A 57,671-nucleotide genomic window follows, 5' to 3' on the forward strand; every position below is an offset into this window, starting at 1 on the left:
GCGCTGCTTGGCCTCTGCTGGGCTACCGGCAACATACAAGGCAAAGTCGTGTTGCTCAGCCATAGAGTCACTTCTGTAAGCGCCTAAATTAACAAAATACAGCTGCTTATTTTGCTCAACGTAAGTATCAACGAGTTCTACTTTATAACCGTCGATATGGTTAACTGCCATGTAGCTGTCCATATGCACATTGTTTTTATCGCCCACCCATTGGCTTTTTAGTTTTGAGTAGGTTTGCTCAATGCTTTGACCTACAACAAAGCGAATATCGTGCATTTCTATGTGGCAGCCTTGAATTCGCCCGCCTAAATACACCATAAATAACTGCATTTAATTACCTTACTTTTAAATTACACTAAATTATCGACATCAATATTGTGTTTTTTTATTAATTTATAAAAATCCGAACGATTACGTTTGGCAAGTTTTGCGCCTTCGGCTACGTTACCACCGGCCATTTTAAGGGTATTTATCACATAATCGCGCTCAAACTCTTTTTTGGCATCGTTTAAAGAAAGCGGCTCTGCACTGGCCTCGTTTGAGTTAAGTGCGTTTAACACTAAGTGTGCAGAAATTACCTCGCTGGCGCTTAATGCGACCACTTGCTCTACAACATTTTCTAACTGGCGAATATTCCCAGGCCAGTCGTAACGTACCAGTGCATGCATGGCATCGTTTGCAAAGCGCTTTTCCTTTTGGTTCATACGTTTAGCAATACTTGCGCTAAAGTGTTGGGCAAGCAAGCTTATATCTTCGCGGCGCTCACACAGCGGCGGCAATTTTAAATTAACAACATTTAGTCGGTAGTATAAATCTTCCCTAAATTGTTGATTGCTAATCGCATCGGGTAAATTTTTATGCGTGGCCGATACAATACGCACATCAATAGGAATTTCTTCTTGAAAGCCTACGGGGCGAATCGTTTTTTCTTGTAGTACACGCAGTAACTTAACCTGTAAGTTAAGCGGCATATCGCCAATTTCATCTAAAAATAAGGTGCCGCCTTGCGCTTGCTGAAACAAACCTTGGTGATCTTTCACCGCCCCTGTAAATGCGCCTTTTTTATGGCCAAATAATTCTGACTCTAAAAGCTCCCCTGGCACTGCACCACAGTTAATAGCCACAAAAGGCCCTTCACTTACATGGCTGTGTTGATGAATCGCCTGAGCCAGCAGTTCCTTACCTGTACCGCTAGCACCAGATATAAGCACATTTACTTGGGTTGGCCCCAATAATTTAACTTGCTCGAGCAGGTGTAACATAGCGCCACTGCGCGTGACTATATTACTTTTTTGAGGTGACTCTTCTGCGTTTACGCCATGTATTTCAATGGCTTTGGCTAGGCTATCAAAAAGCTCATCTTTATCTACCGGTTTTGTAATAAACGCAAAAATACCTTGTTTTGTCGCCTCAACCGCATCGGGAATAGAGCCATGCGCTGTCATCATTATTACCGGCAGTGCTGGGTAGCGGCTTTGTAATTGGCGATGCAAGGCCATGCCGTCCATTTCGTCCATACGCAGGTCTGTTATAACTGCATCAAACACGTGGCTTTTAAGAACTTGCAATGCAAGTATGCCGCTTTCACAGGTAGTTACTTCGTACCCTTTAGACTCGATTCTTAGCGCGAGTAATTTAAGTAAACTTGCATCATCATCAACAAGTAATACTTTTGCACCTTGTGCTGTGTGTGTTGCCATGATTACTGCTCCTTCGTGTCTTCGCGTAGTAATAACTGTTGCTCTATGGTGGCTAAAGACGATAACGTTTGCTGCATTTTGTCATTTAACGCCTGCTGCTCTTTTAGCGCATTGATTTGCCGAGTAACATGCTGCTTTTGAAGCCATAAATATTGTTTAATAGGGTCTGGCCAAAAGTAGGCTAAATCGAGTTTTTGCAAGCGCGCCATTACCTCTTCGGGTGCGCTTGAAGTATTAATACACATATATTTAAAAAAGCGTTTTAGCTCTTTTTCACCTAAATAAGTGTGTAGGCTTGGTTTTACTTTAAAACCACCACATTGATTAGCATGCCATGCAACAACGCGTGCTGCGCTGGGGTAAACGGGGTCACTTTTAGGACGCTTTTTAGGATTTGGCACCGCATTTTTTGCAGGCGCAACCTCCTGTGACACAGCTGCTGTTTGCGTGTTATTTGTTGCACACCCAGCTAAAATAACCGCACTACTGAGCACACATAAAATAGCTATTAAACGCGTACGCATGCTATTAAACTCCTTGATTAATTAAAGGTATTTTTATTGTAAATAAGCAGCCTTTGGGCTGGTTATGCTCAACACTGAGCTGACCTTGTAACTGCTCAACCGACTCTTTTACTATGGTTAAACCTAGGCCACTGCCTTGCAGCGTAACATCTTTATTATGCTTACCTTGGTAAAATGCGCTGAATATTTGGGTTTTTTCTTGCTCTTTAATACCACAGCCTTCATCGCGCACTTGTATTGTTAGTCGCTTTTGCTCAAGCGCTAAGGTTACATCAACGCTTTGCCCTGTATTTGAAAACTTTAACGCATTAGAAATGAGCTGAATAAGGGTCATTTCTATTAGCTCTGCGGGTAATGCAAGTGTCTGTTTTATTATGCTGTTGTGCCAATTTAAGCGTTGCTGCTTAGCCGTTAAACGGTGCTCAAAATGGCTGTTTATTTTATTTATTAAATTACCAAATTCGACCTCGCTAACACTGTCTTTACTGGTTCTGATAGCGTTATAACTAAGTAAGCTGTCAATCATAGTGCGCAGGCGCACCATTGATTGGCTAATAAGCTCAAGCACAGCTTGCTGCTCTTTTGTAATGGGCCCCACTATTTCATCACGAAGTAAATCGGTGCCCTCGACCATTGAAGCCAACGGCGTTTTAAGCTCATGGGTTACATGACGTAAAAAGGTATCTTTTTGTTGCTCGAGCATATGTAGCTGCTCTTGCACCCATTGTAGTTTTTCGCCCAACTCCACCAGCTCACTGGAACCTTGCACCGCTATTTTTTGCTGCCAGTGGCCTTGCCCTAGTTTATCTATTACCGACGTAAGCCCTTTTAAACGTTTGCTTATGCGCCATAAAAAGCCCCCGCCCACCAGTAAAGTAAGCGGAATAAGCGCCACTAACCAGTTAATAAACGAGCTTTGCAAAGTGCTTAGCTCATTTTGATTATTTTGAATTTGCGCCGCATTTGTATCACGCAACCACACAGTAAGCTCTGCTACTAAATCGCTAATAGGCACGAACAATGCTGCATCTTGTTGGTTGTTTTCAATTAGCGCTTGATGAGTACTTCGTAAGGTTGCTGCTAAGCGGCGCCATTGCATAGTGTATTGCTGAGAGGTACTTTTTTGGCTGAGCGTGTCGATTGTTTGTAAGGAGGATTGCCATTTTTCGTTTATTAGCGTGTCGAGCGACTCGCTTTTTAAAACCCAATTTTGGCGAGTAGCTCGCTCTAGGCTATTTAGCTCTTGCTTTAAAAAATTGAACGACTTAGTAACTTGGTAATTATTACTGACAATAAGCTGGGTAACAGCGAGCTGTTTATTTAACGCATTTAAAAAAACAATCACCACTAAACTAAGTGGCAGTAACGACAGCAGCATGCTAATAATAAACTGACCTATTAAGTTAGGCCGCCAATTGAGCATTGCACGATACTTTTTAGCCAACGTTACAGGCATTATCATTTCCTTTTATTATTTTAAGCGCCCTATTTTAGTTACTTACCTTATACTCTCGCTGAATCAACTTCTATATTTAACCCAATATATCCACCTGTTGCCATTTTGCAACATGCTAACTCATTGATAACTATGTTAAGTACAGAGAGTACGTACCGTCTGTTGCAAAAATAACACACATTTAAGTAAAAAATTCCGACAAACGCTTCATAAAAACCATAAACCACTGATTTTAAATACTTATTTAAATTGGCACTATTTTTGTAATATTGAGTGCAACTTTAATCAATAAGGAAATTAAATGAACAACCGCTTTTTAGTAATTTTACCCATGCTGGCTTTTGGGTTTATGGGCACAGATGCAATAGCTATGGACGTTCAAGCTACATTTAATGAGCTAGATAAAGACAGTAACGGCACACTTAGCGAATCAGAAGCGGGAGAAGATGCCGTACTACACGAAAACTTTTCACAAATAGACACTAACCAAGATGGTCAGTTATCGCTAAGTGAATTCAAAAAGTTTATTCAGTAAATTCATTTAATAAGGAACATGATTATGAAACAACTTATCGCAGCATTTGCATTAATGTTTTTAGCCATTAGCGCCACGGCTTTAGCCTCTTCTGTAAATATTCGCTTTGCTCATTTAGACAAAGATATGGATGGAGCAGTATCACTTGCAGAAGCAAAGCAAGATAAAGAAGTAATGAGGCAATTTGCTGATTTGGATGAAAATGAAGACAAGAAAATTTCTAAAGAAGAGTTTCAAAACTTTAAACCATAATTAAGTTTTACTTAAGCTTTTACCTAGTAAAGTAGGTTTCAAAAGCATTTGCCATAATCCCTGAGGGAATGTGTAAACGGATTTATTGTTGGGAAGTTAAATTATGGCAAGTGCTTTTTTTATTAATCTACAAACACTGTATGTTGGAAGGAAAACCATGAAGTGTGTTTTTTTTAGTGTTATCGCTATTACCATGATCAGTTTTAATGCTGTTGCATTAGATGTTAAACAGCGTTTTGATCACCTTGATGCCAATAAAAGCGGCTTTTTAACTGAAGACGAGTTAGAGCCTCAGCCTCAGCTACTCAGCACCTTTACTCGCTGGGATAAAAACCAAGACAAACAAATCTCGCTTCTTGAGTTTAAAGACTATTTAACCAATAACCTTTACTGAGTAGTATAAATATGAAGACCGTAAGCTATTTAGCGCTTGTTGCGCTGGGCATTTTTAGCGATGTAAGCCTTGGCCAAAGTACAGAAATTGCCGATAAATTTGAAAAGTTTGACCGTAACCAAGATGGCTTTTTAACCCGTTCAGAAACCGCCATTGACCCCGCTCTATGGTCGCGTTTTTCAAGTTATGATAAAGATAAAGACGGCAGACTTACCCTTTCTGAATATGGCCTATACGCCAGTAAGTAACTCTTTTTATATGCGTAAGCGCTAAATTTTTAACAGCCCTTACGCTTTTAAGCTATCTACCTCAACATATTGGTATTCTAAAAGTGAGTTTGCTAGTGTTATTTTACTAACAATAAAAAATAACTAACTTATGCAACTTAAAAAACTTTTCAACCCACTATTGCTTGCTGGTTTATTTGCAAGCTGCACTAGCATCGCTCAAACGCAGGTTATTTATAACGCTAATGGCTATACGCCTTTGTATCAAGGCGGTATACACACATTTTCCACTTTAGTAATTAAAAACGGCAAAGTCGTAAAAACTGGGGATGATACGCTTAAAAACACCTTTCCAGATGCCACACTCATTGATGCCAAAGGCAATACGTTGCTGCCAGGGCTAATTGACGCCCACGGCCATGTGATCGGTCTTGGCGACAACCTATCGCAACTTGATGTGCGTGGTGCTAAGTCGGTTGAGGAAATAACCGCAAAGTTAGAACAATTTGCGAAAAATAAACAAGGCTGGCTATTAGGCCGAGGCTGGAACCAAGAGCTGTGGAGCAACACGCGCTTTCCTACCGCTAAAGACTTAGATAAGGTCGTTAATGACCGCCCAGTGGTGCTTTCGCGCGTTGACAGCCATGCAATTTGGGTTAATAGCAAAGCCTTAGAGCTGGCCGGTATTACCGCAGCCACTCAAGCGCCTGATGGCGGCGAAATCATTAAAGATGGATTTGGTAATCCAACCGGTATTTTTATAGATAAAGCAGAATCGCTAATTACCCAGCATATGAGCGCCCCTTCAAAACAAGCTATAAGCGACTCGTTAGATGCCGCAGGCGCCCATTTACTTAGCTTAGGTATTACCTCTACTCACGATGCCGGTATTGATAAAACCACCTGGGAAGTTTATAAAGCGCGCAGCGAGCAAGGTGATTTACCACTAAGAATTGTCGCGATGCTCAGTGCTGCCAGCCCCGATTTAGAGTACATGCTTAAAGCGGGACGCTACCAAGACGCTGAGTCGTTTATGTCTATTCGCAGTGTAAAAGTGTATGCCGATGGCGCATTAGGCTCGCGCGGGGCTGCACTAATTGATGACTACGCAGATAGAAAAAACCACCACGGCCTGATGCTAGAAACCCAAGCCAAGTTGGAAGAATTATTTACTTTAAGTTTTAAAAATGGTTTTAGCGCGAATACCCATGCAATTGGTGATAAAGCCAATAAAGTGGTGCTGGATGCCTATCAAAATGTGTTTAAGCAAACGGGCGGTATGTTACTGCGAAACCGTATTGAACACGCACAAATTGTCACCCCTGATGACATACCACGTTTTAAAGCACTAAAAATAATTCCATCTATGCAACCTGTGCATGCTACCTCCGATATGCATATGGCTGAGCAGCGCTTAACCGATGATCAGCTACAAGGTGCGTATGCATGGCAAACATTTTTAAAGCAAGGCTCTGTGATTGCTGCAGGCTCTGACTACCCTGTGGAACTAGCAAACCCCTTTGATGGTTTGTATTCTGCTATTACCCGTATGGATCATAATAAGTTGCCTGAAAACGGTTGGCGCGCCGCTGAAGTGCTTAGCCGCGAACAAGCCCTAAGAGCATTTACACTTGGCGGCGCGTATGCAGCGCACCAAGAGTTTAAAATAGGCAGCTTAGAAAACTCAAAGTGGGCAGACTTCATATTAGTAGACAAAGATTACTTTAAAGTTCCTGTCGATGAGATTTATAAAACGCAGGTTTTACAGACTTGGATTGCTGGAAAATTACGCTTTAAAAAAGAATAGCTTACAAAGTAGGCGCTTTTTAAAAATAAATGAATTTATTATGAATATTTACTAAAGTAATTAAAAAGTATGTCGATAACTGGGGGAATTTAAAAACCTCTTATGTTTCAGGAAGAAAACATGTTATCTAAAAAAATATCCCTTACTTTATCGACTCTTTTTACTTTATCACTTTGTGCATGCTCTACTCACCCAGTTTACAATGGCCACGCACCTCATAATAATATTGGCCACCATAACGCACACAGCCGCTATTCAGACGTTCATCAACCACGTGTAAATAACTGGCAGTTTCCTGAAAACAACTACCGCCCTATTAACAGCAGCAAATTACTAAGTAACTACACAGAACAATTGGCAATGAAGCTAATTGAAAATATGAACTACATCAACAGTGGTACCCCTGTTGCAATTACATCTTTTGTGAATTTAGATGACAATTTACAAACCACTAATATATTTGGTAATCATCTAGCTGAAAGCTTTATTACTGAAATGCAGGAGTTTGGTTTGTCTGTGGTTGATTACAAGCACACCGGCGCGGTGCATGTAACCCCATTAGGTGACTTCTCGTTTAGTCGCAACGGTAAAGAAATTAAAGGCTACCCAAATATCGAATACACTTTAACAGGCACTTTAACTTACACTAATCGCGGTGTAATTGTTAATGCTCGTATTATTGGCGCTAAATCTAAAGTGGTGGTTTCATCTGCGAAAGGCTTTATTCCAAGTTTTATCGTTGAGTCACTCTACCCAACACGCAGAACTGATGGTCTTTTATTAGACGCAGTGCTTTAAAATAAAAAAGGGTTAACTTAAACGTTAACCCTTTTTTGAATTTTTAACTTTTGGCTTCTTTTACTTTCGGCTCTCGGTACAATTTTATTAGGTGATACACATTGACCACTGCTAATAAGCCATTGGTAAGCGCTACAGGCACCGCGCCAATAGCTACACCATATACCGTAAATACGATACAGCCAAACATATTATACCAACGCAGCTTGACTACATCGGTCATGGTTAACGATGCAACCAATAAAGCTGATGCAATATAACCTAAATATTCCCAACTCAATTGTTCTCTCCTACCCTTTAGGTTAGCATTACACTAATGCTAACTTGTGGCACTTCTCAGTGTTGCAACGTTTAATACCAATGCGCAATAATACTCAATCATTTTGCGGGGCTAAACGTGTCGCTACCTGCGTTAAAAAATTCTCATTTAGAGCAACTAAATAGCGAATTTTTTGCCTAGCTAGACTACGTTCTCCCAACCTCAAAATAGATCACATAATTAAGCGCATTGGTATAAAATAAAAAAACTAACTTGCTTAAAAACCTTAAAAAGTATATTGGTTGTAGCCAATAGCTTCCTAAATCATTACACGGGAAATGAAGGTATTACGTACTTAGCAAGGCTAAATACAGTAGCAAGTTAGCGTAAATTCTTAGAGCCTTAATAATATCGTCATTAAGGTGTAATAAATAGGACAATTGTCCGAAGAGCATATTGATGTTTCAATACCATTTTTCTAGTTATCTTGTTGAACAACTACTCACTTTTGCAGGGAGTAGTTACCAACAATCAAAAAAAGAAGTGCTGATCCACCAAGATCAACCACTAAGTAAGCTTGTGTTGGTGCGCAGCGGAACTATTTCATTTAGTTATGATGTAGGTAACGGACGCCGCCTATTATTAGGCCAATTAGATTGCAATAATACGCTAATTGGTGAAATAGAAGCGCTTAACAATAATCCCTGTATTTATACAGTGACCTGTTTTAGTGATGTAACTTATAACTTGATAGAGCTTCGTCACTGGCGAGCTTTACTACTCGAAAAGCCAGAGCTTAGCTTGTATACAGCGCAGACTATTGCAGCAAAGTTCCAAGAAAACCAAAAAGTTAATTTAGATAAGCTACTACTACCTTTAAGCTACAACATTGCTAAAGACTGCTTATTACGAGCTGAGAACAATAATCCTACGCTATTGCGCGCATACCCAACCGTTAACGCCGAGGCTGAGCGCTTTGCAACCACTGAGCGAGCTTATCGCCGCGTAGTGACTGAACTGGTCGAAAAAGGCTTAGTACAACGCAGCTCTCACGGGTTAAAAGCGGTCGATACGCAAAGCTTGAGTGATTATGTAGACAGTTTTGCGCAGCTGTAAAACACGCAACCTTTTAAAAATCAATCAGAAAAAAAGGCCCTAAGGGCCTTTTTGTAATATTAATTAGTTAAGCGTTAACTCTGGCCGAAAATACTTACATCAGTGTAGTTTAATTCGCCACTTAGCCCTGTCGCGATTACTTATCTAATAAAATATCTTGGATGTTTACTAAATCAGATTTACCTTCAATGATTTCATCTGGCGTTAAACCCGATAACTCATGCGGGAACACTAACCACTCTTCTGATTCATGAATAAAGTAATCTGGCACCATGTCTACTTTTGAGTTTTTTGGCTTATAGTAAGGGCATGCTACGCGAATATCACGAGGTAGATTTAAACGCATAAGTTCAGAAAGCTTTTCTTTTAATGCAAAAATACTGCGCCCAGAATCAAACACATCATCAACAATAAGCAGTGAGTCACCTGCATTTGCGTTTTCTACAATGTAATGTAAACCGTGTACTTTTATTTCTTTAGATTGCTTGCCAATACCGTAATAAGACGACGTACGCACCGCAATGTGGTCCGTCTCAATGCCTTTATAATCGTAGTATTCTTGCACAGCAATACCAATAGGTGCACCACCTCGCCAAATACCAATAATAAAGTCTGGACGAAAGCCATCTTTATAAACTTGTGCCGCTACGCGGAATGAATCTTCAAGTAGCTGTTGAGCTGTGATGTAGCACTTATCTGACATAGTTTAGAACCCCAGTGGTGAGTATAACATTTGAGTGTAGGCGCTTTAGCCAATAATTAAACACCCAAACAGGTATTGGCGAAGGATTTTACCGTAAATAAAAATAAATTGCTTGCCTGCAAATAGCAAAATAGGCACCAATGGGTGCCTATTTTATGTATTAAACGCTTAGTTACGTACTATTAAGCTTTTTCTAACAATGTACGAGCTACTGTACGCATTCCTTGCGTTGTTGCACCGGCTGCCCATTGACTAGTGCTACCCATATTAAATGCAGCAGCTAAATCTATGTGTACCCAACCTTTACCATCGTTTGGTACAAAGCGAGATAAAAAGCCTGCAGCATTTGAAGCGCCGCCGTAACCACCGCCTTTTTGAGCGCGGCTATTTGCCGTATCAGCGTATGGTGATGGGCAGTTTTGCTGGTGCCATTTTTCAAGAGGTAGAGGCCATGCGGCTTCCATTTCTTGCGAGGCAAAGTCTTCTACTTCGCGAACCAGCTCTTTATCAAGGGCAAATAAAGCATTGTACTCCTGACCTACAGCCACTAATGCAGCACCGGTTAGTGTTGCCGCATCAATAATTAGCTCTGCGCCAGTTTCGCCCGCAGCCATGAGGCCATCGGCAAGTACTAAGCGCCCTTCAGCATCGGTGTTAACAATTTCTACCGTAGTACCATTTTTATAGGTTAAAATATCACCTAGTTTGTAAGCATGGCCCGAAATTAAGTTCTCAGCACAGCATAAAAACAGCTTAATACGTTTTTCTATGCCGCGGTTAATGGCAAGCGCTAAACCCGCTGTTACGGTTGCCGCGCCGCCCATGTCGCACTTCATGCCTAGCATACCTTCGCTCGATTTAATTGAGTAACCGCCAGAGTCAAACGTGATACCTTTACCTACAAGCGCGGCACTTACCGGCGCGTTTTCATCGCCTGTTGGGTTGTAATCAAGCTCAAGTAAAACGGGTGGACGCTCAGAACCACGGCCTACTGCATGAATACCAATCCATTGCTGCTCTAATAACGCATCACCTTTAATAATTTGGTAACTTACGTGCTCAGGCGCTAACGATTGTATAAATTCTGCGGCTTTTTCGGCAAGGCTCTCAGGGTAAATGTCATCGGCAGTACCGTTAACCATTTCTCTTGCCCACGTAGCTGAGGCTTTTAAATGCGCAAGCTCGTTTAGATCTGATTGTGCGTTATCAACAAACTTAACCCCGTCTAGTGATTTAGGTGTTACAAAGCCTTGATAAAAAGCCCATTGGCTTTCAGTGCACCAAGTATCGCCCGCAAGCTCAACCTGTTTAACACCTTGATTTGCGATTGTCCGCGCTGCTTTTTGAACATTTTTTAATGTTTCTTGTTCAGATAAATGAACCGTGGCACCTTGCTCATTAAAAGATAATGTCGCGTTTTCGCCCCAATGGCTTGGTGCTGCTTGTTCGCTCAGTTGAACAACAAATTTTTCACTCATGTTAGAATACCCTTACACTTAAATGTGCCACCGAGTTTACTATAGTGAGTACAAGTTCCCAACAGCTTGAGATAAATAACATAAACCAGCGTGCTAGCCGCGTTTAGCATTGGAATTTAAATGAAATACACCCCCGTTTTACAGCCCGCCACGTTATTAAAACGCTATAAACGCTTTTTAGCCGACCTAGCACTTAACGATGGAACTGAATTTACCGCCCACTGCGCCAACACCGGTAAAATGACAGGTTGCGCAGAGCCTGGCTTTAATGCGTTTTATTCAACCAGCGATAACAGTAAACGAAAATACCCGCATTCATTAGAGCTTACTCAAAACATCCTCTCACAGTTAATATGTGTTAATACCGCCGTGGCAAATAAAGTGGTTGAAGAGGCTATCAACAACCAAGTTATTACAGAGCTTAACGGCTATGAGCAGCTACAAAGTGAAGTAAAATACGGCAGCGAAAATAGCCGTATCGACTTTTTACTTACCAGTGACAATAAACCCGCTTGCTATGTAGAGGTAAAGTCAGTCACTTTGCTAAGCGAAACCGATCCCCACAGTGGACAAGGCTACTTCCCCGATGCACAAACCGTGCGTGGGCAAAAGCACATTCGCGAATTAATAGAAATGATCGAACAAGGCCACCGAGCAGTATTATTGTTCGCTGTTTTACACCAAGGTATCAATACCGTGAGTGCCGCAAGCCATATAGATAAAAAATACAGCGATTTACTAAACCAGGCGATTAAAAAAGGCGTGGAAGTATACGCTTACAAGGCATCTATTTCGCCAAGTGAAGTAACGCTCAGTGAGAAAGTGGCCTTTAAATAAAAAATTAACTTGCTTTTAAACTTTATGCCCATATAACTAGGCAAGTTTAAATACCGAAATAACGATTAATAAAGCATCAAAATTAAAATATGAGCCTTTTTAGTCAACACACTGGTTGAAGCTAATTCGATTAATTAAAAAATAAATTTGCCTAGGGTATAAGATTCTGCTATTTATACCGCCGGCTAATGCTGAGGCATTAAATTAAGGATTTAGGAGAGAGTTATGCCAGACCAACAAAGACATGGTTTATTGGCTCAAGCCGGTTTAGAACCATACCAAGAAAAGCCGGGCGAAGAGTATATGAATGAAGCACAACGTGCTCATTTTAAAGCGATTTTAGAAGCGTGGCGTAACGACTTACGTAATGAAGTTGACCGCACAAAATCGCATATGCAAGACGAAGCTGCCAACTTTCCTGATCCAGTTGACCGCGCTGCGCAAGAAGAAGAGTTCTCTTTAGAACTTCGTACTCGCGACCGCGAACGTAAACTGATCAAAAAAATTGAAAAAACAATTATCTTAATTAAAGAAGATGATTTTGGCTTTTGTGAGTCATGCGGAATCGAGATTGGTATTCGTCGTTTAGAGGCGCGCCCAACTGCAGATTTATGCGTAGACTGTAAAACCCTTGCAGAAATAAAAGAAAAACAAGCTGGACGCGGTTAATTAAAATTAGTTAACTATGTCTCCTACAGCCGTTACCACGCCAAAGCGTGACTATCGCGGTCGATTTGCACCGTCTCCTTCTGGGCCACTTCATTTTGGCTCACTTGTGGCGGCTGTGGGCAGCTACCTTGATGCTAAAGTAAATCAGGGTAAATGGTTAGTCCGCATTGAAGATATAGACACCACTCGTGTGGTAAAAAATGCCGACGCCGATATTCTAAATACCTTACAAGCCTACGGCCTATATTGGGACGAAACCGTTGTTTATCAAACACAGCGACTATCCCTTTATCAAGAGATAACAAACTCACTGATACAACAACACTGTGTATATGGTTGTCGCTGCTCTCGCAAACAAATAAAAGCTATAGGCGGCATTTACCAAGGTCACTGCAAAGCGCTTAACTTATCAACAGAGCAAGGCGCTCTTCGCCTAAGACAACAGCATCCAACATGCCATTTTAATGATTTAATTCAAGGAAGCATTACTGTTAATAGTGCCTTAGCCCATGAAGATTACATAATAAAGCGCAGTGACGGTTTATTTGCTTATCAGCTAGTGGTGGTTATTGATGACATTGAGCAAGGTATTAACCGTGCAGTGCGTGGCGCCGATTTAATCGAGCCCACAGCACGGCAAATCAGTTTATTTAAACAGCTTAATGCACCCATTCCCCAATACGCGCATTTACCCCTTGCGGTAGCCGAGCCTGGCTTTAAACTCTCTAAACAAAATTACGCGCCCGCTATTAGCACAGACAACCCAAAGCCTGCGCTGATTGATGCATTTGAATTTTTAAATTTACCTGTGCATAGCCAATTGCACGATTTGTCTGTAGAGCAATTAATTGCATGGGCTATTAACGAATTTAGCTTAACTGCAGTGCCCAACATACCCGAAATTCAAATTTCGCAAGGTCAGCACCCAAACAGCACTAAATTTACGCATTTAAGCAAATAAAAATCTTAAAAACGGCTTAATTTCAGTCCATCAACTTAATTTTTATACCGCGCTGGTATATGATAGCCGCCTAAATAGAGGCTATTTACAATACATTTAAAGCACCGCACTATAATACCTAATTTAGGTGCTTTTTTATTGCGATGACCAGCCAATCATCATTTCTGTAGGAGACAGATTATTATTTCCAAGCTTTTTCAATTTTGCAGGCAAATAATCGGCCCAAATGCCGATGTGCAAAGCACTCAAACAAGTGATGAACCGGTTGTTATAACACGCGGTGAACATGGTATTTCACGTAAACAATTTAGCCCAAATGCAATCAAAGTACTTTACCGTTTAAAAGACGGTGGTTACGACGCTTACCTTGTAGGTGGTTGTATTCGCGATATATTGTTAGGTCAACAACCTAAAGACTTTGACGTAGTAACCAATGCCACCCCTGAGCAGGTTAAAAAACTATTTAGAAACTGTCGCCTTATTGGCCGCCGCTTTCGCTTAGCACATATTGTTTTTGGTCGCGAAATTATAGAAGTAGCTACCATGCGTGGGCACCACGAAGCGCAAGAAGCCAAAAACCAAATTAGCCAATCAAGCGAACATGGACAGTTATTGCGTGATAACGTATTTGGTAGCATTGAAGAAGACGCCGAGCGCCGTGATTTTTCTATTAACGCACTGTACTACTCGATTAACGATTTTTGTATATACGATTACGCCAATGGCTTAGCGGCCATTCAAGCAAAACAAATTGAGTTAATTGGCGATCCCGAAACACGCTACCGCGAAGACCCTGTTCGTATGCTGCGTGCGGTACGCTTTGCAACCAAGCTTGATATGAGCATAGCGCCAAAAAGCGAAAAGCCAATTACCGCGCTTGCCAGCCTACTTGATAATATTCCGCCAGCGCGTTTATTCGAAGAAGTTTTAAAGCTGTTTTTAAACGGTAAAGCCGAAGCTAACTATTTAATGCTACGCCAATACGGCTTGTTTAAGTCGTTATTTCCAGTGCTTGATAAAATTTTAGATAAAAACCCCGACGGTTTAGAAGCCGCGTTTATTCAACAAATGTTTCAAAACACTGATAAACGTATTAATGCTGATAAAAAAGTCACCCCTGCGTTTATATTTGCTGCTTTACTGTGGTTTCCGCTGCTTGAGCGCACAACTAAAATTAAACAACAAGAACAGCTGTCTTACTTTGACGCCTTTGCGCAAGCCATGAATAAAGTACTGAGCGAAAATGCCCAGCATATCGCAGTACCAAAACGCTTTACATTAGGCGCTCGCGACATTTGGCATATACAGCAACGTCTAGATAAACGTGCCGGCCAACGTGCTTACAGACTTACCCAGCAACCACGCTTTAAAGCCGCTTACGACTTTTTATTATTACGCGTTGATGCCGGTGAGCAACAACATAGTGAGCTTGCCCAGTGGTGGACCCAGTACTTAAGCCAAGATATAAACGGCCAAAAAGACATGGTCAAGAATCTAGGTCATCAAGGTGGGCCAAAACCACGTAAGCGCTCACGCCGCCGCACCACTAAAAAGCCGTCTGAGTAATTGTATGCAGTGTGTATATTTGGGTTTAGGTGCCAACCTAAACTCACCCAAAGAGCAGCTTGATAACGCCATTTGTGCGCTTAAAAAGCTGCCTCATTGTGAATTTGTAAGTGTATCGCATTACTACGCGAGCAAACCCATGGGGCCACAAGACCAACCCGATTATGTAAATGCCGTAGCGTGTATTAAAACCGCGCTTGAACCAGAGCAATTACTTGATTTAACACAAGCCATAGAGCTTGAACATGGGCGAGTAAGAAAAGCCGAACGTTGGGGGCCACGTACGCTTGATATAGATACCTTATTGTTTGGGCAGCAAATTATTAGTACCCCACGCTTAACGGTGCCTCATTATGGCCTGTGCGAACGTGAGTTTGTAGTTTACCCTTTACTAGAACTTGCCCCAGAACTGATTTTACCTAGCGGCATTGCATTAAAAACTATTGCACAAGATTTACCGCTCAACGACTTACAACAATTACCTCTGTAATTAACCAAGGCTTATGCCTGCGAGGATATTATGTCTAAAATAACCGTTTCTACTTTAAATAAAATGAAAGCAGAAAATAACAAAATCACCGCATTAACCGCATACGATGCTAGTTTTGCTAAGTTATTTCATGATAACGGTGTGGACGTTATTTTAGTTGGCGACTCTTTGGGCATGGTGCTGCAAGGTGGCGACGATACCCTTGGCGTAACCAATCAAGATATAGCCTATCATACCCGTTGCGTACGCGGTGGCAGCCGTGAGCTTTTTGTTATAGCCGATATGCCCTTTATGAGCTATTCAAGCGTTAGCGACACTTGTAAAAATGCAGCAGAGTTAATGCGTGCAGGCGCTAATATGGTAAAACTTGAAGGCGGTGAATGGCTTTACGACAGTATTAAAAGTTTAACGCAGCAAGGTATTCCTGTTTGTGGTCATTTAGGATTAACGCCGCAATCAGTGCACGTATTTGGTGGCTTTAAAATTCAAGGCCGTGAAGACGACAAAGCGCAAAAAATGATTGATGATGCAAAAGCCCTAGAAGCGGCAGGCGCCCAATTATTAGTGCTTGAGTGTATCCCAAGTGCGCTTGCTAAACGTATTACCGATGCCGTCACTATCCCTACTATCGGTATTGGCGCAGGTAATGTAACGGATGGCCAAATACTGGTAATGCACGACTTAGTAGGTATTTCGGCAGGATACATTCCTAAATTTTCTAAAAACTTTTTACTCGAAACCGGCAACATGCCAGATGCAGTTAAAAAATATTGTACAGACGTTAAAAGTGGCGCATTTCCAAGCGCCGAACATGAGTTTAAATAATGCAGTCAATTACTGAAATTAAATCATTACGTAGTCAAATTAAAGCGTGGCGCCAAGCAGGCTTAAGCGTGGCTTTAGTGCCAACCATGGGCAATTTACATCAGGGTCATTTTTCGTTAGTTGAAAAGGCAAAAACAATGGCCGACAAGGTGGTTGTGAGCATTTTTGTTAACCCAATGCAATTTGGTGCCAACGAAGATTTAGATAGCTACCCGCGTACGCTAAACGAAGACAAACAAGGCTTAGCCGACTTAAGCACAGATATAGTGTTTACCCCAAGCGTAGACACCATTTACCCAAATGGGCTTGGTGAGCAGAGCTTTGTAGATGTACCGGGCGTATCTATGGGGTATTGCGGCGGCACGCGCCCAGGACACTTTAGAGGCGTTGCCACGGTAGTCACTAAGTTATTTAATTTAGTACAACCTGATTATGCCTGCTTTGGCGAAAAAGACTTTCAGCAGCTGCAAGTAATTAAAACCATGGTACGCGATTTATCTATTCCAGTTGAAATTGTCGGTGTACCGACCATGCGCGAAGTGTCTGGCTTAGCTATGAGCTCGCGAAATGGCTATTTATCTGCAGAGCAAAAAGCCACGGCTACCGCATTATTTAAAACACTAAACAGCTGCGCTGAGCAGATCAAAGCAGGCAATACCGATTACAAAGCACTTGAGCAAAGCGCACAGCTTAGTTTAGAGCAAGCCGGCTTAAAGCCTGATTATTTTGAGATAGCTCAACGAGATACATTAAAAGCTGCTACACTTGATGATACACAATTAGTTATTTTAGCTGCCGCCTTTTTAGGCAATGTTAGATTAATCGACAACTTACAAGTTGAGATTTAACAAAAGCGCAGTTCAACGTTAAGGATAAGCATGCAAACATTTATTAAAACGAGTGCCCTCGCCCTGTCATTTTCATTGTTAGCAGCTTGCCAAAATCAAGTGAAAAACCCTGAGTTAAACCAATGCGCACAACAAAACTATCAGTGCGAAAATAGTTGCGATCAGCAATCAATTGACAAAGGTTTAAAACAGCAAGTGTGCTCTGCTAAATGTGTAGAAAGCTACAATCAGTGTAAAGAACAAGCTCAAAAGCTGACTGATTTATAATCGCTTTTTAATAAATTAGTCTTTTTACGCTTTAAAATTTTACACACAAAAAAACCGCTCATTGAGCGGTTTTTTTGTAGTTGGGTTTAAATTATAAACCTAACTTTTTAAGCTCTGCTTCTACTAACTTTGCAGAAAGCGGTACGTAACCATCTTTTTCAACGATTTTTTGACCGTCTTTAGAAAGTACCATTTTTAAGAACTCAGCTTCAATTGGTGAAAGCGGCTTATTAGGGTGTTTGTTCACGTAAACGTATAAGAAACGAGAAAGTGGGTATTTACCTTTAGCAACATTATCAAGCGTTGCATCTACGTAGTTAGTGCCTTTTTTAGATAAAGGAACCGTACGTACACCTGATGTTTTGTAACCAATGCCTGAGTAACCAATCGCGTTTAATGAAGATGAGATTGACTGTACAACAGAGGCAGAACCAGGTTGCTCATTTACGTTGTTACGGAAGTCACCTTTACACAGTGCTTTCTTTTTAAAGTAACCGTAAGTACCTGACACAGAGTTACGTCCGTATAATTGAATGTCTTTTGCAGCCCAGTCGCCCGTTAGGCCAACATCGCTCCAGCGGTTAACTTGCTCAGATGCACCACATTTACGTGTAGATGAAAAAATAGCATCTACTTGGTCAATGCGTAAGCCTTCGATTGGGTTATCTTTGTGTACAAAAACTGCTAAGGCATCAATTGCTACGCGTACTTCTGTAGGCTTATAACCGTAACGTTTTTCGAACGCTTCGATTTCTTTTGATTTCATTTTACGGCTCATTGGGCCCATGTTAGAGGTGCCTTCTGTAAGCGCTGGTGGCGCAGTAGACGAACCTGCCGCTTGAATTTGAATATTTACATTTGGGTAAATACGTTTGTACTCTTCAGCCCAAAAAGTCATCATGTTGGCTAAAGTATCAGAACCTACAGACGAAAAGTTACCTGAAACGCCGTTAATTTTTTGATATTCAGGCATTGCCTCGTCAAGAGCAACAGCCTGCGCAGATACTAATGTTGTAACAGCCACACCCATTGCGGCAACTAAGTTTTTAAATTTCATGCGGGGTTCTCCGATTTGTTCGTCCCATTTCCTAACTGTCATCTACTGTAAAGCGGGTAGATGACAGTTACATTACCCTTAAATGACACTTTTATGACTTTACTTTTTATTGTTTTTAGCTTGCCAACTTAACAAGCTTATCCTTTGAAAAAGCGAAAGAAAAACACGAACCTTTCCCAAGCTCACTGGTTATATTTAATTGACTATCATGACGTGTTAACACATGTTTTGTAATTGCTAAGCCTAAACCTGAACCGCCAGTTGTGCGGCTCCTTGCTTTATCTACGCGGTAAAAGCGCTCGGTTAGACGATTTATATGCTCTGGTGCAATGCCATCACCATTATCATTCACACTAAAGTGCGCATACCCTTCTTTGCGCTGCCAGGTGACAATAATTTTTCCGCCCGCTTTAGTGTAATGTATAGCGTTAAACACTAAATTAGAAAACGCACTGCGTAGTTCATCTTCTGCGCCTTTAATATCAAGCTGATTATCTATATTAAAAATAAGCTCATGGCCTTTATCTTGGTTTATGGATTGCGCTTCGGTTTTAATATAATTGAGCATTTGCGGTACATTAATGGCTTTATCGTTATCTTGTCTACGCGATCCTTCAATACGCGAAAGAGATAAAAGCTGATTGACTAAGCTATCCATACGCTTACATTGCTCAAGCATGGTATTTTGGGCTTTATTCCACATTGCAGGCGGTGGCATCATATCGCCATCCATCATTTCAAGATAGCCAGTAACGACCGTTAGCGGCGTACGCAGCTCATGCGATACGTTAGCAACAAAGTCTTTACGCATTTGCTCTAGCTGTTTTAGGCGTGTTACATCACGTACGACCACCATAAGCTGTGTGTTGGCATACGGCATTACCCTAAACTCAAGCACTTGATCAACAATATGCCCGTTATCAAGCTCAAGTGGCTCTTCAAATTCACCGCGCAACATGTACTTGGCAAATTTAGGTTCGCGTATTAGGTTATCAAGTCGCTGGCCATGATCGGTTGGCCATTGCAGCCCCAATACCTTAAGTGCAAGTTGGTTACACCACACAATGCTTAAATCACTTTGCAGCACCACTACGGCATCGGGTACAGCTTCAGCGCCATCGCGAAAGCGACGAATTAAATCAGCCAGTTCATTGCGCTTTTTACGATTACGATGCTGTAAATGATAAATGCCTTCAAATACTTGTTCCCACGCACCTTCGCCCTCTGGCGGGTTAAAGCTACGTTGATTTAAAAGCCAATCACTTAAGCGATAAAGTTGATGATAATGCCAAACTAAAAGAGAAGATGTGCCTAAAAATAAAAGCAAAAATGGTGCACCTACAAGCACACCAATAAGTAATAGGGGTAAAAAATAGATAAACAGACGTTTTATTAACGCCTGTTTATTAATAACTCGATACATACACTCACTTTACCTTTGAGTAGTAATTTATGCGCACTCTCGCTCTAGCTGCGCTACCTTATAATTTACTAGAAAAACGATAACCAGCTCCGCGTACTGTTTGTACTAAGCGATCGTGCCCCAACGGTGCAATCGCCTTGCGTAAGCGGCGTATATGCACATCAACTGTGCGATCTTCTACGTACACATTTGTTCCCCACACATGATCTAGCAGCTGCTCGCGACTATAAACACGCTCTGGGTGAGTCATAAAAAAGTGTAATAATCTAAATTCGGTCGGCCCCATATCAAGCTCGCTTCCCTCTGAGGTAACGCGATGCGATATTGGGTCTAAACGCAAGCCATGTACTTCAATGGCTTCTTCTAATGAGGTAGGTGATACGCGGCGAATAACCGCTTTAATACGTGCCATCAGCTCTTTAGGAGAAAAAGGTTTAGTGACATAGTCATCTGCACCCACTTCTAGTCCGCGTACTTTGTCTTCTTCTTCGCCGCGGGCTGTAAGCATAATAATTGGTATTTGGCGTGTATATTCACTTTGCTTAAATTGCTTTGCTATTTGAATACCGCTACCACCGGGTAACATCCAATCGAGTAAAACCATATCTGGGTAGGGTTCAACCATAGCTGCAATCGCAGAATCGTAATCTTCTGCTTCAATTGCTTGAAATCCATTTTGCTCTAAAACAAAAACTAACATCTCTCTGATAGGAGCTTCATCATCTACGACTAGTACTTTACGTGACATTCCAAATTATCTCTTACGCTATCGAATTAGTTTTCATTATTATGACTAAGTATGACATTTTTATGAAAGTGTAACGTGTAAATTAAAAACCTGGTAAAAAAAACACAAAATACTGACAGAAAAGTCGCATTAACATCATATTTTTAAAACTATTTTGCAAATTACGGTTAATCAAAACATATTTATAAAAAGTGACCGTTTTATTACTGGGTAGATAATAATGGCGGGATCATTACTTTACTAACATAGCAGCAAAACCACATACGAAACTGAGTTTACACGAGGGCCTGTTGACCTTTCAGGATTATAATTTGTTTAATCTAGGGGCTATTTAATCGTGGCGCGAGGTTTGTAACCTAGTGGGCTAAGTAAAAACCTAGTAACAAAGAGTAAATTTTCCCTAGGCAGAACCCTTCGGGCAGCGCCTGTTTGGCATTTATACGACGTTAGCGCCTATTTATGGGAAATAACCACACTACACAGGCTCTTCCTTGCCTAAATACCAAACAGACTGCTGCAAATTTAACCTCGAAAGATAAACAGGCCCTAAGACACATCATTGCGTGGTTAAAAATAGATCTGTTTTTTACTAAGTAGCCTAAAAAAGATCAGGTTTTTACTAAGCCGATCGGATTTGGGATCACGGTTATACTTAGTCAAATAACTAACTACCTGATCTATTGTATAAATAAAATACGATCTGATTAACTGAGCGCCAAAGTTAGCGTAAATCTATGCACTAGTTAGTAAATGAATGATCCAAAAACTGCGTGGTTAGTAAAACCGTGATCCCATTTTACTGTGTGGGTATAACAGTGATCCCGTGCTTTATGGTATAAAAAAACCAGCTAGATCACGCCAGCTGGTTTTTATTGCATTATGACTTAGTCAAAGATCGTTATCTAATTTTTGGGTCTAGCTCACCGCTTAAGTATTTAAGGTGCATGTCGTCCAGTGAAATTGGCTTAATTTTACTCGCTTGCCCAGCAGTACCAAATGAATTGTAACGTGCTACACAAATCTCCGTCATCGCCTTGGTTGCTTCAGCTAGGTACTTACGCGGATCGAAGTTAGAAGGATTAAGCGCTAAATGACGACGAATAGCACCGGTAGAGGCTAAACGTAAGTCAGTATCAATATTCACTTTACGTACACCGTATTTGATCCCTTCTACAATTTGCTCAACTGGCACACCGTAAGTTTCAGGAATTTCGCCACCGTATTGATTTATGATCTCTAACCACTCTTGTGGTACCGACGACGATCCGTGCATTACTAAGTGCGTGTTAGGGATACGTGCGTGAATTTCTTTAATACGATCAATTGCTAAAATGTCATCTGTTGGCGGGCGCGTAAATTTATAAGCGCCATGCGATGTACCACACGCAATAGCCAGCGCATCAACATGGGTTTTATTTACAAAGTCAGCAGCTTCTTCTGGATCGGTAAGCATTTGGTCAGTAGTTAGTTTACCTTCTGCGCCTACACCATCTTCTTCGCCCGCTTCTCCGGTTTCAAGTGAGCCAAGTACACCTAACTCGCCTTCAACCGATACACCACAGGCATGCGCCATAGCTACGGTTTCGCGTGTTACATCTACATTGTATTCATAGCTTGATGGGGTTTTTCCGTCTGTCATTAGTGAGCCATCCATCATAACTGATGAAAAGCCAAGTTGAATTGAGCGTTGGCAAACACCTGGCGAGGTGCCGTGATCTTGATGCATTACGACTGGAATATGCGGCCATTCTTCAACGGCTGCTAAAATCATGTGACGGATAAATGGAGCACCAGCGTAAGCACGTGCGCCTGCTGATCCTTGAACAATTACTGGGCTGTTTGTTTTGTCAGCCGCTTCCATTATTGCGCGCATTTGCTCTTGGTTATTCACGTTAAAGGCTGGAACGCCGTAACCGTGTTCAGCTGCATGATCTAAAAGTTGTCGCATACTGATTAAAGCCATTGGGTATTCTCCAATTTATCGACAGCAGTCTCCTGCCATCTAGTTTGAACGGATGTGTTAATTCGACGCAATCACTGCGTCACGAACCATCGCAACTAAAACTGCAAAGTTTCGTCTTAATTAACTATTAAATAAGGGTGAGAGGTATTTAATAATTAATCGTTGGTGAGGGTTTCCCCTCACCTAATGCGGCTAAATAATTAATTATTTATTTAGCGCGCGACTCTAGCATTTCTACTGCTGGAAGTTTTTTGCCTTCTAAAAACTCTAAGAACGCACCACCACCGGTAGAAATGTAAGATACTTTATCGGCAATGCCGTATTTATCAATAGCAGCTAAAGTGTCACCACCGCCTGCAATCGAAAACGCATTAGAATTAGCAATGGCTTGTGCAATAGCACGTGTGCCATTACCAAACTGATCAAACTCAAATACGCCAACTGGGCCATTCCAAACTACAGTGCCGGCGTTTGCTATAATTTTAGCTAGCTGGTTAGCTGTGTCTGGGCCAATATCAAAAATCATGTCTTCGCTGGTTACTTCGCTTACATCTTTAAGCGTAGCAACTGCAGAGTCTGAAAATTCATTACCTACTACAACATCAGTCGGTACCGGAATTTCGCCATCGTTTGCTTTAGCTGCTGCACACAAGCGGTTTGCTTCATCCATTAAATCAGCTTCATAAAGTGATTTACCAACCGGGTGACCCGCAGCTGCAATAAAGGTATTAGCAATGCCGCCACCAGTTACAAGCTGATCAACAATTGTAGAAAGCGATTCTAAAACGGTTAATTTAGTTGATACTTTAGAGCCACCAACAATAGCAACTAATGGGCGAGCTGGGTTATCTAGTGCTTTGCCTAGTGCTTCAAGTTCTGCTGATAACAACGGACCAGCACAGGCTACATCGGCAAATAAGCCAACGCCATGCGTAGAGGCCTGCGCACGGTGAGCGGTACCAAATGCATCCATCACATACACATCACACAGTGCAGCAAGTTGTTTAGATAAGGCTTCGTCGTTTTTCTTCTCGCCTTTATTAAATCGTACGTTTTCAAATACAACCACTTCGTTATCGGCAACTTCAACACCGTTTAGGTAGTCTTTTTCAAGGCGTACATTTTGCTCAAGTGCATCGTTTAAGTAATCGGCTACAGGGGCAAGTGAAAATTCGTCATCGTACTCGCCTTCTGTTGGACGGCCAAGGTGCGACATAACCATTACTTTAGCGCCTTTTTCTAGGGCTAGCTTAATAGTAGGCAGTGCAGCACGAATACGCGCATCTGAGGTCACTTTACCTGCTTTAACTGGTACATTTAAATCTTCACGAATTAATACGCGCTTGCCGTTTAAATCTAAATCTGCCATTTTTATGACCGACATAACATCTCCTTAGTTAACGATACTTGAACCTGAAAAATAAATTTTTAAATTATTATAAAATGCTTACTTAGCCATCATCGCACGTGCTGTATCTAGCATGCGATTGGCAAAACCCCATTCATTATCACACCAGACAAGTAACTTTATCAGGCGTTTGTGACTAACACGTGTCTGCGTGCCATCAATAATACAAGAATGTGGGTCGTGATTAAAATCAACCGATACCAAAGGCTCTTCGGTGTAACTTAAAATACCTTCTAAGCGGTCTTTTGCTTGGGCTTTAAGAGCCGTATTTACCGCGTTTAAATCTACATCGGCATTTACTGTAACACTTAAATCCATTGCCGTTACGTTAATTGTCGGCACGCGAACCGCAATGGCTTCAAAGCGCCCTTCAAATTTGGGTAAAATGCGGTCTATTCCGCGTGCAAGCTTTGTATCTACCGGAATAATAGACTGACTTGCAGCGCGGGTACGGCGTAAATCATGATGGTACGCATCAATCACTTGCTGATCGTTCATCGACGCGTGAATAGTAGTAATAGCACCCGACTCAATGCCAAACGCATCATCTAGCACTTTAATAACAGGCACCACACAGTTTGTAGTACACGAGCCGTTAGATACAATAGTGTGCTCGCGCTTGAGCTCATCGTCGTTAATGCCATACACAATGGTGGCATCTACATCGTTATCAGCTGGGTGCGAAAATAACACCTTTTTAGCACCCGCAGTAATGTGTAATTGTGCATGCTCGCGCGAGTGATAAACACCGGTACATTCAAGTACAACATCTACATCTAGGGTTTGCCAAGGTAATTCTACTGGGTTTTCTTCACAAAATAGTGCAATGGTATCGCCTGCAACGCTAATGGTGTCTTCACCAAGTTTTACAGGAAAAGAAAAACGACCGTGGGATGTGTCGTATTTTAATAAATGAGCAATAGCTTCAGGGTCAGCAAGTTCGTTAATCGCAACCATTTTTATCTCGTCGCTCAAACCTGACTCGTACAACGCGCGGACAATATTTCGACCAATACGACCAAAACCATTTATTGCAAGTTTGATTGCCATGAAATATAAAATCCACTCTCTTTACGTGCAGACAAAGGCATCAATGCCTTTTAGATGGCTGTATTGTAATCGACCTTGAACATTTTTATAAGAGGGAGCGATTAGAAACTTTAAATTAATAAAAATTTCCATATCAATATTAATAAGCAAAATTTGTTAACAGTATTTTTATTCCTTTAATTAACCAATAAAAGTCTTAGTCCTTTAGTCTAATTTGTAGAATTAACATTGAATTTTAATCTAATCGGGTTATGTTATAAACCTCAAAAAATTTACCTTTTATTAAAAGTAAATTATCAAAATAAAAGATCATTTATCTAAACTTTAGGTTAGAAAATAAAATGACAACACACACAAAAATTATCATTGCAGATGATCACCCGCTGTTTAGGCAAGCATTATCACTTATGCTTACATCGAGCTTTAATGACTCTTCGCTCCTTGAGGCTCAAACCATAGCAGAACTAGAACAAGCACTTACTGATACACCCGACATCGATCTTATTTTATTAGATTTAGATATACCAGGTGCAGAGGGGTTTAATACACTTAATAATATTCGCTTAAAATACCCACATATCGCGGTAGTAGTTATCTCTGGATTTGAGGAGCCAGAAACTATTAATAAAGCAATAGAATATGGAGCTGCTGGTTTTATACCTAAATCGACCCCTGTTAACGACATGGTTACAGCACTTAATAGCATTATTAATGGAGAGCTTTGGGTCCCTGCTTACGCATTAAAACAAGGGGCGCAGCAAGATAAAGAAGAAAGTAAAATTTCAACACTCACTAATCAACAGCGAAAAATATTGTTTATGCTGGCTGATGGACTACTCAATAAACAGATTGCGTACGACCTAAACCTGTCTGAGTCGACAATAAAAAGCCATGTGAGTACTATATTTTTAAAGCTGGGTGTTAAAAACCGTACTCAAGCCGTTATCTTGCTAAACCAGCATAAGCATGAACATGACTTTTTTAAACTTAACACACCTTAAAGAAACGTATCGGATATATAGTTTTTTTCTAACCGCTTAGTTAAAAGGGAACTCATCAACGCTCTTAACGCAATAGGTTTAACTATTTTACGCAAATATCCGATATCAACACTCTGCGCTTGTTTTTGAACTGATTCATCCATTGTCGCTGTAATGAGAATTGCAGGTAATGGATAGGGACTTACTTCACGTATAGCTTGAATCAGCTCAATACCGTTGTAATAAAAAATGTTAGAAGGGCTGTGTTTTTGTGCCCCGAGTAATCCCGTGCTCGTTTGTAAATCACATGCGGGTACCGCTTCGTCTGTTAGCTGATAATCAACCAGTAAAATATCAATATCTTCCTCGTGACTTTTGTAAATTGACATAGCTTGTTGAGCACTTGAGGCTATTAGCACATTACACTTCCATGCAGATAGTAAATCACTCATACCCGCCGTCACACTTTCTTCGTTGTCTATGCATAGCACACACACGCCTTGTAAGTTGTTACTGGCCTGCATAGGTTCAGCTGTTTCAGGCTTAGCTACTGACGCTAATGGCACTTCTACACTAAACGTACTGCCACAATTTACTTTTGAGAGCAGCCCAAGCTTATGGTCAAGTATTTCAGCGAGGCTTTTTGCAATATTTAGGCCTAAACCAAGCCCTTTTGGCCCCACTAACTTGGTTGATAATTGTGTAAACTGCTCAAACACTTGCTGTTGTTTTTCGTGTGGGATCCCGGGGCCATTATCAATCACTTGTATGCACAAATTTTGCCCCTTTCTACGACAGCCTAATAATACTTTTCCATCGTGCGCATAACGAAAAGCATTACTCAAAAAGTTTTGCACAATTCGGGCAAGTAAAGTTAAGTCACTTTTTATATATAACTTACTCGATGTACACCTAAAATCTATCGCGTAATCGTGCGTTAAAGCTGAAAACTCAAGCGTTAACATAGAGAATAGTTTTTCAAGTGGAAATACACTTATATCAGGAGTTATATTACCGCTTTCAATACGTGCTATTTCGTTTAAATCGAGTAAAAGGTTATTAGCAATCTCTAACGAGTTATCTATTTGCTTAATCTGCATACGCTCTTGTGGCGAAACTTTGGCGCTCAAACTCACCGCCGATGAAAACAAACGCGCAGCAGAAAGAGGCTGTAATAAATCGTGGCTACATGCTCTTAAGTATTGGCTTTTTTTAAGGTGGGCTTGCTCTGCTTTTAGTTGTGCTGCAACAAGTTCTTGATTCGCTTTTTCGAGCTCAACATTCGCTTGCTCTAACTCTTTTGTTCGTGCTAAAACGCGGCTTTCTAAATCTGTGTTTTCTTCTTTTAAGTATTTCTCGGCTTTCCTAAACGCTGTTATATCCGTAAAAATCATCACAAAGCCCCCGCCTGGGATCGGGTTTCCTTCAATATTAATAATTTTATCGTTAAGCAAACGTCGTTCAGACTGGTGCCTACTACCTGCTTTTAAATACTCTAGCCGTTTATTTACTTGAGCTTCTATATCACATACATAACGCTTTTGATTAGTAAGGTTGTATCTAATAAGTTCACTTATAGGGCAACCAATATAAATAAAGTCTTCAGGGTAATTAAAAATATCAAGGTATTGCTTATTCCAAGCTACTAAATTTAAGTCGCCATCAATCACTGAAATACCTTCACTGGTATTCTCAATTGCCCCCTGTAAAACTGAGCGACTAAACTCGAGCTGCTGAGTAGAATTGTCTTCTACAATTTTTGCCACTTGGTCAAAAGCCATATCACGCCCCCCCAAGCCAAAAGACAATACTAGTTTGGCCGATGCGGCTCCTAGTACGGGCGCTAACGTATTTTCCGCATGAAATAGTAATGCTTCATTGTAGGTTTTATGCTTTTTATCTTTATGCAGTAAATTAAATTGCGCAAAACACTCTTTTGACTTTTCTAAGCCAATAAAACGGGCCAACAATAATTCAAGCTCACTTATATCCACCTTAGGTTGCTTAGGAAAATGCCGGTGGTAGTTTTTACCTTTATCGTAAAAAAACTTGCTTTGCATTTCTTCGCGGATGTTTTGTCGCGTCAATAATGACACTATAAATAACACACTTATATTCAGACTTAGCCCTATTAAGGTCATTACGGTGGTTTTTGGCCAAGAGGTGCTACTAAATAAGTGCTCGTAAAAGCCAAGCTGAGGAAGTAAATTGCCAAACACCCAAATTAGAAAACCGCAACAGATCCCCCAAAACACGCCCTTTTGTGTGGCTCTAGGCCAGAAAAAAGCAGCAATCAATGCAGGTCCAATTTGCGCAATAGCGCCAAAAGCAATTTCACCCAACGATGATAACGCGCCTGGTGGTGAAATAAGCAACATTCCAAGGCTCAATGCTATTACAACAACCACTAACGCCTTTCGAATAAATAAAAGCCGTGCTTGAAAATGCAAATAATCATGGTTTTTTCTAGGTGAAAATTTAAATATAAGCGGAAAGACAATTTCATTGCTTAACATCGTACTTAATGCAATGGTTGATACAATAACCATGGAACTGGCTGCAGAAACAGCCCCTAAAAATGCAAATAATGACAGCCACACGTGCCCATAATAGGCGGGTAAAAATAATACATAAGCATCAGCATTGAGTGAATCAGCATAATTTAAAGTACCCGCTAAACCAATTGGGCCTGCAAAAAATGCAAATACAAAAATATAAGTAGGTAGCAACCAACGTGCCATGCGGCTTGTTTTTCTATCTTTGATTTCAACAAACATAACTTGAAATTGGCGCGGTAAACATAAGCACGCTGACATCACAATAAATAGCAAACCAAACAACCCCACTAAGTTACTTGGCTCAAATTGCTGCGCTAAAGAAACATGCCCTTTTGACTTTTCTAAAATCTCTAGAGGTGAGTCATAAATAACAAACGATACAAACAGTCCAACAAGTAAAAATGCGATTAACTTAACTGTGGACTCAAAAGCAATGGCTATCATTACGCCTGGGTGGCGCTCTGTTACATCAATTGTTCTGATCCCAAAAATAATTGTAAAGCCAGTTAAAATAATACTCACAATCAAACCTAGCTGCCAAATAGGGAGGTCCTGGCTTTCTTGCAAAATAATATATGAGTCAATAATTGCTTTAAGCTGTAAGGCTATATAGGGCAAAGTGCCTATTAACGCGACTAGCGTAATAATAAGTGCCAAGCTTTGTGACTTACCAAAGCGGGCTGAGAGTAAATCTGCTATTGAGTTTGTTTTTAATTGCAGGCTCGTTTTTATAATTCGTTGTATAAAAGGCCAAGCAAAGACAAATAATAAAATTGGGGCTAAATAAACAGGGATATAATTGAAGGAGCCACCAGCAGCTTGTGCAGATGTGCCTAAGAAACCCCACGAGGTACAGTAAACTCCCAGCGATAGCGCATAAATAATGGCATGCTGCTTAGCAACTAGTTTGTGACGGTACTTGCCGCCTAAAAAAGCGATTAAAAACAGTAAACTTATATAGCCAATGCTTACACTTATTAGTAACCAATTAGAAAACATAATGAGCTTCTTTTGCGCGCTTTTAGCACGTTTTTTATTATTAGTAGAAGTGGGAGTTACCCTTTTTACATTCTGAATTTAACCATATAGCACCCAACTAAAGAACTAGACTAAAGGACTAAACGCTAGGTGCTAAGTCTTATTACTAATTGTTGCTTTGTTCGGTTTACTTACTATTAGCTGAACAACTAATACAAGGGAATAAGCTAGATGTTCGATTCAAAATATAAAAAACTACTCTTGGCATCTTCGTTACTAACTGCAAGTTCATCCGCTTTTGCCGGCTACGAAATCAAGCTAACAGAAAACGATAAACTCACATTTGGTGGTTATATCAAAATAGACTCTCGGTATGTTGATGGCGATGTAGCTTATCGTGATTTCTGGATTGGGGATGGCACAGCGCTTGAAGAAGACGCCTCTCAGTTTAAAATTTTTGCCAATGAAACCCGCTTCAACACCAAGTATGTTCATGGCGATGTTACCGGCTTTATTGAAATGGATTTTAACGGTGGTGGCGGTAACGAAATCATATCGAACTCTGCAAACCCACGTATTCGTCACGCTTTTATAAACTATCAAGACCTTACTGTTGGCCAAACGTGGTCAACATTTATGAATACTAGTGCCATTCCAGAAGCAGCCGATTTTGCAGGTGCGACCACGGGCTTAGTTTTTATTCGTCAAGGGCAAGTGCGTTATAACATGGGTAATTTTCAATTATCCCTAGAAAACCCAGAAACATGGGGCGGCGATACCTCTAACGACAAACTTCCCGATTTAGTCGCTCGCTATAACTTTAAAGATGATTGGGGCAACGTATCAATATCAGCCCTTGCGCGTCAGCTTAACACCCTCTCAGGTGAACAAGAATCAGCTTTTGGTATGTCTGTGGCAGGTTTAGTTAAAACAACTGGCAAAGATGATTTACGCTTTCAATTTCACAAAGGTGAACTTGGCCGCTATGTCGGCGCTGCCGCTGCAAAAGATGTATACGATAACGAAGTTGAAGATCTCACTTCGGTACTCATAGCATACCGCCATTTTTGGACAGATACACTTCGTTCAAGCGTACTCTACGGAAAAGTTGAAGGTGATGTGTCTGAGCGCGAACGTACTCAATGGGGCGTTAACGTATTTCAAAATTTAACCAAAGATTTAGTGGTGGGTTTTGAAGTAGGTAACTTCTGTATGGATGAACAAGATAAAGACTCTAACTACGTTCAAGCCACATTGAGGTTTGCACTTTAAGCCACTCTACCTCTAATGCTTAGCACCGCGTAACACTTCCAACCAATGTTGCGTTTGGGAGGGGAATACTCTCCTCCCTTTTTTGCTTTAGAGATAGTCAACCCGAAAAATTTGGAGAGCAGCAATGACAGCTTCAATACTTAATGTAGAAAACATATCACTTGCTTTTGGTGGGGTTAAAGCCTTAACCGATGTGAGCTTTTCTGTAAAAGAAGGGTCTGTTTTTTCGATTATTGGCCCTAATGGGGCCGGTAAAACCTCAATGTTAAATTGTATTTCAGGACGCTACACCCCTAATAGCGGTAATATTTTTTTTAATAATAAAAACGTAACAAGTTTGCAGCCAAACGACCGCGCCGATTTAGGCATGGGCCGAACATTTCAAAACCTCGCGTTATTCGGTCATATGTCGGTATTAGACAATATTATGGTTGGCCGTCACCACCTATTAAAAAACAATTGGCTAACGGGTCCATTATATTGGGCATCCGGTGCACAAAAAGAGGAACTTGAACACAGACGAAAAGTTGAAGAAGTCATCGACTTTTTAGAAATATCACACATCCGCAAATCCATAGCAGGCACCCTGTCTTATGGTTTACGCAAACGCGTAGAGCTTGCAAGGGCAATGGCCCTCAATCCTAAACTTATTTTACTCGACGAGCCTATGGCAGGCATGAACCTAGAAGAAAAAGAAGATATGGCTAGGTACATTCTTGACCTTAATGAAGAGTTTGGGGTCACCGTCGTCATGATTGAACACGACATGGGCGTAGTGATGGATATTTCACATGAAGTAATGGTTTTAGATTTTGGCAAAAACTTAATTTGTGCCAAACCAGAACAAGTGATGGCAGACCCATACGTAAAACGTGCCTATTTAGGACTCGAAGAAGCCGATAGCGAACCTGAAGAAGCTACCACATTAGAGGAAGTAAGCTAATGACTCACCATGATTCAATTAATGACTTTGAAATGGCCGAACTCAATACCTTTCCTAAAATATTACAGTTTAATGCCCGGCAATGGCCCCATGAAATAGCCATGCGAGAAAAAGAGTTTGGTATATGGAATGAATTTACATGGGAAGACTATAACAACCGAGTTAAGTGGCTCACGCTTGCATTACTTGATAAAGATGTAAATAAAGGTGATGCAATTGCTTTGCTTGGCGATAATCGCCCAGAATGGGTTTGGGGAGAAGTAGCTGCACACGCAATGCGATGCCACTCTTTAGGTATTTATCAAGATTCAATGCATGAGGAAGTGGCCTACTTACTCCAAAGTAGCCATTCCACGGTTGTAATAGCTGAAAATGAAGAACAGTGCGATAAATTACTCGAACTAGGCGATGAAATTTCACACGTAAAATTAATTGTTTACTGCGATCCTAGAGGCATGCGCAAATACAGCGATGAGCGCTTAATTGACGTAAATTCACTGTATGCACTTGGCCAAACTATAGATAACAGTGAACCCAATCGCTACCCACAACTAGTTGAAGCAACCTCCCCAGACGACATAGCAATTTACTGCACAACATCAGGCACTACTTCAAAGCCTAAAATAGCACTACTCAACGGTGGTAATTTTGTTAAACATTGCAGCGCTTACTTAAGAGCCGATCCACGCCAACCAGGCGATAATTACGTATCGGTATTACCTCTGCCTTGGATAATGGAGCAAGTTTATGCTGTTGGCCAAGCGCTTATTGCACGTCAAATAGTTAACTTTGTTGAAGAGCAACAAACATTAATGTCTGATCTTAGAGAAATAGGACCAAGCTTTGTATTACTAGCCCCACGCGTATGGGAAGGAATATTAGCGGATGTTCAAGCTCGGATGATGGACTCAACTCCACTAAAAAGAAAACTATTTTCTTTTGCCATGGGCATTGCCCAAAAGAGCCAGCTTAAAGGAAAAAAATCGTGGCTTGCAGAGCTTATTTTAATGAGAGCGCTTAGAGACAGACTCGGCTTTTCATATTTAAAATCTGCAGCAACAGGTGGAGCCGCAATGGGACCTGACACATTTAGGTTTTTTCAAACCATTGGGGTACCGTTAAGACAACTTTATGGTCAAACAGAAATGTGCGGCGCTTATACAATTCATCATCAAAACGATGTTGATTACGATAGCGTTGGCTTTGCGTTTGATAATGCGCAAGTAAAGGTTATTAACGAAGATGAAGCCGGTGTTGGCGAAATTGTTGCGAAAACAGTGGGTATGTTTACCGGCTACCTTAATAATCAAAATGCATACAACGAAGATGTTAAAGATGGATGGATGCAAACAGGCGATGCTGGCTACTTTAAGCCTTCAGGGCATTTGGTTGTTATTGATCGGATAAAAGACTTAGCATGTACAAGTAACGGCGTTCAATACTCACCGCAATACATTGAGAATAAATTGAAGTTTTCGTCATTTATTGGCGAAGCCGTCATATTAGGTAAAAACAAACCTTATTTATCAGCCATCATTTGTATTCGTTTTAGTATCGTTGCTAAATGGGCAGAACAACACGGTTACTCATTCACAAATTACACTAACTTATCGACCCACCCTGAAGTTTATAAAAAGCTCAGTGAAGAAATACAACGTGTTAATGAATCGCTTCCTGACGCTCAAAAAATACATAAGTTTTTACTGCTTTATAAAGAGCTTGATGCCGATGATGGAGAGCTTACACGTACGCGTAAAGTAAGACGCAGCGTTATTGCCCAAAAGTATGGCGATATCATAGATGCGATATACCAAGATCAAAATATAGTTGATATTGATACCCTTGTTGTATTTCAAGATGGCACTAAAACACGCATTCAAACGCAACTTAAAATCCAATCTCTTATTAATACTCCCACAGTCACTCCCGTGGCAAACACTCACACTGAAGCACAACGGAGAGCATCATGAACTTTGAATTACTCATTCAGTTAATCATTAATGGGCTTATTGTCGGCCTGCTGTATGGCGTCGTCGGTATGTGTTTTGTTTTAGTTTATAAGTCGACACAAATTGTAAATTTTGCACAGGGCGAATTTTTACTTGTAGGTGCCTGGGTGTGCTGGAGCGTGCTTATTTATTTAGAACTCCCCTTTATTGTTGGCTTTTTGCTCACAATGGCGTTTATGGCGGCCTTTGGTATTTTAATTCAAATGATTGTATTACGCCCTATGATTGGCGAGCCAATTATTTCAGTCATTATGGTCACAATTGGTTTATCTATCTTTTTCCAAGCATTGATGAAATGGATCTTTGGTGTATCAGCGCAAAGTTACCCGCAGGTATTTGATGCGCAAAGCATTCAAATCTTTGGCCTAAATATTGAGTCAGCCTACTTAATGAGTACGGTTATCGCCTTAATTATTATGGTTGCATTTTACCTCTTTTTTAAACATTCAAAATATGGTCTCGCTATGCGAGCCACTGCATTTAATCAGCAAATTGCACAAAGCTTAGGTATTTCCGTTAAACAAGTGTTTGCTATGAGCTGGGGCATTGCGGCAACGGTATCAGCAACAGCCGGTATTGTAATAGGGATGGTTAACGGGGTTTCAAGTTCCCTATCAATGATGGGGATTAAAGTGTTCCCAGCCGTTATTTTAGGTGGCCTTGACTCGATTGTAGGTGCAATTGTGGGTGGTTTAACAATTGGAGTGCTGGAAAACTTAGCTGAGTTTTTTGATAGCCAATACCTTCATGTTGGCAACATGTACGACATAGCGCCATTTTACGTCCTTCTCATCATACTTTGGTTTAAACCTTACGGTTTATTTGGGACTAAAGATATTGAACGAATTTAAGAGCTTACATTTAGCGACGCGCTGTAAAAATACAGCGTAATGCGCTTACACATAAATTATAAAAATTAGGATTTTATTATGTCTAGCTTAACTATGCGCCCATGTGGCGACTTTAGAACCAGTTACAAACAAGACAATACCATTTACGAAACTAAAACTATTCGTAACGTAGCTATTATTGCCATTGCACTACTATGCTGCGCACCATTTTTGGTCGATGCATACTTTCTAACGCTTTTTATTCAAATTTCATATTTAGGCATTGCAGCACTAGGGCTTAACATTTTAGTCGGTTATACGGGTCAAATATCATTAGGCCATGGCGCCTTTTTTGGCTTTGGTGCGTTTGCCTCAGCTTGGCTGAATATGTCCTTTGGCATCCCTGTTTTATTGTGTATCCCTATTGCAGGCTTTTTAACTATGTTGGTAGGCATGCTATTTGGCCTTCCCGCTTCGCGTATAAAAGGGCTTTATTTAGCAATTGCCACTTTAGCCGCCCAGTTTATTCTCGAAGACTTTTTTGCTCGCGCCCAATGGTTTACTGGTGGCTCAGCAGGCTCATCAGCCGACCCTGTCTCTATTTTTGGCTTTGTGTTTAATACCGACCAACGCTTTTTTTACATTGCGTTGTTTGCCCTTGTTTTTATGTATATCTGGGGATGTAACCTAATGCGCAGCCGAGAAGGTCGCGCCTTTATTGCAGTAAGAGATCACTACCTATCAGCAGAAATTATGGGAATAAAACTTAATAAGTACCGTTTGCTGTCATTTGGAGTTTCATCTTTCTATGCGGGTATTGGCGGTGCGTTATACGCGCATTACCTAGGCTACGTTTCAGCTGAAGGATTTACATTATTCATGTCGATTCAATTTCTAGCGATGATCATCATTGGTGGCTTAGGTTCTATTAAAGGCACTCTTATGGGTGTTGTATTTATGGTGTTTTTACCTGAAGTGTTAGAAAGCGGCGTTGGGTTAATGAAAATGACGGATTGGGGCAATATTCCTATGGTGGTTGATGGCCTTGCTTACATTAAAGAAATGGCTATTGGCCTAGTCATTATTTTATTTTTAATTTTTGAACCTGAAGGCATGGCGCATCGCTGGGCACAAATTAAAAACTATTGGAAATTTTACCCGTTTTCTTACTAATAAATTACACGACAACAACAAGCTCACTGGCAACACAGCCAAAAATGAAAAGGAAATTATCATGCACAATAAATTAAAACTTAGTTCTGTATTTGTATGTTGCTCATTAGCCATGAGTAACCATGTTATTGCTCAAGATTCAGTCTTTGTAGGCCACTTAGCTGATATGTCAGGGCCTACCTCATTTGTTGGTAAAAACTATGCTGACGGAGTACGAGACTCACTTGCTTATATTAATGAAAATGGCGGCATTAATGGCACTCGATTAGAGTCTGAAACTATTGATTACGCCTATAAGGTACCACAGGCCATTGCATCTTATAAAAAATGGTATTCGCGTAAAAAAATGGTCGCAATGCAAGGCTGGGGTACCGCAGATACAGAAGCGCTAATTTCGTTTGTAGCCAGAGACAAAGTCCCCGTATTCTCAGCGTCTTATTCTGGACATTTAACCGACCCGACAGGCAAAAACCCACACACTAAAAAACCAGCGCCTTATAACTTTTTTTATGGCGCTTCATACTCAGACTCTTGCCGTGGACTTGTTCAATGGGCTGCTGAGGATTGGAAGAATAAAGGCGGTAAAGGTAAACCTAAATTTACTCACCTCGGCGCAAATCATCCATTTCCTAATGCACCTAAAGAAGCCTGTGCAGAATACGCAACTGAGCTAGGTTTTGATGTACAACCTGCAATCGTGATTTCAATGAAACCAGGCGATTTTAAAGCGCAATGTTTAAGTTTAAAAAGTTCAGGTTCTAATTACGGCTACATTGGTAACTTAGGTGGCTCTGTACTTTCGCTGGTTAAATCATGTAATACCGTGGGAACCGATATTCAATTCATGTCGAATATTTGGGGAGGAGACAAAAAAATATTCAATGCAGCGGGTGAAGGCATTAAAGATTATATTTTCCCTACTATGACCCCTTTTTGGGAAGATGAAACACCTGGCATGAAGTTGGTGAGAGAAATATCAAAACAATCAGATCCATCAGGACAAGCGCAGCGCGTTCACCATTATGTGCGCGGTGTTTGTTCAACGTTTTATATGAAAGAAGCCATGGAATGGGCAAAAGAAAACGGCGGTATAACTGGCGAAAACATTAAAAAAGGCATGTACGTTAAAAAGAACTGGGTGCCTAAAGGGCTTGAGGGTGTGTGCTTAGCTGCCAACTGGAGTAAAGACGATCACCGCGGCGTAAACCAAGTAAACATATATAAAGGTAATTATAACAAAGGCAATGTAACAGCTGAGAAAGTGTCAGTAGTAACGCTTGAACGCCGTGACGATTGGTTAGGCTACTAATAAATACAAAAATTGGTTGCAAAGATCCCAAAGTTTTTTTGCAACCAACCTACAAGACTAAATAATTACGGAGTATGTATGTCATCAGCAGCAAAAAAATTAGAGCCCGCCTCACCCATTTTAACCGTCAATAATATAGAAGTTGTATACGATGAAGTTATTCAGGTACTCAGAGGCGTTAGCTTAGATGTACCAGAGGGAGAGATTGTTACTTTATTAGGCCCAAATGGAGCCGGTAAATCAACAACACTTAAAGCTATTTCTGGATTACTTAAAACCGAAAACGGTGAAGTAACCAAAGGTGACATTACTTTTATGGGCGAGCGCATAGATTCTAAAAATGCAGAAGATGTAGTGCGCAGTGGTTTATTTCAGGTAATGGAGGGGCGTCGCATTATCGAAGATATGACGTCTTTAGAAAACTTAAAGCTCGGTGCATTTACTAGAAGAGACTCGAAAATAAACCAAGATATTGACATGGTTTATCATTACTTTCCGCGTTTGAAAGAGCGCACAGGTTTAGCCGGCTATTTATCTGGCGGTGAACAACAAATGTTAGCAATAGGCCGGGCATTAATGGCGAGGCCAAAGATGATTTGCCTAGATGAGCCATCAATGGGCCTATCGCCTCTACTTGTTAAAGAAGTATTCGCGATAATAAAAAAAATAAATGAAGAGCAAGGCATCACTATGTTTTTAGTAGAGCAAAACGCTAATTACGCGCTGCGTGCTGCTAATTATGGCTACATTATGGAGTCTGGAAAAGTGGTATTAGACGGAACGCAAGAGCAGCTCATGAATAACGAGGATGTTAAAGAGTTTTACTTAGGCGGTGGCAACGAAGACCGTAAAAGCTTTAAAGATTTAAAGTCTTATAAACGCAGAAAGCGCTGGCTGTAATAAAAACAGTTTAAATAAATTTACTTTTTAGCATGACTTCGGAGCCCCTTATGACTAACTTATTTAGCTCAAAAGAAAGCCAATCGCATCTAAGCCGAGAAAACGATTTATTTGCAAAATTACCTGGCTTTATTTCGTATGCAAAACAAAACAGTCCCTATTACAAAAATATATTAGCCAACATTACTGCGGATAATATAACTAATCGGGAACAATTGGCCACACTGCCCATTACCAGAAAATCATCACTCATTAGCTTACAAAAAACAGAATCGCCGTTAGCGGGTTTAAACTCAGAACAGGGACATATTAGTCGGTTGTTTCAATCCCCCGGCCCTATTAACGACCCAGAAAACTGTGAAAATGACTGGTGGAGAATGGGTCAAGCATTTTACGCAGCTGGTTTTAGAAAGCACGATAAAGTGCAAAACTGCTTATCGTACCATTTAACGCCTGGTGGGTTCATACTTGATTCGGGAGCTCGCGCCTGTGGCTGTATTGTAATACCCGCAGGACCTGGGCAAACCGAACAACAGCTCGACACCATTGAAGGGTTGAAACCTCAAGGCTATTGCGGCACTCCCTCTTTTTTAAAAATTTTATTAAACAAAGCTCAGCAACAAAAGCGCGATATAAGCAGTATTACTAAAGCATTAGTCACCGGTGAGGCTTTACCTAAAGCACTGCGTGATGAGTTTACAGCAGCAGGCATTAATACATTACAAGCCTATGCCAGCGCAGATGTAGGTTTAATTGCTTACGAGAGTATTGCAGATGACGGTTTAGTTATTGCTGAAGACCTTATCGTAGAAATTGTTCGCCCTGGCAGTTTAGAGCCGGTAGCCGATGGCGAGGTGGGTGAGGTAGTTGTAACCAGCTTCAATCATGACTACCCTTTAATTCGCTTCGCTACAGGTGACTTATCTGCTATTAAATCAGGGCAAAGTACATGTGGGCGTACAAATTTACGCATAAAAGGCTGGATGGGACGAGCAGATCAGACAACCAAAATTAAAGGTATGTTTGTCCATCCCGAGCAAGTGGAGCGCGTTAGGTTAAGTGTTAGCGGCATTGCTAAAGTCAGGCTTAATGTTACAAGTGAAAGCCATAACGATCAAATGCACCTTTTATGTGAGCTAAGTACAAGTGCCAATGATATAGACACAAAAACACTGCAAAACACACTAACAGAAAACCTAAAGCTATATACAAAGTTAAATGGCAGTGTTGAGCTTGTGAGCCCCGGCACTTTAAACGATGACGGCAAAGTGATCGACGACCTAAGAGCTACTTGTTAGTTTTACTTTCAACAAGGCTTTGAGTTTGCTAATAAAATTCCTACCTCAGCAATTTAAAGCCTTTATCTCTAAAAGAGCAATATATGAGTAAAATCGCTTTTCAAGACTGCTACATACAAAGCTTAAGCCATTGTTATGGATGCGGTAAAAACAACCCCGAAGGGCATCAGCTTAAAAGCTACTGGTTAGATAACTTTGAGGGAAGTAAAACAATAGCTCACTTTACACCTAAGCCTTACCACACCGCTATTCCTGGGTTTGTGTATGGTGGCTTAGTGGCCTCTCTTATTGATTGTCATGGCACAGGGAGCGCAGCAGCCGTTGTCCATTATAAAAATAAATTAACTATTGGCAGCGACCCTTCAATTCGCTTTGTTACAGCGGCCTTAAATATTAATTATTTAGCGCCAACACCTATAGATAAACAACTAGAGCTCGTAGGCGAGTTTAGCCAAATAAAAGATAACAAAGTAATTGTTGATATTACTTTATCTACACAAAACGTTATGTGCGTAAAAGGTGAAGTAGTCGCTGTTAAAATGCCAGCCACGTTTAAATAAGCAGTATTTAAAACTTTTAAATGAACCCAAAAGTAGCTAATTAACTTGGCTACTTTTGGGTATAAAGCAAGCTTACTTTATTGCTTACTACAGTGCTTTTAACGCATTAATTATATCTTCTGGCTCTGAGCGAGTGCGGTAATCAACATCGACATAGCGCCACGTCACTTTACCTTCGCTATTTAAAACAAACGTGGCAGGGATCGGTAAAATGCTGCCATTGCCGTTATTAAGCGACTCCAAATCAAGACCGCGGTCTACACGCATATGCTCAAGTAAAAATTCAGGAACTTGCCACGCTACGCCATAGCTTGCTGCAACATCCGCATTTTGGTCACTCAGCACAACAAAATCCATATTACGTATGTCGTTTTCGCTCATTGATCCATCAGGCGCTTGTGGGCTAATAGCCACCAGCTGTGCACCTAATGCGTGAATTTCAGGTAAGCGTGATTGAAGCGCCTTTAGCTGTAAATTACAATAAGGGCACCAACTACCACGATAAAAAGTGATAACCACAGGCCCTTTTGCAAGTAGCTCATCTAATAAAACTTGCTCACCGTGTTGGTTAGGCAGTTCAAAGCGTGGGGCTTTTTGGTCTAAATTAAGTGCATTTGCCCCCTCTTGAAACGCTTTTGCCTGCGCAATGGTTTCATCAACGCCTTTCATAAAGTCAGGATTACCCTTTCGCCCTGCTGCTACTTTAGCCTCTGTTTGTGCTTTTAGTGTGTTGCTTTCATCGCTCATAGTATGGCTACCTTCCAATTAATCAAAACATAAAGCTAGCTTACAGTACGACGATATATTTGGAATGAAAATTTTAACTTAATCATCTACTTCTAAATCAAACACCACATTTATAGATGATTTAAAGCTTATTGTTGCCTGTAAATCGTTACTACGTATTTGAGGAAAAGAATTATTGTCTTGCTGCGCCCTGTGCATTTTGGTTATGGCTGTACTAAAACCACTGTCATAGTTGTTTTTATTTGAGCGAATAGTGCGTACTTCACCTACTTTTGCATTGAATGAATCGGCAAGTAAATCCGCTTTTATTTTTGCATCTTCAATTGCTAGCTGTGTGACTTGCGCTTGTAATTGCTCAGACTTTGAAGATAAAAACGCAATATTTTGAATGGCATTTACTTCTTGCTTCAATAAAAAATTGATTAAATCGCTCACACGCTCAATATTGTTTAGCGTTACTTCAAACGTTCTTATCGCTGCGTATTCGCTAAAGGCCTGATGCCCTGTTTCAATATAATCCATCCCTGTTTTTTCAATTTTAAGGTTTGAGGCAACTACGTCATCGGCACTTATTTCAAATTGATTGAGCCCATCTATTAATAACTTCACTTTATTCTCAAGGGTGTTATTGGCGGCTTTTGGCTCATTTTTAACACTATTCACCTTAAATAGTATTTTAGCCATGTCAGGCTCAACTAATACCTCAGCTGTGCCTTGCACTGAGATATGACGATTGCCAGGTAAGCTCGAATTAGCAAAAGCGATAACAGGGAATAAGGTTAAAAAAACAGTGGTAATGAGTTTCATGTCGTTCCTTGAGGTAATTAGTTAAATAATGCTCATGTAACCGTACCTATAAAAATACACGTAAAATAAAAGTAAAAATACCCATTATTGTAGGCAGGAGTTTACCTCGCGTGGCATAAAACCGCGCTTACAGCCAGCCTACGTTAACTCACCAATTTTTAGCTCTTTACCGCGGTTTATTTGGTAGCACTGGGCTAGCAATAATTCGGCGGTGGCTTGTGCGTCTGTTAGTGCGTTATGGCAATGATAACTTGGTAACTCATAACGTGTGCGACACGCACTTAGGGTTAAATCATCTTGTTTTATTTCTGCCCCTTGACAAATAAGGCGTTTTTTTTCTATGTGTAGGGTGTCAAGTATTAGCTTTGGTTGCGCACTTATATTAGCGTTTTTAAGGGCTGCTTTTAAAAAGCCCCAATCGAGTATCGCGTTATGAAACACCAAAATATGGTCACTAAAATGACGGCTTAACTGCATTAATATACTTTCTAAGCTTTGCCCTTTAGCCACAGTGTCGTCAATAATGCCGTGAAAAATAGGGCTTTGATCTAGGCTTTTTACATCCTTGTTTATTAAATGCTGCGACTCGCTCATTTTTATACATTGGTTGTCTATTTTAACCCAAGCCACCGATACAATTTCATGCTGGTTTACATCAAGCCCAGTAAGCTCTAAATCAATCACTAAATAGCGTTGCGTTAACGCGTTTTGACTTAATAAATTTCGCCTTTTTATATACTTACTGAGCCATTTTTTTACCACAGCGCTTACCTCCTGTTACAAACTGCCACGGGCAAATTTAAATGCGGCGGCTTGCTGGGCTTGTTTTACTAAGTAAAAGGCTTCTTTTAATTGGTGGCGTTCAAGTGAGGTAAGTTTATCAGGGTTTATGCAGTTACTTGGTAAACCCTCTTCGTTTATTTGCGTGCTAAAGCGTAGCTGAGTTAAAAATCGCCAGCAATCTTTTAAGTTATATATGTCGTCTTTATTTAATAGTTTATGTTTAAGTAGAGCATCTAGGCGCTCTTGTGTGTTAGCCCGTTTTATACCGGCTTTTAACGCATATAAACGCACTATGTCGTTAATAATAACCACGCCACGTTTTTTTAAATCTATGTACTTATGGTTGTTGTCGCTTTTTTGCGTTTTAAGCTTATTAAATAAACCTATAGGCACTGAGCTGGCTCTTATATCGGTTGCCATAGCAGCATAAAATAACTCATCGCGCGATATTCTATTTAGCTGCTCGCAAAAACCACTATACAAAGCGTTTGAGCCTTCAATAAAGCGCAAATCAAAAAATATTTTACAGTTAAGCATGGCACTTGGGGTTGGGCTTTTTATCCATTTAAAAAAGCGCTCACACCACTGGCTTACACTCATTCTGCACTCATCACTGCTGGCCATTATATTACCTGGGCAACGTCTAATTCCGCACTCTACTAGCTGTTCACAAACAAACTCCCCCATGTGTTTAAAGTAAGCTTGATGCTCGTCGCTTAAGTCATCGGGCAGTAGTAAGCCGTTGTCTTGATCTGAGTGTAGGGTTTGCTCTTCCCTTGCTTGTGAGCCAAAGCAAATAAAACAAAAACTGGTGGGGGCAGCACCGTTTTCTTCTTGAAATAAGTGAATAAGGCGCGAGGTTAACGCATCGGTTAAGCCGCTGAGTAATTTACCAATTAACGATATGTCTTCTATGTTGTATGAAAAGCTGCGCAGTAACTCAGGAATTTCGCCCGCATAACGTTTTAAGTCCGTAATGCTATGCGCTTTATAAATGCGGCCAATAAGCTGCACTGGGTCACTTTTTTGCTGGCGCAGTAAATCGGTACTAGTAAGCATGCCCAATGGTTTATGATTTTCGTCGAGCACGGGTAAATGATGAATATTATATTTAAGCATTAAATGCAACGCAGAAAACACGCGATTGTTTTCAAATATAAATTTAGGCTTAGCACTCATTATTGTGCTCACTGCATCTTGCGGGTCTACTTCGTCAGCCAGTACGCGGTTGCGTAAATCGCGGTCGGTGACTACGCCTACCAAAATGGCGTGTTCGGTGATCATAATTGACGATACACCGTGTTTTTTCATTTTTTTAGCGGTTTGCCTTATGCTTGCATCGGGCGCGAGGGTAATTGCAGTGCGGGTCATTAGCTCAGATATTCTTCGCTCAGACCAACTATCGTTTTTACTTTTATAATGCGATGAAAGCAAACGGTTAGCGTGTGCTCGCACAAAGTATTGCTCAAACGGTTTATATTGGCGGCGTAAAAAGTCAAAGTGCTCCTGGGAGAGCATATATACTATACCTTCTTTTTGTACCTGCAACCTATTTTGAATTGCTTCTCCTGTTAACAAAGAGGGGTAACCAAAATAATCACCTTGGGCTAAACGTTTTACTACATCGCCTTTTGCATCGACAAGGTCGTATAAGCCTGAGCGAATTAAAAATAGCTTTGGACTTTGCGTTTGCAGCCATTGCGCTTGGTTTTCTCGGGTTAAATACACACTATCAATATGCCCTACAAAATACTCACACGCACTGTCGTGCAGCATGCTAAACGGCGCCTGCATACACACAAACTGGGCAACTTCCTGCTGCTCTACACTCATTGTTGTACTCATTAAAAAGTATACACGAAACCTAATGTACTCATTATTTAAACAAATAAAAAGCCCGACTAAAGTCGGGCTTTTGGTGCTTTATTTTTAAGTAGGCTTAACACATTAATGTGCGTGTGCTTCACCTGACCCTTTTGGATTACGAATACCCTCCACCATTTGCTGTATTTCAAGCGGAGTCGATTTTGTTAATTTAAGCACTATTGCGGCAACCAAAAAGTTGATGACCATCCCCACTAAACCGATTCCTTCGGGTGAAATACCTAAGAACCAATTTTCTGGGCTATTGAGCTCAGGACTTACAAATTTAAAGAAGATAATATACGCAGCGGTAAAGCCTATACCGGTTATCATGCCGGCAATGGCGCCTTCTTTGTTCATTGTTTTAGAGAATATCCCCATAATAATTGCAGGGAAGAAACTCGCTGCCGCTAAACCAAAGGCAAATGCCACTACCGATGCCACAAACCCAGGCGGGTTAATTCCAAAGTAAGCTGATATTACAATAGCAATCATCGCGGCTAGTCGAGCAGCCAATAGCTCTTGTTTATCACTTATGTTGGGTTTAAAAGTCCGCTTAAGTAAGTCGTGCGACACCGAGGTCGAAATAACCAGTAATAAACCTGCTGTGGTTGAAAGCGCAGCAGCAATACCACCGGCCGCAACGAGTGCAATTACCCATGCTGGTAAATCAGCAATTTCAGGGTTAGCCAGTACCATAATATCGCGGTCTACTTTTACTTCGTTTGCGCTAGTCGGATCTTCTACTTTACCGGCGGTGTAAAACATTTTGCCGTCGCCGTTTTTATCATTAAAGGTAATTAAGCCTGTGCGTTCCCAGTTTTTGATCCACGCAGGCGCTTGAGCGTACTCTGTACCGCTACCATCTTTACCGTTAATGGTGTCAATCATGTTTACGCGTGCAAACGAAGCAACTGCAGGTGCCGTAGTATAAACAATGGCAATAAATACCAGTGTCCAGGCTGCAGAAATACGGGTATCTTTAACGCGAGGTACAGTGAAAAAACGTACAATTACATGCGGTAAACCGGCAGTACCAACCATTAAAGCACCAGTAATAGCGAATACGTCAATCATGCTTTTAGAGCCTTCGGTGTATTGTGCAAAGCCCAGCTCTGCGCTTAAACCGTCTAGCTTATCAAGTACATACATGCCTGAGCCATCACTTAATGTGGCACCAAAACCGGTTTGTGGGAAGAAGTGGCCTGTCATCATCATTGAAATAAAAATAGCAGGCACAAGGTAGGCAAATACAAGCACACAGTACTGCGCCACTTGCGTGTAGGTAATGCCTTTCATGCCGCCAAGTACCGCATAAAAGAATACAATCACCATTCCAATATAAACACCAGTTTCAATTTCTACTTCTAAAAAGCGCGAAAATACCACGCCTACACCACGCATTTGCCCAGCAATGTAAGTAAAACAAATAAAGATCGCACACAAAATAGCAACAACACGTGCTGTTTGTGAGTAGTAACGGTCGCCTATAAAGTCAGGTACAGTGAATTTGCCAAATTTACGTAAGTAAGGCGCTAAACACATAGCGAGTAATACATAGCCGCCAGTCCACCCCATTAAGTAAACACCGCCATCGTAACCTGCAAACGAAATAATACCCGCCATTGAAATAAACGACGCTGCGCTCATCCAATCGGCTGCGGTTGCCATACCATTAGCCAGCGGAGGTACGCCGCCCCCTGCCACGTAAAACTCATTTGTAGAGCCTGCACGCGCCCAAATTGCAATGCCGATATAAAGCGCAAAACTTAAACCAACAATTATAAATGTGAGTGTTTGAACATCCATTACCTAGCTCCTATTCGTCTACGCCGTATTTTTTATCTAACGTGTTCATTTTGAAAACGTAAACAAAAATCAAAGCTACAAAGGTGTAAATAGCGCCCTGTTGTGAAAACCAGAAGCCAAGTTTAAACCCAAAAAAACGTACTTCATTGAGTACATCTACCAGTAATATGCCAAAGCCAAATGAGACCACAAACCACACTGCTAGTAACTTAAACAGTAGTGAAATGTTTTCTGCCCAATAAGCTTTTGCCTGTTCTTCATCTTTAAAAGCCATTTTTATTTTCCCCTTTAAGCATTGCATAATTGCAATGAGTGGTTTTTTTATAGTCGGTTATTAATTTAGCAACGCGGCGTAAAGAGTGAAGTGAGACCATAGTCGTAACAGCTTATTAACGTTTACGTAAACTGCAGGTTAAACTGTATTTAAAAACCAAATAATAACTATTTTTCAATAACTTAATTTTAAAAAAGGATGTTAATCACAAAACTTAAGTGCATTTTTGTAAAAATGCGACATTAGTCTAATAAATCAACAAAACTATAAATAGCCATTTAAAATCAATTAGATAAAACCAGCATTGAAATTTTGAATAAAATTGTGCACGCACACTTAAAGTTATCTCTGGTATTGTGTATGGGTATAAATAATAAGGTTTAATAACAACATGACTGCTGTACTAATTTTTGTAGCACTGGGCTATATTGGCGTGCTGTTTTGGCTTGCTAATTGGGGCGATAAAACAACACCACTGGCTAAACGGATTAGCCATCATCCTTTTGTGTATTCGTTATCGTTAGGGATTTATTGTACCTCGTGGACGTACTATGGGTCGGTTGGTACAGCTGCCACCAGCAGTTGGAGCTATTTGCCTATTTTACTGGGGCCCTCATTGTTGTTCGTTTTTGGCCAAGGTTTTTTACGCAAACTGGTATTAGTAAGCAAAAAACAAAACATTACCACCATTGCCGACTTTATTTCTGCGCGTTACGGTAAGCGCCAAACCAGTGCAATACTGGTCACTGTTATTGCTCTACTTGCTACCATTCCCTATATTGCACTGCAGTTAAAAGCACTCAGTACCAGCTTTTTGCTTTTGCAAAACAGCAATCAAATCTCTGGCGAAATGCTTACTCTCACCGCCACGTTAATTATGGCGCTGTTTGCAATATTTTTTGGTACCCGTAAGGTAGATGTTACCGAATACCGCTCTGGGCTTATGCTAGCAGTTGCCTTTGAGTCCATGATCAAACTCATCGCGCTTGTTGCTGTTGCTGGATTAGCTCTGTACACCTTATTTAATTTACCTAACCTTACGGGCGATAAAGTCACAGAGTCGATGTGGCATCATTGGGGCGACTTTAACTTTTTTAGTTTTAACTTTATTGGCCAGTCACTTATGGCTGCCGCGGCCATAATATGTCTACCACGGCAATTTCATGTCACCGTGGTAGATAACCAAGACAAACGCCATTTATTTACCGCTCGCTGGGCTTTTCCGCTGTATTTATTACTCACCGCCGCAATGATAATTCCTATTGCTACTGCCGCAATTCACCCCAGCATTGGTAGTAGCTTTTCACCCGACAGCTTTGTATTAGCGCTTCCACTTATTCACGACCAAGCTTTTTTAAGCACCTTTGTGTTTATTGGTGGGCTAAGCGCAGCCACCGCTATGATAGTCGTAGCTACACTTACCCTTAGCACCATGATCTCTAACGATGTAGTGCTGCCGCTTATGCTACGCCGTAAATTTAAGCGCAACTTAATTACCAGCAGTTATAAATCGCAAATTTTATTAGTCAGGCGCTTTACCATAGCCGGCATTTTAATATTGGCTTATTTTTATCAGCAATGGTTTGGCCACGGCAGCGCGCTTGCAAGTATGGGGCTGGTGGCGTTTTCGTTAGTAACGCAGCTGCTCCCAGCTATTGTAGGCGGTCTTTATTGGCGTAAAGGGCATGCTTATGGTGTATATGCGGGTTTACTTGCAGGGTTTATTTGTTGGGTACTGTTTTTGATGATACCAATTTTAGACGCCGGCAGTGCCCTTAATAGCGAGCTTCAGCAAACACTTATTACACGCGGCACCCTCATTGCCTTATTTGCTAACATTGGTTGTTATATTAGCTTTTCGTTAGGGGCAGAGGAGCGCTTGATAGACAAAATTCAAGCAGCTGCGTTTGTTAACCCTAAAGATCAGGCTATTTTATCGCGCCGTTTAAACAAAAATGTTAAAGCCACGGTTTACGACTTTAAAATACTGCTGCAAACCTTTTTAGGTATTCAACGCAGCCAACAAGTACTGGCGCACTTTTCACTTTCGCACCAGCTAAGTGACAATAATGCCCACCCCGAACCCGAATTTATAGCCTACTGCGAACGTGCGTTAACTGGGGTGTTAGGGGCATCTTCAGCGCAGGCGCTAATACGTACGGTTTCATCGGGTAAGCGTATGGCCTTTGAAGAGGTGGTTAACTTTTTTGACGAAACCACACAAGCACTGCAGTTTAACCAAAACCTGTTGTATACCTCGCTCGAAAATTTAAGCCATGGTATTTCGGTGGTAGATAAAGACTTAAAACTGGTGGCATGGAATAAACGCTACAGCCAAATGTTTTGCTACCCAGATGGCTTTTTAGAAGTGGGGCAACCCATTGAAGATATAATTAGATACAACGCAGTACGCGGTGAATGTGGCCCTGGCGAAATAGAGCGCCAAGTAGAAAAACGCGTTCAGCATTTAAAAAATGGCAGCTCGCATCACTTTATTCGCCACCGCAGAAACGGCCAAGTGTACGAAATGATAGGTAACCCCCTACCCGATGGCGGTTTTGTAACAAGCTTTTCTGATATTACAAACCATATAAGTACGCAAAATGCGCTTGAAGAAATTAATATGGATCTTGAAAACCGCATTGAAGCGCGAACTCAAGAAGTACAAACCATCAATAAAGACTTACAAGCCCAAATAGATAGCCGAGTAAAAACAGAGCAAGCACTTACTTTAGCTAAGCGCGAAGCAGAGCAGGCTAACGATAGTAAAACGCGATTTTTAGCATTAGCAAGCCATGATATTTTACAGCCCCTTAACGCGGCGCGTTTGTACCTTGCAGCCATTGATGAAACACAACTTGATACCACTAATCAAAATAGTTTTAATAAGCTTGGCCACAGTTTAGACTCGACCGTGCATTTAATGTCGGCTTTACTAGAAATAGCTAAATTAGAGCAAGGCGCAATGACCCCTACCCCACGCCACTTTTGTATAAACGATATACTTATGCCACTGCAAAGCGAGTACGCTATTTTATCAAGCGATAAAGGCTTAAAGCTTACGGTGCGTTCAAATGCACAAATTGTGCATAGCGACATTACCTACTTGCGCCGAATTATACAAAATTTGGTGTCTAATGCGGTTAAATACACCGAAACAGGGCGAGTTTTAATAGCGTGCAGAAACCGTAAACATAATTTACGTATAGAAGTATGGGACACGGGCCCTGGCATTAGCGAAGTAGAACAAGCTAAAATATTTAACGACTTTTACCGTATAGAAGCAGGTGATAACAAAGGCGTAGGTTTAGGGCTAGGCGTTGTAAAACGTATGGCCGATTTACTGAGCTTAGAGCTAGATGTGCACTCTGAGCCTGGTAAAGGCAGCCGCTTTAGTATTGAAGTACCTTATGGTGATACGCAGTTTGTACAACAAAAAGTTAAGGCCAACAGCTTGGTAGAGAACCGCGCTGCAATTAATATTATGGCCGTTGACGATGACCCCGAAAACCTAGCTGCAATGGCTAGCCTACTTAAAAAGTGGCAAGCCAATTACACCTTGTTTGATGATGTTGATAACGTACTATCGCATGCTAAACAACACGCAGCGCCCGATGTAATTTTAATGGATTATCAATTAGGTAATGAGTACGATGGTATTTCGCTTATAAAAACACTGCGAGGTATATGGCAAAGCGAAGTGCCGGCCATACTTATAACAGCCGTACGCGATACGGAGCTTAAACAAGAAACGAAAGCCGCTAATATTCATTATTTAAGTAAGCCTATTAAGCCAGGTAAGCTAAAAGCACTGCTTAATCACAGTACTTAGGCTGAGCTCAAAAGTGTAAAACAAAAGCCCAACAAATTGCTGGGCTTATGTTTATAGCTTATAGCTACAATTATGCTTGTTTTACGCGGCTTCTAAGCTTTTGAAACAACCAGCTTAGCCCCACTAGTGATAAACCCAAGCCAATAAACGACAGCGCTTTTAAAAGCCCCGTTAAATTAGCCATATCCACCAAGAACACTTTTAAAATAACGGCAGCTAATACTCCTAAACCTATTTTTTGGATTAATAGCTGATTTTTTAAATGCCCTAGCACCACAGTAATAGCCCCTAATACGAGCCAAATAACCGAGTAGCTATAAAGCTCTGCGTTGCTTGCTCCTGTTGATATGTAAATATAAGGGCCTTGCCAGTATTGGCGTATAAAGCCATTAATTGCCAGCACACTCAACGCACCCGCTACTATAAGTATAAATGGCGCTACTTTTGTATACAGCGGTTTAATTAACCTATAAAGCCAAAGCACTAAACCCGCAGGCACTAACCAAAGTAAAAATAGCCAATTAAATACAATAATTTCACCAATATAAATCGCACTTAAAAATGGGTTGGCGTTTAGTAAGGTGCTCAAAGTAGTAATACCCGCAGCACCAGCTAATGCCATACCTGCCACTTGGTATAATTTAGCTAAGCTACCAGCAATACGAGCACGGTGTAAATATACACAACCCAGTGCAAGCCAATTACAGGTGAGTAAAGCTTGTTCGTAAAAGCTTAAAGAGCCAAACTGCGGGTAATGCCCCACCAGTTGATAGCTGGTTTCGGTGGTAATAAATAACGCTAAGCAATGCAGCGCTGCGCCTTCTAGCCAAACTTTTAACTGGGATGCGCTAAAGCATTTGGCTGCCACGTAAAATAACACTACGCACAAAGGATAAACGACTAAACTCCAGTGCATACCCAATACACTAAGCGCCTCGTAACTTGGGGTCCACGGTGACAGTGTAAGGCGAAGTAATAATGCAGCCACCAGCGCTTTAATTGGCCAATGTGGCATAGGCACGCGATAGCGGTTTATTAACACGCTAATAAGTAAAACCTGAATCGCCAATGCAATGGTTAACCCGCTGTCATTTAATAACATAGTGATAGCAAGCGTGATGTTGGCATTTGCTCCCACCCAATATGAAAAGCGCTGAAAAAGCGTTGCGCCACTCATTGCGCACTTAATTAAAATGGCGCTACTTATAAGTAGTATCACTGCCCACAACGGATAGGCTGCGGCCAAGGCATGGTTTGGGATGATAGCGTATAAGGTGGCAATCATTATAAATACGCTAAACGAGGCAGTAATATGAAAAGCCAAACGTTTAGGCGCCCACTTTATACCAAAATAAAGTCCATATGCGCTCAGCGCTAAACCTAAAAATAAAGCGCTCCCATATGGGTGTTTAAAAATAAATAACGAGTCTGAAAAATCAATATAATATGACGGCGTGCTTAGTAGTATTAGTGCAGCAATAATTAACGCTGCCCCCTGCCATAAATCCCAGCGGCTATTTTTAATTACTAAAAACAGTAAGGTTAATATGCCTAATGCATTTATTATTTGCCATTGAAGGTAGTTATCACTATCAAAAAGCATAGCTATTAGCAAAGGGACAATACAGGCAAGCATTAGAGGGTGACTAGGGAGTGCGTTGATCAGGCGTTTTAAACTATGCGGGCGCGTTTCAACCACCGCTAGTTTTAACCCTAAGCGCGGTACGGCAATTAAACCAATAACACTTAATAGCCCATACGTGCCCATAAGCCAAATGGTACTGCTGTTAGCTATGGTAAAGCCAACAATATACCAGCCTAAATGCCCCGCCCACAGCAGATACCACAACCATGCTCGCTGTACTTTATGTGCCACCAACGCCGCTGATAAGCTAATAAAACCAATATACATATACAGCGCAAATAAATTATTGCTGCCAGTATGGACCAGTACGGGGACACAATAAGCACCAATAATGCCTAGTACGGCTAATACCGGGCCAAGCATTATTGCCATAGCGCTCGCACTTATGGCAATAACCCCTAGTACAACAAAGGCTGATAAGGGGCTGATGAGACTATAGCTACTATACGCTAATAAGGTCAGTGCAAAGCACGTAATAAATCCCCCAGTGGCAAGTGCTGCAGGTATATAGTTATTAAACCCTTCGAATACACTATTTTTGTAATGCATATAAGCTGCGGCTGCAATTAAGCCACCACCAAATAGACCGCCCAGGGTTAAACGCATCGTAGGAGAGAGCAACCCAGCTTCTAAACTGTACTTTGCTAAAAATATACCGCCTAACGCCAATGCTATTGCGCCTATCCAGGTCATCCAATTTTGTTCAAAGTCGCTACGCAATTTTTCAAAAAGAGAAGTAAAAAGTGAGGGAGTGAGATTTTTACTGCCTAGCTTATGGTTACTTTCAGAAACATTAGCGGGAGGCTTTATTGATGAAGCTGGTGTTTTTACCTGCTCACGAGGCTGATTTGACTGCTTAGGTTGATTAGGACTAACTTGATTAAAAGTCGGCTCATTGCTATTGGCTTGAGCCGTGTCCGCATGCTGGGCTGTGGAGTAATCGACGCTTTTATCTTCGCCTTCATTGTGGCTTAGCTTGTTATTAGCTAGCTCTAAACTGAGTACTTTTGCTTTTAATTGAGCAATTTCTTGCTTTAAGTTACTTAGTTGTGCAATTGCTATAATACCGCAAACTGCACCGGCCATTATTGCAAATGCAAATAAACCTACTATTCCTAAAAACTCATCCATGGCACGCTCTTTTTATTTATTTTGTAATGAGTGTACCTAAAACTCTTTAAGTTTACGTAAGTTTTTGTTCAAAAAAAGCCCTAAACAATAATGCTTAGGGCTTTTACTTTCTAGAACGTGTTACATGTTACTTAGTCTACACTGTCTGTAATTGTGCGCGTTACACTCATTTTAAAGCCAGAGCTTGTTGTCTCATCGTGCTCTAAAATTAAGATGTAGTTACCTTCTTCGGTAAAATCTATATCACTTTGTTGAATTAACACTATTTGTTGGCCGTTATCTTCATATACGGCATACACAGTGTAAGCTTCATCATCTACGTCAATTTCTTCTTGGTCGTATCTATCTAAGCCATCAATTACATTGGTGGCATCATCAACGGTTTCGCCATTTAAGGTAAAGTACACGTCAACTTCACTTACGGTTTGCCCAGCGTAGCTTTCAATTAGGTTAATAACCGAAATTGTATGGCTGTAGCTACTCGGTGTTAGGTTTTCCTCAACGCTCATCATACGTAAACCATTATCGATGTCGTTGTAAAAAACGCCTACCGCACTTTGCTCGCGCTCTAAGGTCATTAAAAAGTTATCGGCAAGCTTGGTGCCTTCCTGATCATACATTGCAACGCTGTAACTATTCGGCGAAAGCTCAACGTAATCGGTGTAGGTATCGCTTGCTACTGTATTTGTATTGTTAACTGTGGTGCCACGGGTTGTGCTAAAGCTAACTGGCGAGTAATCGTCAACGGTATTTATAAAGCGCAGCTGTCCAAGCGCTGATTGATGTTTTAGTGCTGTAACGTAGTTATTGTCAGTCACAATATCAAGCGTGATACCGTTTTCTTCTGTTGCATAGCTTGGGCGGATCATGGCTACGTAGCTTTCTTCATCATAAAAATAAACCGACTCTGACTCGTACACTACATCTGTACTACCTGCCTCAGTGATATAAATTGTGTAGTAGCCCTCATCAAGGGTTTGTAAATCTAGCTCACTTAAGTACTGTGTTGATGTAAATAGCTCAGCACTTTCAAATACACCATCATCGGTTGCTAGGTAAACATCGTAGCTGGTCTCTTCGCTGGTAATATTATAAAAACCTAAGTTAAACTCATCTGTATCGCTTGAAATGGGTACACTTAGCTCTGTGAACGTCGGCTCATCAAAGTTTCCACTCATAACAATAAGTTCGGTTTTATCACCTTTGATTGATACTTCTTGTTCGCTAATTGTAATATAGCTATCGTTTGCATCTAAGTATTCAAAACTTAAATCGTAAGTACCGGTGCTGTAATTATGACGCGTGGTTACATCTGCAAAGTCGGTGCCCGAGCGCTCTGTTTCATCTACAAATAAACGCGTATATGGGCTGTTATATGAGCCGTTATATAATTGTACGTAGCCTGTATCACTTGAGCCGTCGCTGCCGCCACAACCAACTAAAATAGACATTAAACTTAGAGGTAAAGCAGCTTTCAACAGAGAGTTGGTCATTAAAGTTTCCTTATTATTAAAATCACTATTATGACGTCTTTGCTGCATTTTAATTTCATAGTTTACAAAGTATTACCCTCGCTGACAGTTCTTTACGAAAACGTTTAAAAGTGTAATAAATGTGCAAATAATAAGGATATTTGCGTAGAAAGCTTAAGGGGCTATTTTATATTGATCTCGGCCATTATTTTTAGCAACGTATAAAGCCATGTCTGCCCGCTTCATTACCTTGTCGAGGGGCTCGTTAGCGCTTTGCAGCGCCATACCAATACTTACGGTAAGCTGTTTGACCTGTTTAACTTTAATATTGTGTGCAATGTCTATTAGTTGCCCACAAAATTCAGACGCTTGGCTTATATTACCGGTAGGCAAATAGCCGCCAAACTCCTCACCGCCTAAACGAGCAAATACTGCATTATTAACAAATGCACTATTATACTTAGTAGCTAACTGCTGTAGCACTAAGTCACCCTCATCATGACCAAACTCATCATTAATAGCCTTAAAATGATCAATATCGATAATTAAAATAACGTAAGGCGTACTAGGGGCGGTTTTAACATGCCGATAAAAATAGCGTCTATTATGTACTTGTGTAAGATCGTCCGTTATCAACTCGTGCGCTAAACGGTTATGTATACTTTGTACAAAACGCATGGTTTTAAATAACCCATAGGCGGTAAAAAGCATTCCCATGGTTCTGCATAAGTCTTCAAAATAAACACTCATCCAATAAGGCTGCACAACTAATTCATCCATTACATCAGCCGTTGTACCCATACTCCATAGCAATAAACCTAAAGTAGAAAACACGTACGCTTGTTTTGAAAGCTCAGAGCATTGCACTATCCAAAATAAAAATACGAGCACGATGAGATTGCAAAAATCGGTAGTAAAACCATACACATTGTTTTGCACGTTTAAAGGGGGGAAAGTATTTAAAGCATAAAGCGAGAAGGTAATGATATAAAGCAATAATGCTATACTTACCGCCTTATTTACCCAACTCATTTTATAAAAGTTTGACAATCTAACAGTAAGTTTTACAGTTTCAATCATATGCTGTAGTTATTTGGTACGTTATTAACAAACTATAGCATATAAGAAAAAACCGTTATGAAAGTGTACCTTAAAGTATTTGTTGCTTTGGTCCTTTAGCATAAAAATGACCTGAGACTAAAGCCAAGCAATACAAAAAAATACACAGCTCAACTATAGAACTGCAGCTTTGGTATCAAGCTGCAGTTATGGCGTAGTGTAGTTAACTTTAGAGTTTAAAAGCTATATTAGGGTGCTTATACCCCACAATGCCAATACTAAAATAGTAATAGCAACCATCGCTTTAGTTTTATGTTTACTGATTATTTGCTCAGCTTTATTACCTGCGTAATACACCACTATTGCTAATCCAAAATAGCGAATTGAACGAGCAGTACCAGAAGCTAATAAAAACAAAGCTATAGAGTACTTTGTAGCGCCTGCAGCGAGCATCGCAATTTGAAACGGAATAGGCACAATTCCCAACGTCATTACAAACCAAAACCCTTGATTTTGCATTTGCTGCTTCACATTTTCAAACTGCTCTTGGCTCGAAAACATTTCAATAACCCAGTCACCTATCGCGTCAAATAAATAATAACCCAGTGCATAACCAAATAAAGCACCAATAATACAGCCTAATGTCGCCATAAGGGCGATTAACCACAGCTTCTCACGACGCGCTTGCATAAGCGGAACAAGCACAGCCTCAAGCGGGATAGGCACTATCGTGGACTCTAAAAACGACGCCACCGTAATGCCTGTAAGCATGTGCTTTGAGTCAATAAAGTGTCGTGTTTTTTCTTTTAGCTTTTTTTGAATAGCCATGTAAATCCCTTAATAAGTTGCCACTTTACTCAGAGTGTATAGTAAAGAATATTAAGGTAGGCTTAAGTATAAAAAAAGCCCGTTAAAAACGGGCTCTTCTTAAATAGCATAAAGTTAATTAAATAGTTGAGTTGTAAACATCAAACTGCATTTGCATAACTCTAGACTGTTCACCTTCAACTAAGGCAATAACACGGGTTTCTCGACCTTGTAGCTCTGGCGGAATTTTTTTAGTTTCAATAAACGTTTGTTGTGAAATTTGATCTTCGTTCACATTAAGCGCAAGCAGTGCTGACTTGACTGTTTCAATACGTTTTAACGCTAACTTTCGGTTGTATTCTAGTGCTCCCTTTTTACTCGTATCCCCAATCAAAATAACACTCAATAATGGTGAGTTTTCAATAGAGCGAGCAAACTCAGCTACTTTTTGCTTTGCATCAGTAGTAAGTACATGCTTATCAAATTCAAAGTTAATTACCACACCACGTGTTGTACTTATGTTTTTCTCAAGCGCACAACCGTCGTTATCGGTAACTGCTTTAAGGGGCGTATCTGCACATTTATCGCGCTCGTTAATAACCCCGTCTTGGTCTTGATCAAGCAAATCATTAGACTGTAACTTTTGCTCGTACGGCCCTGGCTCTGTCGCACAGGCGGTTAAAAGTAAAGCGGCACTTAATAAAGCTATTTTTTTCATTATTATCTATCTCCAAGCTGCCAAGCATCAGGCTTATCTACTTTTAAGGCACTCACTAAACGACCCGTTGCATTAATTAGTCTGTAACTTGCAATACGTTGATCATACGCTGATTCAATATAGTTTCTTCTTGCAGTAAACAACTCAATTTGCGAATCAAGAACATCTAATAGTGAACGCCGTCCTAAGCCAAATTGTCTTTCGTAACCTTGTTGTGCCACTTCAGCATAACCAACGTTTTCCTGATAAAACTTCTTTTGCTCGTCTAAAAACACATAAGCATTCCACGCAAAGCTAGTAGCCTCTTTGACCTGTCTGTGGGTTGAATCTTTTACTGCTACAGCTTCTTGATAGCGCCATTTAGCAGCGTCAGTATCAGCATTTGTTTTACCCCCACTGTATAAATCGTAACTCATTGTTAGCATTATACGGCCATTATCATCTCGCCCAGGCGATCCTGATATATTTCGGTTATCTGCAACATCAAGCTCTAAACTCACTTTAGGCCAGTAACCGCTTTTTTCACGTTGTATTTGCTTATTCGCCGCTTGAA

The 57,671-nt window shown here is 40.8% G+C and carries 52 protein-coding genes (2 of these 52 running past the window's edge); 26 read left to right on the top strand and 26 right to left on the bottom strand.

Annotation, left to right across the window (positions count from 1 at the left end; genetic code table 11):
- The 4 genes in view from AN389_RS04325 to AN389_RS04340 are tightly spaced (at most 20 nt apart) and all read right to left on the bottom strand, a layout consistent with a single transcriptional unit that may run on beyond the window.
- Positions 1-330: the 5' portion of a DUF1543 domain-containing protein gene (locus AN389_RS04325; protein WP_055019322.1), read on the bottom strand. 171 nt of this gene lie to the left of the window's left edge; only the first 330 of its 501 coding nucleotides appear in the window; it begins with the start codon at positions 328-330; its stop codon lies off the left edge, out of view.
- Between the two features lie 20 nt (positions 331-350).
- Positions 351-1,700, bottom strand: coding sequence for a sigma 54-interacting transcriptional regulator (locus tag AN389_RS04330; RefSeq protein ID WP_055019323.1), 1,350 nt, complete (start codon positions 1,698-1,700; stop codon positions 351-353).
- 2 nt (positions 1,701-1,702) lie between these two features.
- A complete protein-coding gene (locus tag AN389_RS04335) occupies positions 1,703-2,224 on the bottom strand; it encodes a hypothetical protein (RefSeq protein WP_055019324.1) in 522 nt (173 codons plus the stop codon).
- 4 nt (positions 2,225-2,228) lie between these two features.
- Positions 2,229-3,680 carry a HAMP domain-containing sensor histidine kinase gene (locus AN389_RS04340; protein WP_055017318.1) on the bottom strand — a complete coding sequence of 484 codons (1,452 nt, stop codon included), beginning with the start codon at positions 3,678-3,680 and terminating at the stop codon, positions 2,229-2,231.
- Positions 3,681-3,981: 301 nt separating this feature from the next.
- Between AN389_RS04340 and AN389_RS04345 the strand changes: the two genes are divergently transcribed.
- The 6 genes from AN389_RS04345 to AN389_RS04370 all read left to right on the top strand — a co-directional run bounded on the left by AN389_RS04345 (position 3,982) and on the right by AN389_RS04370 (position 7,693).
- The gene (locus AN389_RS04345; protein ID WP_004586103.1) at positions 3,982-4,215 is read left to right on the top strand and encodes a calcium dependent protein; all 234 of its coding nucleotides are present in this window, start codon (positions 3,982-3,984) and stop codon (positions 4,213-4,215) included.
- A gap of 24 nt (positions 4,216-4,239) precedes the next feature.
- On the top strand, positions 4,240-4,467 hold the full coding sequence (locus tag AN389_RS04350; RefSeq protein WP_055017316.1) for a hypothetical protein: 228 nt from the start codon (positions 4,240-4,242) through the stop codon (positions 4,465-4,467).
- Positions 4,468-4,624: 157 nt separating this feature from the next.
- Positions 4,625-4,861 (top strand): calcium dependent protein, encoded by a 237-nt coding sequence (locus AN389_RS04355; RefSeq protein WP_024033183.1) that lies wholly within the window; start codon positions 4,625-4,627, stop codon positions 4,859-4,861.
- Positions 4,862-4,872: 11 nt separating this feature from the next.
- Positions 4,873-5,109 carry a calcium-binding protein gene (locus tag AN389_RS04360; RefSeq protein ID WP_055017315.1) on the top strand — a complete coding sequence of 79 codons (237 nt, stop codon included), beginning with the start codon at positions 4,873-4,875 and terminating at the stop codon, positions 5,107-5,109.
- 130 nt (positions 5,110-5,239) lie between these two features.
- Positions 5,240-6,895 (top strand): amidohydrolase, encoded by a 1,656-nt coding sequence (locus AN389_RS04365; RefSeq protein ID WP_055019325.1) that lies wholly within the window; start codon positions 5,240-5,242, stop codon positions 6,893-6,895.
- A 120-nt stretch (positions 6,896-7,015) separates the two neighbouring features.
- A complete protein-coding gene (locus tag AN389_RS04370; RefSeq protein WP_055017313.1) occupies positions 7,016-7,693 on the top strand; it encodes a FlgO family outer membrane protein in 678 nt (225 codons plus the stop codon).
- A 43-nt stretch (positions 7,694-7,736) separates the two neighbouring features.
- Here the strand turns inward: AN389_RS04370 and AN389_RS04375 are convergent, their stop codons facing one another.
- Positions 7,737-7,973, bottom strand: coding sequence for a YgjV family protein (locus AN389_RS04375; protein WP_055017312.1), 237 nt, complete (start codon positions 7,971-7,973; stop codon positions 7,737-7,739).
- 438 nt (positions 7,974-8,411) lie between these two features.
- Here AN389_RS04375 and AN389_RS04380 point away from each other — a divergent pair, with 438 nt between their 5' ends.
- Positions 8,412-9,068 (top strand): Crp/Fnr family transcriptional regulator, encoded by a 657-nt coding sequence (locus tag AN389_RS04380; protein ID WP_055015113.1) that lies wholly within the window; start codon positions 8,412-8,414, stop codon positions 9,066-9,068.
- A gap of 136 nt (positions 9,069-9,204) precedes the next feature.
- Here AN389_RS04380 and AN389_RS04385 read toward each other — a convergent pair whose 3' ends face one another.
- Both AN389_RS04385 and pepB read right to left on the bottom strand, forming a co-directional pair.
- A complete protein-coding gene (locus tag AN389_RS04385) occupies positions 9,205-9,771 on the bottom strand; it encodes a phosphoribosyltransferase (RefSeq protein ID WP_055015112.1) in 567 nt (188 codons plus the stop codon).
- A 182-nt stretch (positions 9,772-9,953) separates the two neighbouring features.
- A complete protein-coding gene (pepB, locus tag AN389_RS04390; protein WP_055017311.1) occupies positions 9,954-11,249 on the bottom strand; it encodes an aminopeptidase PepB in 1,296 nt (431 codons plus the stop codon).
- 120 nt (positions 11,250-11,369) lie between these two features.
- Between pepB and sfsA the strand changes: the two genes are divergently transcribed.
- The 8 genes from sfsA to AN389_RS04430 all read left to right on the top strand — a co-directional run bounded on the left by sfsA (position 11,370) and on the right by AN389_RS04430 (position 17,712).
- Entirely contained in the window at positions 11,370-12,086 is a 717-nt protein-coding gene (gene sfsA, locus AN389_RS04395) for a DNA/RNA nuclease SfsA (protein WP_055017310.1), read from the top strand.
- Between the two features lie 225 nt (positions 12,087-12,311).
- Positions 12,312-12,755 (top strand): RNA polymerase-binding protein DksA, encoded by a 444-nt coding sequence (gene dksA, locus AN389_RS04400; protein WP_004586092.1) that lies wholly within the window; start codon positions 12,312-12,314, stop codon positions 12,753-12,755.
- Positions 12,756-12,771: 16 nt separating this feature from the next.
- Positions 12,772-13,716 carry a tRNA glutamyl-Q(34) synthetase GluQRS gene (gluQRS, locus tag AN389_RS04405; RefSeq protein ID WP_055019326.1) on the top strand — a complete coding sequence of 315 codons (945 nt, stop codon included), beginning with the start codon at positions 12,772-12,774 and terminating at the stop codon, positions 13,714-13,716.
- 234 nt (positions 13,717-13,950) lie between these two features.
- Positions 13,951-15,282: a polynucleotide adenylyltransferase PcnB gene (pcnB, locus tag AN389_RS04410; protein WP_055015108.1), complete on the top strand. Its 1,332-nt coding sequence runs from the start codon at positions 13,951-13,953 to the stop codon at positions 15,280-15,282.
- Positions 15,283-15,286: 4 nt separating this feature from the next.
- Positions 15,287-15,772, top strand: a complete 486-nt coding sequence (gene folK / locus AN389_RS04415; protein ID WP_055015107.1) for a 2-amino-4-hydroxy-6-hydroxymethyldihydropteridine diphosphokinase — start codon at positions 15,287-15,289, stop codon at positions 15,770-15,772.
- A gap of 30 nt (positions 15,773-15,802) precedes the next feature.
- Complete coding sequence (gene panB / locus AN389_RS04420) at positions 15,803-16,597, top strand: 3-methyl-2-oxobutanoate hydroxymethyltransferase (protein WP_055015106.1); 795 nt, start codon at positions 15,803-15,805, stop codon at positions 16,595-16,597.
- Entirely contained in the window at positions 16,597-17,445 is an 849-nt protein-coding gene (gene panC, locus AN389_RS04425; protein ID WP_055015105.1) for a pantoate--beta-alanine ligase, read from the top strand. Before panB ends, panC begins: the two co-directional genes overlap by 1 nt.
- Positions 17,446-17,475: 30 nt before the next feature.
- Positions 17,476-17,712 (top strand): hypothetical protein, encoded by a 237-nt coding sequence (locus tag AN389_RS04430; protein WP_055015104.1) that lies wholly within the window; start codon positions 17,476-17,478, stop codon positions 17,710-17,712.
- A 91-nt stretch (positions 17,713-17,803) separates the two neighbouring features.
- Here AN389_RS04430 and AN389_RS04435 read toward each other — a convergent pair whose 3' ends face one another.
- The 6 genes from AN389_RS04435 to epd form a co-directional block, all read right to left on the bottom strand.
- Positions 17,804-18,769 (bottom strand): PstS family phosphate ABC transporter substrate-binding protein, encoded by a 966-nt coding sequence (locus AN389_RS04435; RefSeq protein WP_055015103.1) that lies wholly within the window; start codon positions 18,767-18,769, stop codon positions 17,804-17,806.
- 115 nt (positions 18,770-18,884) lie between these two features.
- Positions 18,885-20,192, bottom strand: a complete 1,308-nt coding sequence (gene phoR, locus AN389_RS04440; protein ID WP_055015102.1) for a phosphate regulon sensor histidine kinase PhoR — start codon at positions 20,190-20,192, stop codon at positions 18,885-18,887.
- Between the two features lie 58 nt (positions 20,193-20,250).
- The gene (gene phoB, locus AN389_RS04445) at positions 20,251-20,940 is read right to left on the bottom strand and encodes a phosphate regulon transcriptional regulator PhoB (protein WP_004586083.1); all 690 of its coding nucleotides are present in this window, start codon (positions 20,938-20,940) and stop codon (positions 20,251-20,253) included.
- Between the two features lie 898 nt (positions 20,941-21,838).
- Positions 21,839-22,903: a class II fructose-bisphosphate aldolase gene (gene fba, locus AN389_RS04450; protein WP_055015101.1), complete on the bottom strand. Its 1,065-nt coding sequence runs from the start codon at positions 22,901-22,903 to the stop codon at positions 21,839-21,841.
- A 208-nt stretch (positions 22,904-23,111) separates the two neighbouring features.
- The gene (locus AN389_RS04455) at positions 23,112-24,287 is read right to left on the bottom strand and encodes a phosphoglycerate kinase (RefSeq protein ID WP_055019327.1); all 1,176 of its coding nucleotides are present in this window, start codon (positions 24,285-24,287) and stop codon (positions 23,112-23,114) included.
- A 63-nt stretch (positions 24,288-24,350) separates the two neighbouring features.
- Positions 24,351-25,361 carry an erythrose-4-phosphate dehydrogenase gene (gene epd / locus AN389_RS04460; protein WP_055019328.1) on the bottom strand — a complete coding sequence of 337 codons (1,011 nt, stop codon included), beginning with the start codon at positions 25,359-25,361 and terminating at the stop codon, positions 24,351-24,353.
- A 341-nt stretch (positions 25,362-25,702) separates the two neighbouring features.
- Between epd and AN389_RS04465 the strand changes: the two genes are divergently transcribed.
- Entirely contained in the window at positions 25,703-26,362 is a 660-nt protein-coding gene (locus AN389_RS04465) for a response regulator transcription factor (protein ID WP_055019329.1), read from the top strand.
- Here the strand turns inward: AN389_RS04465 and AN389_RS04470 are convergent.
- Complete coding sequence (locus AN389_RS04470; protein ID WP_055019330.1) at positions 26,359-29,898, bottom strand: PAS domain-containing hybrid sensor histidine kinase/response regulator; 3,540 nt, start codon at positions 29,896-29,898, stop codon at positions 26,359-26,361. The genes AN389_RS04465 and AN389_RS04470 overlap by 4 nt on opposite strands.
- A gap of 210 nt (positions 29,899-30,108) precedes the next feature.
- Between AN389_RS04470 and AN389_RS04475 the strand changes: the two genes are divergently transcribed.
- The 9 genes from AN389_RS04475 (at position 30,109) to AN389_RS04515 (ending at position 40,171) form a co-directional block, all read left to right on the top strand.
- Complete coding sequence (locus tag AN389_RS04475; protein WP_055019331.1) at positions 30,109-31,149, top strand: DcaP family trimeric outer membrane transporter; 1,041 nt, start codon at positions 30,109-30,111, stop codon at positions 31,147-31,149.
- 124 nt (positions 31,150-31,273) lie between these two features.
- The gene (locus AN389_RS04480; RefSeq protein WP_055019332.1) at positions 31,274-32,092 is read left to right on the top strand and encodes an ABC transporter ATP-binding protein; all 819 of its coding nucleotides are present in this window, start codon (positions 31,274-31,276) and stop codon (positions 32,090-32,092) included.
- Positions 32,092-34,062, top strand: a complete 1,971-nt coding sequence (locus tag AN389_RS04485; protein ID WP_055019333.1) for a long-chain fatty acid--CoA ligase — start codon at positions 32,092-32,094, stop codon at positions 34,060-34,062. Before AN389_RS04480 ends, AN389_RS04485 begins: the two co-directional genes overlap by 1 nt.
- A complete protein-coding gene (locus AN389_RS04490; protein WP_006791860.1) occupies positions 34,059-34,952 on the top strand; it encodes a branched-chain amino acid ABC transporter permease in 894 nt (297 codons plus the stop codon). The genes AN389_RS04485 and AN389_RS04490 overlap by 4 nt, the downstream gene beginning before the upstream one ends.
- Before the next feature lie 78 nt (positions 34,953-35,030).
- Positions 35,031-36,104, top strand: coding sequence for a branched-chain amino acid ABC transporter permease (locus AN389_RS04495; protein WP_055019334.1), 1,074 nt, complete (start codon positions 35,031-35,033; stop codon positions 36,102-36,104).
- A gap of 61 nt (positions 36,105-36,165) precedes the next feature.
- Entirely contained in the window at positions 36,166-37,413 is a 1,248-nt protein-coding gene (locus tag AN389_RS04500) for an ABC transporter substrate-binding protein (protein WP_055019335.1), read from the top strand.
- A gap of 117 nt (positions 37,414-37,530) precedes the next feature.
- On the top strand, positions 37,531-38,313 hold the full coding sequence (locus AN389_RS04505; RefSeq protein WP_327077927.1) for an ABC transporter ATP-binding protein: 783 nt from the start codon (positions 37,531-37,533) through the stop codon (positions 38,311-38,313).
- Positions 38,314-38,363: 50 nt separating this feature from the next.
- Positions 38,364-39,611 carry a phenylacetate--CoA ligase family protein gene (locus AN389_RS04510; RefSeq protein WP_055019337.1) on the top strand — a complete coding sequence of 416 codons (1,248 nt, stop codon included), beginning with the start codon at positions 38,364-38,366 and terminating at the stop codon, positions 39,609-39,611.
- Positions 39,612-39,694: 83 nt separating this feature from the next.
- A complete protein-coding gene (locus AN389_RS04515) occupies positions 39,695-40,171 on the top strand; it encodes a PaaI family thioesterase (protein ID WP_055019338.1) in 477 nt (158 codons plus the stop codon).
- An 87-nt stretch (positions 40,172-40,258) separates the two neighbouring features.
- Here AN389_RS04515 and AN389_RS04520 read toward each other — a convergent pair whose 3' ends face one another.
- From AN389_RS04520 to AN389_RS04545, 6 genes are all read right to left on the bottom strand, one after another.
- The gene (locus AN389_RS04520) at positions 40,259-40,918 is read right to left on the bottom strand and encodes a peroxiredoxin-like family protein (protein WP_055017305.1); all 660 of its coding nucleotides are present in this window, start codon (positions 40,916-40,918) and stop codon (positions 40,259-40,261) included.
- A gap of 78 nt (positions 40,919-40,996) precedes the next feature.
- A complete protein-coding gene (locus AN389_RS04525; protein ID WP_055019339.1) occupies positions 40,997-41,725 on the bottom strand; it encodes an SIMPL domain-containing protein in 729 nt (242 codons plus the stop codon).
- Positions 41,726-41,863: 138 nt separating this feature from the next.
- Positions 41,864-42,487: a 3'-5' exonuclease gene (locus tag AN389_RS04530; RefSeq protein WP_055019340.1), complete on the bottom strand. Its 624-nt coding sequence runs from the start codon at positions 42,485-42,487 to the stop codon at positions 41,864-41,866.
- Positions 42,488-42,502: 15 nt separating this feature from the next.
- Positions 42,503-44,341, bottom strand: a complete 1,839-nt coding sequence (locus AN389_RS04535; RefSeq protein ID WP_055017302.1) for a DUF294 nucleotidyltransferase-like domain-containing protein — start codon at positions 44,339-44,341, stop codon at positions 42,503-42,505.
- Positions 44,342-44,455: 114 nt separating this feature from the next.
- Complete coding sequence (locus tag AN389_RS04540) at positions 44,456-46,180, bottom strand: sodium:solute symporter family protein (protein ID WP_055017301.1); 1,725 nt, start codon at positions 46,178-46,180, stop codon at positions 44,456-44,458.
- 10 nt (positions 46,181-46,190) lie between these two features.
- The gene (locus AN389_RS04545; RefSeq protein ID WP_004586074.1) at positions 46,191-46,454 is read right to left on the bottom strand and encodes a DUF4212 domain-containing protein; all 264 of its coding nucleotides are present in this window, start codon (positions 46,452-46,454) and stop codon (positions 46,191-46,193) included.
- 391 nt (positions 46,455-46,845) lie between these two features.
- Here AN389_RS04545 and AN389_RS04550 point away from each other — a divergent pair, with 391 nt between their 5' ends.
- The gene (locus tag AN389_RS04550) at positions 46,846-50,286 is read left to right on the top strand and encodes a PAS-domain containing protein (protein ID WP_055017300.1); all 3,441 of its coding nucleotides are present in this window, start codon (positions 46,846-46,848) and stop codon (positions 50,284-50,286) included.
- 70 nt (positions 50,287-50,356) lie between these two features.
- Here AN389_RS04550 and AN389_RS04555 read toward each other — a convergent pair whose 3' ends face one another.
- The 6 genes from AN389_RS04555 to AN389_RS04580 all read right to left on the bottom strand — a co-directional run.
- Complete coding sequence (locus AN389_RS04555) at positions 50,357-53,062, bottom strand: DUF2339 domain-containing protein (RefSeq protein WP_055019341.1); 2,706 nt, start codon at positions 53,060-53,062, stop codon at positions 50,357-50,359.
- 131 nt (positions 53,063-53,193) lie between these two features.
- Positions 53,194-54,555: a hypothetical protein gene (locus AN389_RS04560; protein WP_055015091.1), complete on the bottom strand. Its 1,362-nt coding sequence runs from the start codon at positions 54,553-54,555 to the stop codon at positions 53,194-53,196.
- A 153-nt stretch (positions 54,556-54,708) separates the two neighbouring features.
- Positions 54,709-55,566 (bottom strand): GGDEF domain-containing protein, encoded by an 858-nt coding sequence (locus AN389_RS04565; protein ID WP_055017392.1) that lies wholly within the window; start codon positions 55,564-55,566, stop codon positions 54,709-54,711.
- A 270-nt stretch (positions 55,567-55,836) separates the two neighbouring features.
- Positions 55,837-56,421: a YqaA family protein gene (locus AN389_RS04570; RefSeq protein WP_055017297.1), complete on the bottom strand. Its 585-nt coding sequence runs from the start codon at positions 56,419-56,421 to the stop codon at positions 55,837-55,839.
- Between the two features lie 118 nt (positions 56,422-56,539).
- Positions 56,540-57,118, bottom strand: a complete 579-nt coding sequence (locus AN389_RS04575) for an OmpA family protein (protein ID WP_055019342.1) — start codon at positions 57,116-57,118, stop codon at positions 56,540-56,542.
- A gap of 2 nt (positions 57,119-57,120) precedes the next feature.
- Positions 57,121-57,671, bottom strand: the 3' end of a protein-coding gene (locus tag AN389_RS04580) for a TolC family outer membrane protein (protein WP_055017295.1). Its footprint extends 751 nt past the window's final position; the window shows 551 of its 1,302 coding nt (coding positions 752-1,302); the start codon falls outside the window, past its right edge — the gene reads right to left on this strand; it ends in the stop codon at positions 57,121-57,123.

Origin of the sequence: Pseudoalteromonas sp. P1-7a, assembly GCF_001401855.1 — a bacterium.
In the GTDB taxonomy this organism is placed as follows: domain Bacteria; phylum Pseudomonadota; class Gammaproteobacteria; order Enterobacterales; family Alteromonadaceae; genus Pseudoalteromonas.

Excerpts from the sequence above, each read along its gene's own strand:
- AN389_RS04330 (WP_055019323.1), bottom strand. The coding sequence starts at position 1,700 with ATGGCAACACACACAGCACAAGGTGCAAAAGTATTACTTGTTGATGAT.
- AN389_RS04335 (WP_055019324.1), bottom strand. The coding sequence starts at position 2,224 with ATGCGTACGCGTTTAATAGCTATTTTATGTGTGCTCAGTAGTGCGGTT.
- AN389_RS04340 (WP_055017318.1), bottom strand. The coding sequence starts at position 3,680 with ATGCCTGTAACGTTGGCTAAAAAGTATCGTGCAATGCTCAATTGGCGG.
- AN389_RS04345 (WP_004586103.1), top strand. The coding sequence starts at position 3,982 with ATGAACAACCGCTTTTTAGTAATTTTACCCATGCTGGCTTTTGGGTTT.
- AN389_RS04350 (WP_055017316.1), top strand. The coding sequence starts at position 4,240 with ATGAAACAACTTATCGCAGCATTTGCATTAATGTTTTTAGCCATTAGC.
- AN389_RS04355 (WP_024033183.1), top strand. The coding sequence starts at position 4,625 with ATGAAGTGTGTTTTTTTTAGTGTTATCGCTATTACCATGATCAGTTTT.
- AN389_RS04360 (WP_055017315.1), top strand. The coding sequence starts at position 4,873 with ATGAAGACCGTAAGCTATTTAGCGCTTGTTGCGCTGGGCATTTTTAGC.
- AN389_RS04365 (WP_055019325.1), top strand. The coding sequence starts at position 5,240 with ATGCAACTTAAAAAACTTTTCAACCCACTATTGCTTGCTGGTTTATTT.
- AN389_RS04370 (WP_055017313.1), top strand. The coding sequence starts at position 7,016 with ATGTTATCTAAAAAAATATCCCTTACTTTATCGACTCTTTTTACTTTA.
- AN389_RS04380 (WP_055015113.1), top strand. The coding sequence starts at position 8,412 with ATGTTTCAATACCATTTTTCTAGTTATCTTGTTGAACAACTACTCACT.
- AN389_RS04385 (WP_055015112.1), bottom strand. The coding sequence starts at position 9,771 with ATGTCAGATAAGTGCTACATCACAGCTCAACAGCTACTTGAAGATTCA.
- pepB (WP_055017311.1), bottom strand. The coding sequence starts at position 11,249 with ATGAGTGAAAAATTTGTTGTTCAACTGAGCGAACAAGCAGCACCAAGC.
- sfsA (WP_055017310.1), top strand. The coding sequence starts at position 11,370 with ATGAAATACACCCCCGTTTTACAGCCCGCCACGTTATTAAAACGCTAT.
- dksA (WP_004586092.1), top strand. The coding sequence starts at position 12,312 with ATGCCAGACCAACAAAGACATGGTTTATTGGCTCAAGCCGGTTTAGAA.
- gluQRS (WP_055019326.1), top strand. The coding sequence starts at position 12,772 with ATGTCTCCTACAGCCGTTACCACGCCAAAGCGTGACTATCGCGGTCGA.
- folK (WP_055015107.1), top strand. The coding sequence starts at position 15,287 with ATGCAGTGTGTATATTTGGGTTTAGGTGCCAACCTAAACTCACCCAAA.
- panB (WP_055015106.1), top strand. The coding sequence starts at position 15,803 with ATGTCTAAAATAACCGTTTCTACTTTAAATAAAATGAAAGCAGAAAAT.
- panC (WP_055015105.1), top strand. The coding sequence starts at position 16,597 with ATGCAGTCAATTACTGAAATTAAATCATTACGTAGTCAAATTAAAGCG.
- AN389_RS04430 (WP_055015104.1), top strand. The coding sequence starts at position 17,476 with ATGCAAACATTTATTAAAACGAGTGCCCTCGCCCTGTCATTTTCATTG.
- AN389_RS04435 (WP_055015103.1), bottom strand. The coding sequence starts at position 18,769 with ATGAAATTTAAAAACTTAGTTGCCGCAATGGGTGTGGCTGTTACAACA.
- phoR (WP_055015102.1), bottom strand. The coding sequence starts at position 20,192 with ATGTATCGAGTTATTAATAAACAGGCGTTAATAAAACGTCTGTTTATC.
- phoB (WP_004586083.1), bottom strand. The coding sequence starts at position 20,940 with ATGTCACGTAAAGTACTAGTCGTAGATGATGAAGCTCCTATCAGAGAG.
- fba (WP_055015101.1), bottom strand. The coding sequence starts at position 22,903 with ATGGCTTTAATCAGTATGCGACAACTTTTAGATCATGCAGCTGAACAC.
- AN389_RS04455 (WP_055019327.1), bottom strand. The coding sequence starts at position 24,287 with ATGTCGGTCATAAAAATGGCAGATTTAGATTTAAACGGCAAGCGCGTA.
- epd (WP_055019328.1), bottom strand. The coding sequence starts at position 25,361 with ATGGCAATCAAACTTGCAATAAATGGTTTTGGTCGTATTGGTCGAAAT.
- AN389_RS04465 (WP_055019329.1), top strand. The coding sequence starts at position 25,703 with ATGACAACACACACAAAAATTATCATTGCAGATGATCACCCGCTGTTT.
- AN389_RS04470 (WP_055019330.1), bottom strand. The coding sequence starts at position 29,898 with ATGTTTTCTAATTGGTTACTAATAAGTGTAAGCATTGGCTATATAAGT.
- AN389_RS04475 (WP_055019331.1), top strand. The coding sequence starts at position 30,109 with ATGTTCGATTCAAAATATAAAAAACTACTCTTGGCATCTTCGTTACTA.
- AN389_RS04480 (WP_055019332.1), top strand. The coding sequence starts at position 31,274 with ATGACAGCTTCAATACTTAATGTAGAAAACATATCACTTGCTTTTGGT.
- AN389_RS04485 (WP_055019333.1), top strand. The coding sequence starts at position 32,092 with ATGACTCACCATGATTCAATTAATGACTTTGAAATGGCCGAACTCAAT.
- AN389_RS04490 (WP_006791860.1), top strand. The coding sequence starts at position 34,059 with ATGAACTTTGAATTACTCATTCAGTTAATCATTAATGGGCTTATTGTC.
- AN389_RS04495 (WP_055019334.1), top strand. The coding sequence starts at position 35,031 with ATGTCTAGCTTAACTATGCGCCCATGTGGCGACTTTAGAACCAGTTAC.
- AN389_RS04500 (WP_055019335.1), top strand. The coding sequence starts at position 36,166 with ATGCACAATAAATTAAAACTTAGTTCTGTATTTGTATGTTGCTCATTA.
- AN389_RS04510 (WP_055019337.1), top strand. The coding sequence starts at position 38,364 with ATGACTAACTTATTTAGCTCAAAAGAAAGCCAATCGCATCTAAGCCGA.
- AN389_RS04515 (WP_055019338.1), top strand. The coding sequence starts at position 39,695 with ATGAGTAAAATCGCTTTTCAAGACTGCTACATACAAAGCTTAAGCCAT.
- AN389_RS04520 (WP_055017305.1), bottom strand. The coding sequence starts at position 40,918 with ATGAGCGATGAAAGCAACACACTAAAAGCACAAACAGAGGCTAAAGTA.
- AN389_RS04525 (WP_055019339.1), bottom strand. The coding sequence starts at position 41,725 with ATGAAACTCATTACCACTGTTTTTTTAACCTTATTCCCTGTTATCGCT.
- AN389_RS04535 (WP_055017302.1), bottom strand. The coding sequence starts at position 44,341 with ATGAGTGTAGAGCAGCAGGAAGTTGCCCAGTTTGTGTGTATGCAGGCG.
- AN389_RS04540 (WP_055017301.1), bottom strand. The coding sequence starts at position 46,180 with ATGGATGTTCAAACACTCACATTTATAATTGTTGGTTTAAGTTTTGCG.
- AN389_RS04545 (WP_004586074.1), bottom strand. The coding sequence starts at position 46,454 with ATGGCTTTTAAAGATGAAGAACAGGCAAAAGCTTATTGGGCAGAAAAC.
- AN389_RS04550 (WP_055017300.1), top strand. The coding sequence starts at position 46,846 with ATGACTGCTGTACTAATTTTTGTAGCACTGGGCTATATTGGCGTGCTG.
- AN389_RS04555 (WP_055019341.1), bottom strand. The coding sequence starts at position 53,062 with ATGGATGAGTTTTTAGGAATAGTAGGTTTATTTGCATTTGCAATAATG.
- AN389_RS04560 (WP_055015091.1), bottom strand. The coding sequence starts at position 54,555 with ATGACCAACTCTCTGTTGAAAGCTGCTTTACCTCTAAGTTTAATGTCT.
- AN389_RS04565 (WP_055017392.1), bottom strand. The coding sequence starts at position 55,566 with ATGAGTTGGGTAAATAAGGCGGTAAGTATAGCATTATTGCTTTATATC.
- AN389_RS04570 (WP_055017297.1), bottom strand. The coding sequence starts at position 56,421 with ATGGCTATTCAAAAAAAGCTAAAAGAAAAAACACGACACTTTATTGAC.
- AN389_RS04575 (WP_055019342.1), bottom strand. The coding sequence starts at position 57,118 with ATGAAAAAAATAGCTTTATTAAGTGCCGCTTTACTTTTAACCGCCTGT.